Origin of the sequence: Pseudomonas sp., assembly GCF_050739775.1 — a bacterium.
In the GTDB taxonomy this organism is placed as follows: Bacteria; Pseudomonadota; Gammaproteobacteria; order Pseudomonadales; family Pseudomonadaceae; genus Aquipseudomonas.
In genome coordinates this window covers 1-44,751 of the sequence record NZ_JBOICA010000038.1, presented here as the reverse complement: position 1 = coordinate 44,751, position 44,751 = coordinate 1, and the positions used below count along the sequence as shown (strand labels likewise).

42 protein-coding genes and 2 pseudogenes are annotated in these 44,751 nt (G+C 61.8%); 22 read left to right on the top strand and 22 right to left on the bottom strand.

Annotated features, from left to right (window positions below; translation table 11 throughout):
* Positions 1-171: 171 nt before the first annotated feature.
* The 7 genes from hslV (at position 172) to ACRESH_RS19055 (ending at position 7,909) form a co-directional block, all read left to right on the top strand.
* The gene (gene hslV / locus ACRESH_RS19085) at positions 172-702 is read left to right on the top strand and encodes an ATP-dependent protease subunit HslV (RefSeq protein WP_431743430.1); all 531 of its coding nucleotides are present in this window, start codon (positions 172-174) and stop codon (positions 700-702) included.
* A 77-nt stretch (positions 703-779) separates the two neighbouring features.
* On the top strand, positions 780-2,117 hold the full coding sequence (hslU, locus tag ACRESH_RS19080; RefSeq protein WP_431743429.1) for an ATP-dependent protease ATPase subunit HslU: 1,338 nt from the start codon (positions 780-782) through the stop codon (positions 2,115-2,117).
* Positions 2,118-2,161: 44 nt separating this feature from the next.
* Positions 2,162-2,539 carry a gamma-butyrobetaine hydroxylase-like domain-containing protein gene (locus ACRESH_RS19075; protein WP_431743428.1) on the top strand — a complete coding sequence of 126 codons (378 nt, stop codon included), beginning with the start codon at positions 2,162-2,164 and terminating at the stop codon, positions 2,537-2,539.
* Between the two features lie 348 nt (positions 2,540-2,887).
* Positions 2,888-4,567, top strand: a complete 1,680-nt coding sequence (gene phaC, locus ACRESH_RS19070; RefSeq protein ID WP_431743427.1) for a class II poly(R)-hydroxyalkanoic acid synthase — start codon at positions 2,888-2,890, stop codon at positions 4,565-4,567.
* A gap of 64 nt (positions 4,568-4,631) precedes the next feature.
* Positions 4,632-5,480 carry a poly(3-hydroxyalkanoate) depolymerase gene (gene phaZ / locus ACRESH_RS19065; RefSeq protein WP_431743426.1) on the top strand — a complete coding sequence of 283 codons (849 nt, stop codon included), beginning with the start codon at positions 4,632-4,634 and terminating at the stop codon, positions 5,478-5,480.
* Positions 5,481-5,598: 118 nt separating this feature from the next.
* The gene (gene phaC / locus ACRESH_RS19060; RefSeq protein WP_431743425.1) at positions 5,599-7,281 is read left to right on the top strand and encodes a class II poly(R)-hydroxyalkanoic acid synthase; all 1,683 of its coding nucleotides are present in this window, start codon (positions 5,599-5,601) and stop codon (positions 7,279-7,281) included.
* 13 nt (positions 7,282-7,294) lie between these two features.
* On the top strand, positions 7,295-7,909 hold the full coding sequence (locus ACRESH_RS19055; RefSeq protein WP_431743424.1) for a TetR/AcrR family transcriptional regulator: 615 nt from the start codon (positions 7,295-7,297) through the stop codon (positions 7,907-7,909).
* 74 nt (positions 7,910-7,983) lie between these two features.
* Here the strand turns inward: ACRESH_RS19055 and ACRESH_RS19050 are convergent, their stop codons facing one another.
* From ACRESH_RS19050 to ACRESH_RS19040, 3 genes are all read right to left on the bottom strand, one after another.
* The gene (locus ACRESH_RS19050; protein WP_431743423.1) at positions 7,984-8,697 is read right to left on the bottom strand and encodes a phasin family protein; all 714 of its coding nucleotides are present in this window, start codon (positions 8,695-8,697) and stop codon (positions 7,984-7,986) included.
* 10 nt (positions 8,698-8,707) lie between these two features.
* Positions 8,708-9,127, bottom strand: coding sequence for a phasin family protein (locus ACRESH_RS19045; RefSeq protein WP_431743422.1), 420 nt, complete (start codon positions 9,125-9,127; stop codon positions 8,708-8,710).
* Positions 9,128-9,315: 188 nt separating this feature from the next.
* Entirely contained in the window at positions 9,316-9,591 is a 276-nt protein-coding gene (locus ACRESH_RS19040) for a polyhydroxyalkanoic acid system family protein (RefSeq protein WP_431743421.1), read from the bottom strand.
* A 125-nt stretch (positions 9,592-9,716) separates the two neighbouring features.
* Between ACRESH_RS19040 and ubiE the strand changes: the two genes are divergently transcribed.
* The 11 genes and pseudogenes from ubiE (at position 9,717) to ACRESH_RS18985 (ending at position 17,680) form a co-directional block, all read left to right on the top strand.
* On the top strand, positions 9,717-10,487 hold the full coding sequence (gene ubiE / locus ACRESH_RS19035; protein ID WP_431743420.1) for a bifunctional demethylmenaquinone methyltransferase/2-methoxy-6-polyprenyl-1,4-benzoquinol methylase UbiE: 771 nt from the start codon (positions 9,717-9,719) through the stop codon (positions 10,485-10,487).
* Entirely contained in the window at positions 10,487-11,110 is a 624-nt protein-coding gene (locus tag ACRESH_RS19030; protein ID WP_431743419.1) for a ubiquinone biosynthesis accessory factor UbiJ, read from the top strand. Before ubiE ends, ACRESH_RS19030 begins: the two co-directional genes overlap by 1 nt.
* Positions 11,107-12,714 (top strand): ubiquinone biosynthesis regulatory protein kinase UbiB, encoded by a 1,608-nt coding sequence (gene ubiB / locus ACRESH_RS19025; RefSeq protein ID WP_431743418.1) that lies wholly within the window; start codon positions 11,107-11,109, stop codon positions 12,712-12,714. Before ACRESH_RS19030 ends, ubiB begins: the two co-directional genes overlap by 4 nt.
* A 74-nt stretch (positions 12,715-12,788) precedes the next feature.
* Positions 12,789-13,181, top strand: a complete 393-nt coding sequence (gene hisI, locus ACRESH_RS19020; RefSeq protein WP_107024963.1) for a phosphoribosyl-AMP cyclohydrolase — start codon at positions 12,789-12,791, stop codon at positions 13,179-13,181.
* Position 13,182: 1 nt separating this feature from the next.
* The gene (locus ACRESH_RS19015) at positions 13,183-13,518 is read left to right on the top strand and encodes a phosphoribosyl-ATP diphosphatase (protein ID WP_431743417.1); all 336 of its coding nucleotides are present in this window, start codon (positions 13,183-13,185) and stop codon (positions 13,516-13,518) included.
* A 25-nt stretch (positions 13,519-13,543) separates the two neighbouring features.
* Positions 13,544-13,813, top strand: coding sequence for a twin-arginine translocase TatA/TatE family subunit (locus ACRESH_RS19010; RefSeq protein ID WP_431743416.1), 270 nt, complete (start codon positions 13,544-13,546; stop codon positions 13,811-13,813).
* A 3-nt stretch (positions 13,814-13,816) separates the two neighbouring features.
* Positions 13,817-14,197 carry a Sec-independent protein translocase protein TatB gene (gene tatB / locus ACRESH_RS19005; RefSeq protein ID WP_431743415.1) on the top strand — a complete coding sequence of 127 codons (381 nt, stop codon included), beginning with the start codon at positions 13,817-13,819 and terminating at the stop codon, positions 14,195-14,197.
* Positions 14,194-14,979, top strand: a complete 786-nt coding sequence (gene tatC, locus ACRESH_RS19000) for a twin-arginine translocase subunit TatC (protein ID WP_431743414.1) — start codon at positions 14,194-14,196, stop codon at positions 14,977-14,979. Before tatB ends, tatC begins: the two co-directional genes overlap by 4 nt.
* Positions 14,976-15,683 carry a 16S rRNA (uracil(1498)-N(3))-methyltransferase gene (locus tag ACRESH_RS18995; protein WP_431743413.1) on the top strand — a complete coding sequence of 236 codons (708 nt, stop codon included), beginning with the start codon at positions 14,976-14,978 and terminating at the stop codon, positions 15,681-15,683. The genes tatC and ACRESH_RS18995 overlap by 4 nt, the downstream gene beginning before the upstream one ends.
* Before the next feature lie 80 nt (positions 15,684-15,763).
* A pseudogene (locus tag ACRESH_RS18990) lies at positions 15,764-16,825 on the top strand (methyl-accepting chemotaxis protein); the annotation flags it as partial.
* Complete coding sequence (locus ACRESH_RS18985; RefSeq protein ID WP_431743434.1) at positions 16,808-17,680, top strand: methyl-accepting chemotaxis protein; 873 nt, start codon at positions 16,808-16,810, stop codon at positions 17,678-17,680. The pseudogene ACRESH_RS18990 and the gene ACRESH_RS18985, both read left to right, overlap by 18 nt.
* A 159-nt stretch (positions 17,681-17,839) precedes the next feature.
* On the opposite strand, the gene ACRESH_RS18980 is transcribed toward ACRESH_RS18985, so the two are convergent.
* The 14 genes from ACRESH_RS18980 to hutC all read right to left on the bottom strand — a co-directional run bounded on the left by ACRESH_RS18980 (position 17,840) and on the right by hutC (position 35,068).
* Positions 17,840-18,574, bottom strand: a complete 735-nt coding sequence (locus tag ACRESH_RS18980) for an amino acid ABC transporter ATP-binding protein (RefSeq protein ID WP_038616999.1) — start codon at positions 18,572-18,574, stop codon at positions 17,840-17,842.
* Positions 18,567-19,529: an amino acid ABC transporter permease gene (locus ACRESH_RS18975; protein WP_431743412.1), complete on the bottom strand. Its 963-nt coding sequence runs from the start codon at positions 19,527-19,529 to the stop codon at positions 18,567-18,569. Before ACRESH_RS18975 ends, ACRESH_RS18980 begins: the two co-directional genes overlap by 8 nt.
* A 78-nt stretch (positions 19,530-19,607) precedes the next feature.
* Complete coding sequence (locus ACRESH_RS18970) at positions 19,608-20,408, bottom strand: transporter substrate-binding domain-containing protein (RefSeq protein ID WP_431743433.1); 801 nt, start codon at positions 20,406-20,408, stop codon at positions 19,608-19,610.
* 205 nt (positions 20,409-20,613) lie between these two features.
* Positions 20,614-23,187 carry a glucans biosynthesis glucosyltransferase MdoH gene (gene mdoH / locus ACRESH_RS18965; RefSeq protein ID WP_431743411.1) on the bottom strand — a complete coding sequence of 858 codons (2,574 nt, stop codon included), beginning with the start codon at positions 23,185-23,187 and terminating at the stop codon, positions 20,614-20,616.
* On the bottom strand, positions 23,180-24,895 hold the full coding sequence (locus ACRESH_RS18960; protein WP_431743410.1) for a glucan biosynthesis protein G: 1,716 nt from the start codon (positions 24,893-24,895) through the stop codon (positions 23,180-23,182). Before ACRESH_RS18960 ends, mdoH begins: the two co-directional genes overlap by 8 nt.
* A gap of 261 nt (positions 24,896-25,156) precedes the next feature.
* Positions 25,157-25,594, bottom strand: coding sequence for a D-aminoacyl-tRNA deacylase (gene dtd / locus ACRESH_RS18955; protein WP_431743409.1), 438 nt, complete (start codon positions 25,592-25,594; stop codon positions 25,157-25,159).
* On the bottom strand, positions 25,591-26,562 hold the full coding sequence (gene pip, locus ACRESH_RS18950) for a prolyl aminopeptidase (protein ID WP_431743408.1): 972 nt from the start codon (positions 26,560-26,562) through the stop codon (positions 25,591-25,593). The genes dtd and pip overlap by 4 nt, the downstream gene beginning before the upstream one ends.
* A gap of 111 nt (positions 26,563-26,673) precedes the next feature.
* Positions 26,674-27,477: an N-formylglutamate deformylase gene (gene hutG / locus ACRESH_RS18945; protein WP_431743407.1), complete on the bottom strand. Its 804-nt coding sequence runs from the start codon at positions 27,475-27,477 to the stop codon at positions 26,674-26,676.
* Between the two features lie 10 nt (positions 27,478-27,487).
* Positions 27,488-28,693, bottom strand: a complete 1,206-nt coding sequence (hutI, locus tag ACRESH_RS18940; protein WP_431743406.1) for an imidazolonepropionase — start codon at positions 28,691-28,693, stop codon at positions 27,488-27,490.
* Positions 28,694-28,732: 39 nt separating this feature from the next.
* Entirely contained in the window at positions 28,733-30,121 is a 1,389-nt protein-coding gene (locus ACRESH_RS18935) for an amino acid permease (RefSeq protein WP_431743405.1), read from the bottom strand.
* Between the two features lie 90 nt (positions 30,122-30,211).
* Entirely contained in the window at positions 30,212-31,744 is a 1,533-nt protein-coding gene (hutH, locus tag ACRESH_RS18930) for a histidine ammonia-lyase (RefSeq protein ID WP_431743404.1), read from the bottom strand.
* 67 nt (positions 31,745-31,811) lie between these two features.
* Positions 31,812-33,491: a urocanate hydratase gene (gene hutU, locus ACRESH_RS18925; protein ID WP_431743403.1), complete on the bottom strand. Its 1,680-nt coding sequence runs from the start codon at positions 33,489-33,491 to the stop codon at positions 31,812-31,814.
* Between the two features lie 297 nt (positions 33,492-33,788).
* On the bottom strand, positions 33,789-34,361 hold the full coding sequence (locus ACRESH_RS18920) for a HutD/Ves family protein (RefSeq protein WP_431743402.1): 573 nt from the start codon (positions 34,359-34,361) through the stop codon (positions 33,789-33,791).
* Positions 34,358-35,068 carry a histidine utilization repressor gene (gene hutC / locus ACRESH_RS18915; protein WP_431743432.1) on the bottom strand — a complete coding sequence of 237 codons (711 nt, stop codon included), beginning with the start codon at positions 35,066-35,068 and terminating at the stop codon, positions 34,358-34,360. Before hutC ends, ACRESH_RS18920 begins: the two co-directional genes overlap by 4 nt.
* Positions 35,069-35,211: 143 nt before the next feature.
* Between hutC and ACRESH_RS18910 the strand changes: the two genes are divergently transcribed.
* Entirely contained in the window at positions 35,212-36,576 is a 1,365-nt protein-coding gene (locus tag ACRESH_RS18910; protein ID WP_431743401.1) for a formimidoylglutamate deiminase, read from the top strand.
* 109 nt (positions 36,577-36,685) lie between these two features.
* Here the strand turns inward: ACRESH_RS18910 and ACRESH_RS18905 are convergent, their stop codons facing one another.
* Positions 36,686-37,261 carry a lipocalin family protein gene (locus ACRESH_RS18905; RefSeq protein WP_431743400.1) on the bottom strand — a complete coding sequence of 192 codons (576 nt, stop codon included), beginning with the start codon at positions 37,259-37,261 and terminating at the stop codon, positions 36,686-36,688.
* Complete coding sequence (gene bamE / locus ACRESH_RS18900) at positions 37,258-37,512, bottom strand: outer membrane protein assembly factor BamE domain-containing protein (protein WP_431743399.1); 255 nt, start codon at positions 37,510-37,512, stop codon at positions 37,258-37,260. The genes ACRESH_RS18905 and bamE overlap by 4 nt, the downstream gene beginning before the upstream one ends.
* Positions 37,513-37,747: 235 nt before the next feature.
* On the opposite strand from bamE, the pseudogene ACRESH_RS18895 reads away from it, so the two are divergent.
* Both ACRESH_RS18895 and ACRESH_RS18890 read left to right on the top strand, forming a co-directional pair.
* Positions 37,748-38,785 (top strand): annotated as a pseudogene (locus ACRESH_RS18895) (HAMP domain-containing protein); the annotation flags it as partial.
* A 24-nt stretch (positions 38,786-38,809) separates the two neighbouring features.
* A complete protein-coding gene (locus ACRESH_RS18890) occupies positions 38,810-39,640 on the top strand; it encodes a methyl-accepting chemotaxis protein (protein WP_431743431.1) in 831 nt (276 codons plus the stop codon).
* 70 nt (positions 39,641-39,710) lie between these two features.
* Here the strand turns inward: ACRESH_RS18890 and ACRESH_RS18885 are convergent, their stop codons facing one another.
* From ACRESH_RS18885 to ACRESH_RS18875, 3 genes are all read right to left on the bottom strand, one after another.
* On the bottom strand, positions 39,711-40,307 hold the full coding sequence (locus ACRESH_RS18885) for a DUF924 family protein (protein ID WP_431743398.1): 597 nt from the start codon (positions 40,305-40,307) through the stop codon (positions 39,711-39,713).
* 3 nt (positions 40,308-40,310) lie between these two features.
* Positions 40,311-41,321, bottom strand: coding sequence for a class 1 fructose-bisphosphatase (locus ACRESH_RS18880; protein ID WP_431743397.1), 1,011 nt, complete (start codon positions 41,319-41,321; stop codon positions 40,311-40,313).
* A 142-nt stretch (positions 41,322-41,463) separates the two neighbouring features.
* Entirely contained in the window at positions 41,464-43,914 is a 2,451-nt protein-coding gene (locus tag ACRESH_RS18875; RefSeq protein ID WP_431743396.1) for a glycogen/starch/alpha-glucan phosphorylase, read from the bottom strand.
* Between the two features lie 199 nt (positions 43,915-44,113).
* On the opposite strand from ACRESH_RS18875, the gene ACRESH_RS18870 reads away from it, so the two are divergent.
* Positions 44,114-44,521, top strand: coding sequence for a YkgJ family cysteine cluster protein (locus tag ACRESH_RS18870; RefSeq protein ID WP_038615479.1), 408 nt, complete (start codon positions 44,114-44,116; stop codon positions 44,519-44,521).
* Positions 44,522-44,751: the final 230 nt, after the last annotated feature.

Below are 44,751 nucleotides of genomic sequence, written 5' to 3'. Positions count from 1 at the left end.
GCCGCGTAGCGGCCCCAATGTGGCAAGGCTTTGCCTTGCATCGCCGGCAAGGCCGGCTCCTACAGTGTCCTATCCCGACCTGCCGCCTGTCCTTCAAGGTTGAAATCCTTCCCACCACCCCCATATGAGTCTGCATCAGGCATTTTCGCCCCGCTGCGTGGAGACTCTCCCTTGACCACCATCGTTTCAGTTCGCCGCCACGGCAAAGTCGTCATGGGCGGCGACGGCCAGGTTTCGCTCGGCAACACCGTGATGAAAGGCAACGCCAAAAAAGTCCGCCGCCTGTACCACGGTCAGGTCATCGCCGGCTTCGCCGGTGCCACCGCCGACGCATTCACTCTGTTCGAACGCTTTGAAGGCCAGCTGGAAAAGCACCAGGGCCATCTGATCCGTGCCGCCGTGGAGCTGGCCAAGGAATGGCGTACCGACCGTTCCCTGAGTCGCCTGGAAGCCATGCTGGCGGTCGCCAACAAGGACGCTTCGCTGATCATCACCGGCAACGGAGACGTGGTCGAACCCGAAGACGGCCTGATCGCCATGGGTTCCGGTGGCGGCTACGCCCAGGCCGCGGCCCGCGCCCTGCTGCAGAAGACCGATCTCTCGGCCCGTGAAATCACCGAGACCGCCCTGCACATCGCCGGTGACATCTGTGTGTTCACCAACCACAATCTGACTATCGAGGAGCAGGACCTGGCCGAGTAATTCAGCTGTTCTGGCGCCCGGCCCCGGCGGCCGGGCTTTTCCACGCTGACTTATCGAGCCCAAGGACCACCACAATCATGCCCATGACCCCCCGCGAGATCGTTCACGAACTCAACCGCCACATCATCGGCCAGGACGACGCCAAGCGCGCCGTCGCCATTGCCCTGCGCAACCGCTGGCGGCGCATGCAACTGCCTGCCGAGCTGCGCGTTGAAGTCACCCCGAAGAACATCCTGATGATCGGCCCGACCGGCGTCGGCAAGACCGAAATCGCCCGGCGCCTGGCTAAATTGGCCAATGCCCCGTTCATCAAGGTCGAAGCGACCAAGTTCACCGAAGTCGGCTATGTCGGTCGTGACGTCGAGTCGATCATTCGCGATCTGGCCGATGCCGCGATCAAGATGCTGCGCGAGCAGGAGATCGTCCGTGTCGGCCACCGTGCCGAAGACGCTGCCGAGGAGCGCATTCTTGACGCCCTGCTGCCACCGGCACGCACCGGCTTCAACGAGGACCAGGTCAACACCCAGGACTCCAACACCCGCCAGCTGTTCCGCAAGCGCCTGCGCGAAGGCCAGCTGGATGACAAGGAAATCGAGATCGAAGTGGCCGAAGCCATGGGTGTCGACATTTCCGCGCCACCGGGCATGGAAGAGATGACCAACCAGCTGCAGAGCCTGTTCGCCAACATGGGCAAGGGCAAGCGCAAGAGCCGCAAGCTCAAGGTCAAGGAAGCGCTCAAGCTGGTGCGCGACGAAGAAGCCAGCCGTCTGGTCAATGAAGATGAGCTCAAGGCCAAGGCCCTGGAAGCGGTCGAGCAGCACGGCATCGTGTTCATCGACGAAATCGACAAGGTGGCCAAGCGTGGCAACGTCGGCGGTGCCGATGTCTCCCGCGAAGGCGTACAGCGCGACCTGCTGCCGCTGATCGAAGGCTGCACGGTGAACACCAAGCTGGGTATGGTCAAGACCGACCACATCCTGTTCATCGCCTCCGGTGCTTTCCACCTGAGCAAGCCGAGCGACCTGGTACCGGAACTGCAAGGCCGTCTGCCGATTCGCGTCGAACTCAAGGCCCTGAGCCCGGAAGACTTCGAGCGCATCCTCAGCGAACCGCACGCCTCGCTGACCGAGCAATACCGCGAACTGCTCAAGACCGAAGGCCTGAACATCGAGTTCGCCGCCGAAGGCATCAAGCGTCTGGCCGAGATCGCCTGGCAGGTCAACGAGAAGACCGAGAACATCGGTGCGCGTCGCCTGCACACCCTGCTCGAGCGCCTGCTCGAAGAGGTGTCGTTCAGCGCCGGTGACCTGGCCAGTGCCCACAACGAAGCGCCGATCCGTATCGACGCCGACTACGTCAACAGCCACCTCGGCGAATTGGCGCAGAACGAAGACCTTTCTCGTTATATTCTGTAAGCCTCACTCTCTTACAGGCAGGGCCGCTTGCGGCCCTGAACCACATGGCCAGACTCCCTACCGGCATCAACCTGCACAAAGCCTCCAAGACCCTGAGCCTGACTTACGGGCCCGATGAGGTGTACCACCTGCCCGCCGAGTTCCTGCGCGTGCACTCGCCTTCCGCCGAGGTCCAGGGCCACGGCAACCCCATCCTGCAATTCGGCAAACTGGGCGTCGGCCTCAAGCAGATCGAAGCGGCCGGCCAGTACGCATTGAAACTGACCTTCGATGATGGCCACGACAGCGGCCTGTTCACCTGGGAGTACCTGGAGCAGTTGTGTCTGCGCCAACAGGCGCTCTGGGATGACTATCTCAACGAGCTGGCAAAAGCCGGAAAATCCCGCGACCCCTCCGAGTCCATCGTCAAGCTGATGCTCTAGCTCAGGCCTTCCAAGGTTTAGAGCGCATTTTCTAATTCTATTTGCTTGAATGCCTGCTCAACGGCCAATGAATGGCCGTCTTGCGCAACACTCGAAAGTCGGGTAACCAATAGATCTGGCAAGTTCCCTGCATTGATGTGCAGCAGGGTCTGGCCGGTATGTAGAGGTCGCGAGCGAAAGCAGGCAGTCTTCTCAAGCAGAAAAAACCCGCAGGGCTCATCGTCGTTTGCATCCGGCCGCAGGACCGCAGTTCGTTATTACTGGTCACCCGAGCAGCAGTACCGGGCACTCGTCTGTGTAACGCGCACAGCAGGCCGGTACTCGTCTCAGGACAACGGAGCGTCGTAGATGAGTAACAAGAACAACGATGACCTGCAGCGCCAAGCCTCGGAAAACACACTGGGCCTGAACCCGGTGATTGGCTTGCGCCGCAAGGATTTGCTGACATCTGCGCGAATGGTGCTGGGCCAGGCCATTCGCCAGCCGCTGCACAGTGCCAAGCATGTCGCGCATTTCGGCCTGGAACTCAAGAATGTGATCTTCGGCAAGTCGGCCCTGCAACCGGAGAGCGACGATCGTCGCTTCAATGATCCGGCCTGGAGCCAGAACCCCCTTTATCGCCGCTATCTGCAGACCTACCTTGCCTGGCGTAAAGAACTGCACGACTGGATCGACACCAGCACCCTGTCGGACCAGGACATCAGCCGCGGTCATTTCGTCATCAACCTGATGACCGAAGCCATGGCCCCGACCAATACCGCTGCCAACCCGGCAGCGGTCAAACGCTTCTTCGAAACCGGTGGCAAAAGCCTGCTCGACGGCCTGTCGAACCTGGCCAAGGACATGGTCAACAACGGCGGCATGCCCAGCCAGGTGAACATGGCGGCCTTCGAGGTCGGCAAGAACCTGGGCACCAGCGAAGGCGCGGTGGTGTATCGCAACGACGTACTGGAGTTGATCCAGTACCAGCCGATCACCGAACAGGTGCATGCCCGCCCGCTGTTGGTGGTGCCGCCGCAAATCAACAAATTCTATATTTTCGACTTGAGCCCGGAGAAGAGCCTGGCGCGTTTCTGCCTGCGCTCCAACGTGCAGACCTTTATTGTCAGTTGGCGCAACCCGACCAAAGCCCAGCGCGAATGGGGTCTGTCGACCTACATTGATGCGCTCAAGGAAGCCGTCGATGTGATCCTGGCGATCACCGGCAGCAAAGACCTGAACATGCTCGGCGCCTGCTCCGGAGGCATCACCTGCACTGCACTGCTGGGTCACTACGCCGCACTGGGTGAAACCAAGGTCAACGCCCTGACCCTGCTGGTCAGTGTGCTCGACACCACCCTCGACAACCAGGTCGCGCTGTTCGTCGACGAGCAAACCCTGGAGTCCGCCAAGCGCCACTCCTATCAGGCCGGCGTACTCGAGGGTCGCGACATGGCCAAGGTGTTCGCCTGGATGCGCCCCAACGACCTGATCTGGAACTACTGGGTCAACAACTACCTGCTGGGCAATGAGCCGCCGGTGTTCGACATCCTGTTCTGGAACAACGACACCACGCGTCTGCCGGCCGCCTTCCATGGCGACTTGATCGAAATGTTCAAAAATAATCCACTGACCCGTGCCGATGCACTGGAAGTGAGCGGCACTCCGATCGACCTGAAGAAAGTCACCAGCGACATCTACAGCGTTGCCGGCAACACCGACCATATCACGCCCTGGCAGTCTTGCTACCGCTCGGCCCAGTTGTTCGGCGGCAATATCGAGTTCGTCCTGTCCAACAGCGGGCACATCCAGAGCATTCTCAACCCGCCAGGCAATCCCAAGGGACGCTACATGACAGGCACCGAACTGCCGCCGTTGGCCACCGACTGGCAAGAGAATGCCAGCAAGCACACCGATTCCTGGTGGTTGCATTGGCAGGGCTGGCTGGCCGAACGCTCGGGTGAGATGAAAAAAGCACCGACACGCCTGGGCAACAAGGCCTATGCCGCCGCCGAGGCCGCACCGGGAACATACGTGCACGAGCGCTGATTGCTTACGGGTGCCGTGGTCCGATTGAGGGCCACGGCGAATCATCCACCACAGGGCTTCGCGCATGCCGCAACCGTACCTATTCAGAACCGTCGACCTGGATGGCCAGTCCATCCGCACCGCGGTTCGCCCTGGCAAGCCGCACTTGACGCCCTTGCTGATTTTCAACGGCATCGGCGCCAACCTGGAGCTGGTGTTCCCCTTCATCCAGGCCCTGGACCCGGACCTGGAAGTCATCGCCTTCGATGTGCCTGGTGTCGGTGGTTCGTCGACGCCCAGACACCCCTACCGCTTTCCCGGGCTGGCCAAGCTCACCACGCGCATGCTTGATTACCTCGACTACGGGCAGGTCAACGTCATTGGCGTGTCCTGGGGCGGTGCGCTGGCCCAGCAGTTCGCCCATGACTATCCCGAGCGCTGCAAAAAGCTGGTGCTGGCGGCCACCGCGGCTGGCACGGTGATGGTCCCGGGCAAGCCCAAGGTGCTGTGGTTGATGGCCAGTCCCAGACGCTACATCCAGCCTTCCCATGTCATCCGCATCGCCCCGCAGATCTATGGTGGCGCCTTTCGCCGCGACCCGGACCTGGCCATGGCGCACGCCGCCAAGGTACGGTCCTCGGGCAAGCTCGGCTATTACTGGCAGCTGTTCGCCGGGCTTGGCTGGACCAGCATCCATTGGCTGCACAAGATCCAGCAGCCAACCCTGGTGCTGGCCGGCGACGATGATCCGCTGATTCCGCTGATCAATATGCGTCTGCTGGCCTGGCGTATTCCCAATGCCCAACTACACATAATCGACGATGGTCATTTGTTCCTGATTACCCGGGCCGAAACCGTTGCCCCGATCATCATGAAGTTTCTCCAGCAAGAGCGCCAACGCGCCGTCATGCACCCTCGGCCAGCCCCCAGCTAAGACGCTGTGATCGTTCGAGCCCGTGGCAGGACACCCGGTAGCCTGGTGCGCGGCACGAGGTTGGTGTCGCTCTTGCATTGATCTGTTTGTTGATGGCCTGACGACGGAGTGTTGCCTGATGAAAGACAAACCCGCGAAGGGACCGGTACCGGTCCCCGCCTCCTATATGAACGTGCAGAGTGCGATCACCGGCCTGCGTGGCCGCGACCTGCTTTCCACGTTACGCAATGTCAGCCGCCACAACCTGCGCCACCCGCTGCACACGGCCAAGCACATGCTCGCCCTGGGCAACCAACTGGGGCGTGTACTGCTGGGTGACACGCCGCACCAGCCCAGCCCACGGGACAATCGTTTCAAGGACCCGACCTGGAATCTCAATCCCTTCTACAGCCGTGGACTACAGGCTTATCTCGCCTGGCAGAAACAGACCCGGCAGTGGATCGATGAAAGCCAGCTGGCCGCCGATGACCGGGCTCGCGCGCACTTCCTCTTTGCGTTGTTCAACGATGCGATGTCACCGAGCAACTCCTTGCTCAACCCCGCCGCCGTCAAGGAACTGTTCAACTCAGGGGGCCTGAGCCTGGTACGCGGCCTGAGCCACCTGCTCGATGACCTGCGCCACAACGATGGCTTGCCGCGCCAGGTCAATCCCCATGCGTTCGAGGTGGGTCGCAACCTGGCCACCACCCCAGGCGCGGTGGTGTTTCGCAATGAGCTGCTGGAGCTGATCCAGTACAAGCCGATGAGCGAAAAACAGTATGCCCGCCCCATGTTGGTGGTGCCGCCGCAGATCAACAAGTTCTACATCTTCGACTTGAGCCCGGCCAACAGCTTCGTTCAATACATGCTCAAAAATGGCCTGCAGACCTTCATGATCAGCTGGCGCAACCCCGACCCGCGACACCGCGAATGGGGCCTGTCGAGTTACGTCGAGGCCCTGGAAGAAGCCATGAATGTCTGCCGGGCAATCACCGGCAGCCGCGAGGTCAACCTGATGGGCGCCTGCGCCGGTGGCCTGACCATGGCCGCCCTGCAAGGTCACCTGCAGGCCAAGCGACAATTGCGCAGGATCAGCAGCGCCACCTACCTGGTCAGCCTGCTCGACAGCCAGATCGACAGCCCGGCCAGCCTGTTCGCCGACGAGCAGACCCTGGAAGCGGCCAAGCGCCGCTCCTACCAGCGGGGCGTGCTTGATGGCCGGGAGATCGCCAAGGTCTTCGCCTGGATGCGCCCCAACGACCTGATCTGGAACTACTTCGTCAACAACTACCTGCTTGGCAAGGAGCCACCGGCCTTCGACATCCTCTACTGGAACAATGACAACACCCGCCTGCCGGCCGCCCTGCACGGTGACCTGCTGGACTTCTTCAAGCACAACCCGCTGGCCCATGCCGCCGGTCTTGAGGTATGCGGCACACCGATCGACCTGCAGAAGGTCAACGTCGACAGTTTCAGCGTGGCCGGCAACAACGACCACATAACTCCCTGGGATGCGGTGTACCGCTCGACCTTGCTGCTGGGCGGCGACAAGCGTTTCATCCTGGCCAATAGCGGCCATGTGCAAAGTATCCTCAACCCGCCCGGCAACCCCAAGGCGCACTATGTCGACAACCCGCGCCTGAGCAGTGACCCACGGGCCTGGTTCTACGATGCCAAGCAAGTCGACGGCAGTTGGTGGCCGCAGTGGCTAGAGTGGATTCAGGCGCGCTCCGGCACCCAGCGCGAGACCCTGATGACCCTGGGCAACCAGAACTACCCCCCCATGGACCCCGCACCCGGTACTTACGTCCAGGCGCGCTGAACAAGTAGAACGGATGAAAACCCGCGACCGTATTCTCGAGTGTGCCCTGCAGCTGTTCAACCAGCAGGGCGAACCGAATGTCTCGACCCTGGAAATCGCCAATGAAATGGGGATCAGCCCGGGCAACCTGTACTATCACTTCCACGGCAAGGAGCCGCTGGTCCTGGGTTTGTTCGAGCGCTTCGAAGACGAACTGACACCCCTGCTCGACCCACCTCTGGAGGTGCGCCTGGATGCCGAGGACTACTGGCTGTTCCTGCACCTGATCGTCGAGCGCATGGCCCAATACCGTTTCCTGTTCCAGGACCTGTCAAACCTGACCGGACGCCTGCCCAAGCTGGCCCGTGGCATGCGTAACCTGCTCAACGCCCTCAAGCGCACCCTGGCCGCCCTGCTCGCCAGCCTCAAGGCCCAGGGCCAGGTGGTCAGCGACACCCGGGCGTTAGGACAACTGGTGGAGCAGATCACCCTGACGCTGTTATTCTCCCTGGATTACCAGCGGGTGCTGGCGCGCGAGGGTGAGGTCGGGGTGGTGGTGTACCAGGTGATGATGCTGGTGGCGCCGCATCTGGATACGGGGTCGCGGCATGCCGCTGAGCAGATTGCCTTGAGGTATCTGGATGGCTGAAAAGCATCGCGGGGCAAGCCCGCTCCCACCGTAGTAGTCAGTGGGAGCGGGCTTGCCCCGCGATAAGGCCCGAATCAGGATTGGCTGATCGGGCTGACCGAAGCCGATGGTGTCGGCGTGGCCGGTGCTACCGTTGCCGCTGGCACCGCGCTTGGTGCCGGTGCTGCACTGGCCGCAGGTGCTGCTGGTTTGGCGGCGGGCTTGGCCGGGGCTTTCTTCACCGCTGGCTTTTTCGCCGCTGCAGGCTTGGCTGCTGCCGGTTTCGCTGCTGCTTTGGCCGCTGCAGTTTTCGCTGCCGCAGGCTTGGCTGCCGCTTTCGGAGCTGCCTTGGCCAGTGGCTTGGCCGCTGTCTTGGTCGCTGCCGGCTTGCTGGAGACCGACTTGACCGAAGCACCGGTCAGTTTCTCGATCTGCTTGGTCAAGGTATCGACCTGCTGATGCAGCGCCTTGACTTCATTGCGGCTCGGTACGCCCAGACGCGAAATGGCACTGTTCAGACGCTTGTCGAAAGCCTCTTCGAGTTCGCTCCATTTGCCCAGCGCACGGTCTTTCACGTCACCCACCCGCGAGGTGGCCGACTTGGCCGAAGCCTTGGCCGCGTCAACGGAACTCTTGGCGTGCTTTTCAGCCTTCTCACCGTCCTTGACCAGGGACTCGAACAGCTTGTTGCCGTCCTGGTCGATCTTGGAGTAGATACCCAATCCAGCCAGCCAGATCTTGCGGGAATACTTCTCGATCCCCCCGACCCAGGAGCTGCCTTCTTTTTCGCTACTCTTCTTGCCAGCCATCCTGCTCTCCTTATTGGTTACGCGCGACACGTTCAAGCAATGCCGTCAGCTCATCGAGCTTGGCAGAGAGTGTCTCCACGTCATGTTTAGACGGAATGCCGATACGATTCAAGGCGCTGGCAACCCGTGTGTCGAAAGCCTTTTCGATTTTATCGAGTTGAACTTCGACCTTGCCCTTGACGCCAGTGATCTCGCCCTTGACCGAATCGATCTGGCTGTTGGCTGCATCAAGCTCATGGTCGATGCGTTTCTTCCCACGTTTCTCGACGGTTTCGCCGGCCTTGACCAGTTCTTTCAGGTAGTCGGAACCTTCCTGACCGACCCGGGCATAGGCCCCCAGGCCTGCCAGCCAAATCTTGCGCGCGTAGCCGCGCACCTCACCCAGCGTGCTCTGGGCGTCGTCTTTCTTCTTCAGGGTCACTTTGGCCATGCTCTGCACCTCACGCTCGAAAAGATATGGAGGAACTGCCCATTGAATTTGGGCTTGAGCACAAGGTAGGGAGAAAAATTAGAATCCTCACCCTAGTAGGAGCGGATTTATCCGCGATGGGGCGCGTAGCGGCCCTAAAATATAGGACTGCTATGCAGTCCTTCGCGGATAAATCCGCTCCTACAGAGTCACACCAGGGCTTTGTCCAAAGCCCGCTCGATCTCGCTCTTGATGGTCGCGCTCATCATCGACAGCATCATGCCCAGCTTCAGTTCGACCCTGATGCTGTCTTCACCGATCTGCACGCTGCCATTGGCACCACTGCGTTTGACCTCGACCCGGTCGCCATCCCAGCGGGCCGTGAGGTCATATTCGCGGGCCAGCTTGTCGACCAGGGCTTGGGCCTTTTCCCGGGCCGCGTCGCGGCCCAGGCTGTGTTTGCGCTCAACGCTGATCTGGGTCATTCATTCAATCCTGGGGTCAGAGGCATACTCCTATTATGCCCGCACCCCGACCTGCGACACACCCTGCCAAGACAAATCCGACCGTACGCCCTAGAATGGCCAGTAATTTTTCCCGGTGAAGCGATATGAACGACCAGCGCAAAGGCGACCACGCCGAACCCACCACCCATTTCGGCTACCAGAACGTGCCGGAAAGCCAGAAAGCAGAGAAAGTCGCTGAGGTTTTCCATTCGGTAGCGGCCAAGTACGACTTGATGAACGATGTGCTTTCCGGTGGCATGCACCGCCTGTGGAAGCGTTTCACCATCGAACTGTCCGGTGTGCGCAGCGGCAACCGGGTACTGGATATCGCCGGTGGCACCGGTGACCTGGCCGCCAAGTTCTCGCAATTGGTCGGTCCGACCGGCCAGGTAGTGCTGGCCGATATCAACGAGTCGATGCTCAAGGTCGGCCGCGACCGCCTGCTTGATCGGGGTGTGGCCGGCAACATCGAATTCGTCCAGGCCGATGCGGAAAAGCTGCCGTTCCCGGACAACCATTTCGATTGCGTAACCATCGCCTTCGGCCTGCGCAACGTGACCCACAAGGAAGATGCCATCCGCTCGATGCTGCGGGTGCTCAAGCCCGGTGGCCGCCTGCTGGTGCTGGAGTTCTCCAAGCCGACCAGCAAGCTGATGTCCAAGGTCTACGATGCCTATTCGTTCGCCTTCATGCCGCTGGCCGGCAAGCTGATCACCAACGACTCGGAAAGCTACCGCTACCTGGCCGAATCGATCCGCATGCACCCTGACCAGGAAACCCTCAAGGCGATGATGATCGAGGCCGGTTTCGACCGTGTCACCTACCACAACATGACCAGCGGCATCGTTGCCCTGCACCGGGGTATCAAGCCCTGATGCTCCTGGCCGGCCTTCTTGCCAGCGTCGAGCACGGCCTGAACCGTGTCCTGCGCCTGGACAGCACGGCACTGCCGCGCTTGCGCCCGCTCGATGGCAAGGTGATTGCCATCGACTGTCGCCAGCCAGCCCTGCAACTGTTCATTCTGCCCAGCGGCGAAGGCCTGATGCTCGCCGCGCACTGGGCCAATGAGGCCGACTGCACCCTGCGCGCCCCGGCCAGCAGTCTGGTGCGCCTGGCCATGAGCCAGGACAAGAGCGCCGTGCTGCACAGTCCGCAGGTCGAGCTCGAAGGCGACAGTGCCGTGCTGCTGGATCTGGTCGCTGTGCTCCAGGACCTGGAGCTGGACTGGGAGTACGAGCTCTCGCGCTGGCTCGGACCGGTCGCCACGCAACTGCTCAGCGGCCATCTGCGCAGCCGCGCCAGCTGGACACGCCAAGGCCTGGCCAGTTTCAACCAGAACCTCTCCGAGTACCTGGCCGGAGAAGCTCGCACCCTGGTCGGCCAACGCGAAGCCGAAGCCCGTTTCAGCGAGCTCGACACGCTCAAAGTCGACATCGAACGCCTCGAGGCGCGCATTGCGCGCCTTGCCCGCCCCCTTGATACCAGCGATAACGCATGAAGCTGCTTGCCGTCCGCCGTCTGTTTCACATCCAGCGCGTGGTCATCCGCTACCGCCTCGATGACCTGCTGTTCGAACTGCCGCTGCCTTGGTGGTTGATGGCCCTGCGGCACCTGATGCCCTGGCGCTGGCTGCCACGAAAAACCCTGGATCTCAGTCGCGGCGCCCGGCTGCGCCAGGCCCTGCAGGACTTGGGGCCGATCTTCATCAAGTTTGGCCAGTTGCTTTCGACCCGCCGCGACCTGCTGCCTGAAGACATCGCCGACGAGCTGATGCTCCTGCAGGATCGGGTGCCTCCGTTCGATCCGCAAAAAGCCGTGGCCCTGATCGAAGAACAGCTCGGCGCGAAGATCAGCGAAGTGTTCAGCCGCTTTGACGTCGAACCGCTGGCCTCGGCCTCGGTGGCTCAGGTCCACGCGGCCAAACTCAAGAGCGGTGAAGAAGTGGTGGTCAAGGTCGTGCGCCCGGGCCTCAAGCCGGTCATCGCCCAGGACCTGGCCTGGCTGTTCCTGATCGCCCGCGGCGCCGAGCGGGTGTCCGCCGATGCCCGCCTGCTGCACCCGGTGGAAGTGGTCGGCGACTACGAGAAAACCATCTACGACGAGCTCGACCTATTGCGCGAGGCGGCCAACGCCAGCCAGCTCAAACGCAACTTTGAAGGTTCGGAGATGATGTACGTGCCCCAGGTGTACTGGGACTGGTGCCGCCCCAAGGTGCTGGTGATGGAACGCATCTATGGCATCCAGGTCACCGACCTGGCAACCCTGGCCGACCAGCGCACCGACCTGAAAATGCTCGCCGAACGTGGTGTGGAGATCTTTTTCACCCAGGTTTTCCGTGACAGTTTCTTTCATGCCGACATGCACCCGGGCAACATCTTCGTCAGCACCGTCAAGCCATGGAGCCCACAGTACATTGCCATTGATTGCGGCATCGTCGGCAGCCTGACGCCTGAAGACCAGGACTACCTGGCGCGCAACCTGTTTGCCTTCTTCAAACGCGACTACCGCCGCGTCGCCCAGCTGCATATCGATTCGGGCTGGGTGCCGGCGCACACCAAGCTCAACGAGTTCGAGGCGGCGATCCGTACCGTTTGCGAGCCGATCTTCGAAAAACCGTTAAAAGATATTTCCTTCGGCCAAGTGCTGATGCGCCTGTTCCAGACTGCGCGGCGCTTCAACATGGAAGTCCAGCCACAGCTGGTGCTGCTGCAAAAGACCCTGCTGAACATCGAAGGTCTGGGGCGTCAGCTCTACCCCGAGCTGGACCTGTGGAGCACTGCCCAGCCGTTCCTGGAACGCTGGATGCGCGAGCGGGTCAGCCCCAAAACACTGCTGCAGAACCTGCACGGCCAGGTCGAACAAATCCCGCATCTGGCCGACATGACCCGCGACCTGCTCGAGCGCATGTCGCAGCCGCACCTGGCCGACCCGCCCAGCCCCTGGCAACAAAAGGGCGATAGCTGGGCCTTGCGCCTGCTCGGCGCCGGGTTGCTCGGCGGTGGCGCGACCCTGGCTGCCGGCGCTCTCAGCCTTAGTGCCCCGGCTGCCTGGCCAGCCTGGCTGATGCTCGCGGCCGGCCTTTACCTGATCGTGCGTCGATAGCCAGCCGGGCCTGTGACTGGCACACTAGCGCAAGGGGTCGGCAGAGGATCGGGCCTCTAGTTTTGGAGTCGTACATGAAAGACTGGCTGGACGAGATCAACTGGAACAGCGATGGCCTGGTACCGGCTATCGCCCAGGACCACAAAACCGGGCGCGTGCTGATGATGGCCTGGATGAATCGCGAGTCGCTGGCCCTGACCGCCGCCGAGCAGCGGGCCATCTACTGGTCACGCTCGCGTGGCAAACTGTGGCGTAAGGGCGAGGAATCCGGGCACGTGCAAAAACTGCATGAAATGCGCCTGGACTGCGACGCCGACGTAATCATCCTGATGGTCGAGCAACTGGGGCATATCGCCTGCCATACCGGCCGCGAAAGCTGCTTCTACCGTGTTTACGAAAACGCTGAGTGGAAGACCGTCGATCCGGTCCTCAAAGACCCCCATGCCATCTACAACGCAGGACACTGACATGAACGACACCCTGACCCGCCTGGCCGAAGTGCTGGAAGCGCGCAAAGGCGCCGAACCTGACAGTTCCTACGTGGCCAGCCTGTACCACAAGGGCCTGAACAAGATTCTGGAAAAGCTCGGCGAAGAGTCGATCGAGACCATCATTGCTGCCAAGGACGCCGCCCACAGCGGTGATTGCAGCGATGTCATCTACGAGACCGCCGATCTGTGGTTCCATAGCCTGGTCATGCTCGCCCAACTGGGTCAGCACCCACAGGCGGTGCTGGATGAGCTGGACCGCCGTTTCGGCCTGTCCGGGCACGCCGAGAAAGCAGCGCGTCAGCCATCGGCCTAACTGAATTATTTCGAGGGATTGCATCATGGGTATTTTTGACTGGAAACACTGGGTCGTCCTGCTGGTCGTCGTGGTACTGGTATTCGGCACCAAGAAGCTGAAGAACTTCGGCAGCGATCTGGGCGAATCGATCAAGGGCTTTCGCAAGGCCATGAACGAAGAAGAATCCAAGCCTGCCGAACAGACGCCACCACCGGTGCAACCCGCCCAGCCACAGGCCGCTTCGCCGCTGAACCAGCCGCAGACCATCGACGGCCAGGCGCACAAGGTCGAAGAGCCGATCAGGAAAGATTGATCAATGTTCGGGATCAGCTTCAGCGAACTGCTGCTCGTGGGCCTGGTGGCCCTGCTGGTGCTCGGCCCTGAGCGCTTGCCGGGTGCCGCGCGTACGGCCGGGTTGTGGATCGGTCGCCTCAAGCGCAGCTTCAATGCGATCAAACAGGAAGTGGAGCGTGAGATCGGCGCCGATGACATCCGCCGCCAGCTGCACAACGAGCACATCCTCGCCATGGAGCAGGAAGCACGCAAGATCCTCAACCCGCAGAGCGTGACGCCTGAACCACCTGCGACCCCGGTTGCCAGCAGTGAAGCCACCGCGCCAGCGACTGCAGCCAGCGCCCAGGCCACGCCGGTCGCCAGCGCAACCACCGAACCGACACAGCCACCGCGAGCCCCATGAGCGATATTCCGCAAAACGACCAGCCAATGCCGCTGGTTTCGCACCTTACCGAGCTGCGTACTCGCCTGCTGCGTTGCGTCGCGGCCATCTTCCTGATCTTCGCCGGGCTGTTTTCCTTCGCACAGCAGATCTACACCCTGGTTTCGGCCCCGCTGCGCGAGCACCTGCCGGCCAACGCAACGATGATCGCCACAGACGTGGCCTCGCCGTTCCTGACGCCGTTCAAACTGACCATGATCGTCTCGCTGTTCCTGGCCATTCCGCTGATCCTCCAGCAAATCTGGGGGTTTATCGCCCCCGGCCTGTACCGCCATGAAAAGCGCATCGCTATCCCGCTGCTGATCTCCAGCATCATCCTGTTCTACGCCGGGATGGCCTTTGCCTACTTCCTGGTGTTCCCGCTGATCTTCGGTTTCTTCGCCAGTGCCACCCCGGAAGGGGTGTCGATGATGACCGACATTGCCAGCTACCTTGACTTCGTCATGACCCTGTTCTTCGCCTTCGGCGTGGCCTTCGAGATCCCGGTGGCGGTCGTGCTGCTGGTGTGGATCGGCGTGGTCGATGTGAAGTACCTGAAGAAGATCCGCCCCTACGTGATCATCGGCTGCTTCGTGGTTGGTATGATCCTCACGCCGCCGGACATCTTCTCGCAAACCCTGCTGGCCGTGCCGATGTGGCTGTTGTTCGAGATCGGCGTACTGTTTGGCGGGCTGATCCGTAAACGCAGCGAGCATCAGGAAGACGCCGACCACAACGACCAGCCGCCAGCGACCCAGCCGTGAACCTGCTGCTGCTCGAAGAGGCCGACTTTATCGCGGCCGATCGCGTCGTTCTGGCCGATCGGCGCTTTACCCACATGCAGGACATCCACCGCGTGGCGGTAGGCGACAGCCTGCGCGTCGGACGCATTGGCGGACTGATGGGCGAAGCCCAGGTGCTGCGCCTGGAAGGCCACGAGGCTGAACTGTCGGTCAGCTTCGACCGCGATCCGCCAGCCAAGCTGCCGCTGACCCTGGTGCTGGCCCTGCCACGACCGAAGATGCTACGCCGGGTGTTCCAGACTGTCGCTACCATGGGTGTGCCAAAGCTGATCCTGGTCAACAGCTACCGGGTCGAGAAAAGCTTCTGGCAGACCCCCTTCCTCGAACCCGGGGCCATTCGCGAGCAGCTGATCCTGGGCCTGGAGCAGACCCGCGACACGATCCTGCCCGAAGTCGTCATCGAGAAGCGCTTCAAACCCTTCGTCGAAGACCGCCTGCCAACCATTGCCCAGGGCACCCTCGGCCTGGTCGGCCACCCCGGCCCGTTCCCGCCCTGCCCTCGCGGCCTGGACGAGCCGGTGACCCTGGCGATCGGCCCTGAAGGCGGCTGGATTCCCTACGAAATCGACCTGCTGGGCAAGGCCGGACTGTCCCCGGTACAACTTGGCCAGCGCATCCTGCGCGTGGAGACGGCGGTGACCGCCCTGCTCGCCCGTCTGTTCTGACTTCAGTTTTGCGATCCGGCGCCGATGCATGGGCACCAGAACAATAAAATCGCCCCTGCCGATCGCAATGGAGTCCTACCATGTACCGTTGGTTAGCCCAGCACCTGGGTAACGTGAGCGTCAATCGAAAACTCGGCATCGGCTTCGGCCTGGTCCTTCTACTGACCCTGAGTATCACCCTGACCGGCTGGCAGGGCATCAACGGCATCACCCAGCGTGGCGACACCCTTGGTGGCATCTCCCAGGTGCTTGAGGCAACCCTTGAGCTGCGCATTGCTCGACAGAGCTACCAGCTCAAAGGCGACGAGGCTGCGGCGCAGAACCTCAACAACGCCCTGGCAGACCTTGATCGGCAACTGCAGCAGGTCGATCAGCGAATTACCCGTGCACAGGACCGTCAGCGTTTCGACCAGCAGATCGACGCCGCCCGACAATACCGCCAGGCCCTGGGCAGTGCCGACAAGGCTGCCCAGCAACGCCAAGCCAGCCGCGAAGTGCTCGGCAACAGCGCCGACCAGGCTGCGGCACTGATCGCCCAGGTTGAGCAGCAGTTGCTAGGCGGTACTGATCTGAGCCTGTTCAATAGCGTTGTAGAAGCCGGCAAACTGCTACAACAGGCGCGGTTCCAGGTTCGTGGTTACACCTACAGCGGTAACCCCGAGTTTCAACAGGCGGCACTCAATGCCATCGACCAGGCGGGCGCGCAACTGCGGACCCTGGCGGAAGTCTTGCCAGCGAACTTCACCAGCAGCTTCCAGCAGGCAGCACGCGCCCTCGACAGCTACCGGGCGGCGGTCATCCAGTTCGGTGTTGCGCAAGCCGCAGCAGAGCAGGCGGCGCAGCAGATGGTCACACTAGGTCAGACCCTGATCGAACAAAGCCAGCAACTGATTATCACCCTGACCCAGCTGCGTGACGATGAATCGCAGCACGCCAAGTCGATGCTCACCCTGGCCACTGTCCTGGCCCTGCTGTTCAGCCTGCTCGCCGCCTGGGTCATCACCCGCCAGATCGTCATTCCCCTGCACCAGACCCTCAACGCCGCCGACCGGGTCGCCAGTGGCGACCTGCGCCAGGACCTGAACGTTGAGCGTCGCGACGAGCTTGGCCAGCTGCAACGCAGCATGCAGCACATGACGGTCAGCCTGCGCGAGTTGATTGGCGGCATTGGCGATGGGGTCACGCAGATTGCCAGTGCCGCTGAAGAGCTGTCGGCGGTGACTGAGCAGACCAGCGCAGGGGTCAACAACCAAAAGGTCGAGACCGATCAAGTAGCCACCGCCATGAACGAGATGGCCGCCACCGTGCAGGAAGTCGCGCGCAATGCCGAAGAGGCCTCGGAAGCGGCGCTGGTAGCCGACCAGCAGGCCCGTGAGGGTGATCGGGTGGTCGCTGAAGCCATCGCCCAGATCGAACGTCTGGCGAGTGAAATGAATCACTCCAGCGAAGCCATGGGCCAGCTCAAGAGCGAGAGCGACAAGATCGGCAGCGTGCTCGATGTAATCAAGTCGGTAGCCCAACAAACCAACCTGCTAGCACTCAACGCAGCGATCGAAGCCGCCCGCGCCGGGGAAGCCGGGCGTGGCTTTGCAGTGGTGGCCGATGAAGTGCGCAGCCTGGCCCAACGCACCCAGCAATCGACCGAAGAGATCGAAGCGTTGATTGCCGGCTTGCAAAGTGGCACCCAACAGGTGGTCAGTACCATGGATACCAGCCGCAACCTGACCGACAGCAGCGTCGAGCTGACCCGTCGCGCCGGCACCTCACTGGACACCATCACCCGCACCGTCTCGTCGATCCAGGCGATGAATCAGCAGATCGCCGCCGCAGCCGAGCAACAAAGCGCGGTGGCTGAAGAGATCAACCGCAGCGTGATGAACGTGCGCGATGTCTCGGACCAGACCTCTTCCGCCAGCGAAGAAACGGCCGCCTCCAGCGTCGAACTGGCGCGCCTGGGCACCCACCTGCAGGGCCTGGTTGGCAAATTCCAGCTCTGAGGTTAAACAACCTGTGCTGCCATCTCGGGCAGCGCAGGTTGGGCTGTTGTACATTTTCTGCTATCTGCCCCTGGGCAACCTTCCTACACCCTCGCCGTTTCAGCCATTTTCCTTAGCTTAATTGCTGAACATTCCTACATTGATTACAGGTCCACGGAACTAGAGCACCTGGCGCAGGAACGCCTGGGCGCGCAGGTCTTTCGGTGAGGTGAAGAACGCCTCGGGCGGCGAGTCTTCCAGAAGCTTGCCATGATCGAAGAACAGCACCCGATCCGCCACTTCCCGGGCAAAGCCCATCTCGTGGGTCACGCAGACCATGGTCATGCCTTCCAGGGCCAGGGTTTTCATGACGTCGAGCACTTCACCGACCATTTCCGGGTCGAGCGCCGAAGTCGGCTCATCGAACAACATCACCTTCGGGTCCATGGCCAGGGCCCGGGCAATGGCGACCCGCTGCTGCTGGCCACCGGACAAGCGCGAGGGATACTCATTGGCTTTCTGGCCGATGCCGACCTTCTCCAGCAACGCCCGGGCCTTGGCCTCGCGCTCAGCCTTGCCACGCTTGCGCACGACTTTCTGCGCCAGGCACAGGTTCTCCAGCACGGTCATGTGCGGGAACAGGTTGAAATGCTGGAAGACCATGCCGACTTCGCGACGATAGGCATTGACGTCAGTCTTCGGGTCAGCCAGCTGCAGGCCATCGATGGCCACGGTGCCCTCATCGAACGACTCCAGGCCATTGAGGCAGCGCAGGAAGGTCGATTTGCCCGAGCCCGACGGCCCGAGCACCACCAACACCTCGCCCTTGGCAACGTTGGTGCTGACGTGATCGACCGCGCGCACCACTTGGCCACGGGTATCGAAGACTTTTACCAGATCACGGACCTCAATCACTTTGCGCAAGCCTCCGCTCAAGCCGGCTGGCCATGTGCGACAGCGGCAGGTTGATCAACAGGTACAGGCCGGCGACACAGAACCAGATCTCGAAGGTCGAGAACGAGGTGGTGATCGCTTCGCGCCCGCTCTTGGTCAGTTCGGTAATGGCGATCACCGACACCAGCGAGGTGTCCTTGACCAGGCTGATGAACTGCCCGGCCAGCGGCGGCAGCACGCGTTTGAACGCTTGCGGCAGCACCACGTGACGCATCGACTGACCAGCACTCAAGCCCAGCGAGCGAGCAGCTTCGCCCTGCCCCTTGGCAATCGACTGCACACCGGCGCGGACGATCTCGGCGACATAGGCACCGGTAAACAACGCCAGTGCCGCCACCCCGGCGAACTCGCGGGACAGGTTGAGCACGGTGCCGATGAAGAAGTAGAAAATGAAGATCTGTACCAGCAGTGGCGTACCGCGCACCAACTCGACGTAGACCGTGGACAGGTCACGCAGGGTCGGGTTGTTCGACAAGCGGCAGAGGCCGGCAAACAGACCGATCACCAGGCCCAGCACGCCAGAGGCCAGCGAGATCCAGACGGTGGTCCACAGGCCCCAGGCCAACGGTCCGGCGGCCCAGTGATGGGTCACGCCGATCAGGTCGCCTTCGGCGATATCATCGCCACGGGACAGCTGCACGCTGGCCTGTTCAACCTCGAACACCTGCTCGGTACCGCTCTCGTCACGCAGGGTGACGGTGGCCATGTCGCCTTTGGGGGTGATCGATTCAATGGTGCCGTTCTCGCTGGCACGCTGGGCGACTTCAGCCTGGTAGGCGAAGTACTGCGGCACCCGGTTCCAGCTCCACTCGTAGGAGATCATCGAGGTCGCGTAATACAGGCTCAACGCCAGGCCCACCAGGACCAGCGCGGTGAGCCCGTGCCAGGGCCACTGGGCTTTTTTGTGTTTGATCACTTAAGGGGACTTCCGTAAAAGCGAACGCGCAGGGCCAGCCTGCGCGTCGGGTTTCAAACCAGGCGTTACGCCGTGGCCTTATTCCATGTCCTTGAGCCAGGCGGTGTCCTTGAACCACTTGTCGTGGATTCGATCGTAGGTACCGTCGTGCTTGATCTGGTGCAGGAAATTGTTGATGAAGTTCAGGCTGTCGTAGTCGCCCTTCTTCAGGCCGAAAGCCAGAGGTTCGAAGGTGAACGGCTTGTCCAGGAACAGCAGCTTGCCGGCGCCGGCCTTGTTCACCGCCACCACGTTGTACGGCGCGTCGTAGACGAAGGCATCCGCCTTGCCATTGACCACGTCCATCACCGCTTCCTGCTCGTTGTCGTAGCCGTGGTACTTGGCTTTGCCGATCAGCTTCTTGGCGACCATCTCGCCGGTGGTGCCGAGCTTGGAAGTCAGGCGGTACTTCTCGTTGTTCAAATCCTTGTAGGACTTGATCTCGCCTGCCAGCTCCTTGCGGATCAGCAGGGTCTGACCGACGACGATGAAGGGCTCGCTGAAGTTCAGCTTCAGGTTGCGTTCCTGGGTCAGGGTCATGCCGCTGCTGATGATGTCGAACTTGTCGGTCATCAGTGCCGGGATGATGCCATCGTAGGAGGTGGAGACCATCTCCAGCTTGACGCCCATGGACTTGGCCATGGCCTTGAGGATATCGACTTCAAAGCCGACGATCTCGCCACGCTTGTTGGTCATCTGAAACGGCATGTAGGTAGGGTCCATGCCTGCACGCAGGGTGCCACGCTTGACCGCGTCGTCGATGGCGCCGGCCGCCTGGGCCGCATTGACCGCGATCAGCGCGGTGACGCCGACCAGCAGCATCGACAGATATTTTTTCAACATCACCAGATCCCCCAGCAAGAAAGCTCGAATTTTATTTTTGGCGCGAACCGTCCTACAGACGGGTGCGAGATATTCGGGGGGGGATGCTAACGCATGGGCGGCGTTGTTGGTATCAGAAAAAGGGTTGAAACAAATCGCGGGGCAAGCTCGCTCCCACAGGGTGGGAGCGGCGGTGCGGCGACTCGACTTACCCCGCGATAAATCAGGCGCTGGCCAATGAAGGCTGCGCCACAGGCTCCGGATGCAACGGCAACAACGGCGAGTGCGGGTCGTTGGCGATCGACTGACGCCAGACGCCCAACCAGGCCTCGTTCTTCTCGTCCCAAACGCGTGTGTGCAGACGCGCCAGGGCGACCGGGTCACTGAGCAAAGCCAGTCGAGTTTTGCCGTCCAGGCCACTTGGGCCAAGATCCAGCGCCTCGCCGATCCGTTCGGCACGCAACGATTCGATCGGTGCCGCGACGCCGTGACGCGCCGTAGCCAGGGCGCAGGCCAGCGCGTTCTGCTGCGGGTCGACCACAGCCCGGACGAAACCGTCATGCATGGCATGCCAGCGGTTTTCGTGGGTGTACTGGTCGGTTGCCAACAACTCGTGCGGCGTGGCGTATTCCTCAGGGATCAGGAACAGGCTCTCGTCCTTGGCCCGCAGGCCCAGGTGCACCCGGCTGGAAATCACCGAAACCGGGATCGACAGCATCAGCGAACCGACGATTGGCACCAGCCACCACAGGAAGCTCGGGTTCAGCCAGGCCACCAGCAAGGCCCAGGCCACGCCCAGCAAGGTCTGTGGACCATGGCGGCGCACCGCTTCGCTCCACGGTGTGGAGTCATCGTCACGCTGCGGCGAGTTCCAGGTCGCGGCCCAGCCGAGGAACGCGGCCAGGACGAAACGGGTGTGGAAAATCATCCGCACCGGTGCCAGCAGCATGGAGAACAGCATCTCCAGCAACATCGACAGCGTCACCTTGAAGCGCCCGCCGAACTCTTTCGCACCCTTGGCCCAGATCAGGATGATACTGAGCAACTTGGGCAGGAACAGCAGCACGATGGTGGTGGAGAACAGCGCAATGGCTTTCTCCGGGTGCCACTGCGGCCACAACGGATAGAGCTGGCGCGGTTCGAGGAAGTATTGCGGCTCCATCAAGGTGTTGGTCGCCAGCAACGCGGTCGACAGCACCAGGAAGAAGAACCACAACGGCGCCGACAAGTACGACATCACCCCGGTAAGGAACACCGCGCGGTGCACCGGGTGCATGCCCTTGACCAGGAACAGGCGGAAGTTCATCAGGTTGCCGTGGCACCAGCGCCGGTCGCGCTTGAGTTCGTCGAGCAGGTTCGGCGGCAGTTCTTCGTAGCTGCCCGGCAGATCATAAGCAATCCACACGCCCCAGCCGGCCCGGCGCATCAGCGCCGCTTCGACGAAGTCGTGGGAGAGGATCGCACCGGCGAAAGCGCCCTTGCCCGGCAACGGCGCCAAGGCGCAGTGCTCGATGAAGGGTTTCATCCGGATGATTGCGTTATGACCCCAGTAGTGCGACTCGCCCAACTGCCAGAAATGCAGGCCGGCAGTGAACAGCGGACCGTAGACGCGGGTGGCGAACTGCTGCATGCGTGCATACAGGGTATCCATGCCCGAGGCTTTCGGCGCGGTCTGGATGATCCCGGCGTCGGGGTTGGCTTCCATCAACCGCACCAGGCTGGTCAGGCATTCGCCACTCATCACGCTGTCGGCGTCGAGAACCACCATATAACGGTAGTCGCCGCCCCAGCGACGGCAGAAGTCGTCGAGGTTGCCACTCTTGCGCTTCACCCGGCGGCGGCGGCGACGGTAGAAGATCCGCCCGAAGCCCTTGGCCTCGCGGCAGACTTCCAGCCAGGCCTGCTGCTCGGCCACGGCGATATCGCTGTCGTTGGTGTCACTGAGCACGAAGAAGTCGAAACGGTCGAGGTCACCGGTGGCGGCCACCGACTCGAAGGTCGCCCGCAGGCCAGCAAACACCCGTGGCACATCTTCGTTGCAGATCGGCATGACGATGGCCGTACGCGCGCCAGCCTCGATCGGCTCGTTACCGGCACTGCTGCCGGAGATGCGGTACTTGTCGCGGCCGGTCAACAGCTCGAGAAAGCCCATCAATGCGGTCCAGAAACCGGCCGACACCCAGCAGAACAGGATGCCGAACAGAATCAGGATGCTGGTCTGCAACGCGTAAGGCCAGACCTGGGTGGCTGTCTGCAGGAGCGGCTGGTGGGTGATTTCGTCGAGATCAACGAACGACCAGCCCTGGTACGGCAGGATGCCTTTCATGTACCAGCCGGCAACGATGGTCTGGCCCAGCATCAGCGCCAGGAGGATGTAGCGGCGCGTGGAGCCGACCCAGCGCCAACGCGCCTTGGGTAGCTCGCGCTTGGCCGGTGCCGGGGCGTTGGTGCGCCCGGTCAGGCGGCGCCAGGCGCGGATCAGGATATTGGTGCGCCATGGCTCAGGGATCACCCGGGTACGCTGGATCGGCGGCGTGGCCTTGAGACAGATCCGTCCGCTGCCATCCAGCGCAAGCATCTCGGCGTCTTGCAGGTCTTGAGCGCAGGTCAATGTCAGCCGTTCGCCTACCGAAGCCTGCACGGCTTCGGCATCGCGGGTGCCCGGCTGGGCCGACAAACGTTGATGCAGCTCGCTGAACGAGGTGCAGCTGGCAAGTTCTGCCCGCTGCTCATCGCTCAGTGGTAAGTGGGCCAGGTATTCGCCAAGCGATTCTGGCCGGGCTTGAGAGTTACTCATCGGCAGGCAACTGATAGCTCCAGGTCTCGGTCAGCACCTGTTCGGTGGTGGCCGGTGCCCCAGTGGTGGACGCCGCATCGGCGGCAGGTTGCTCGGTAGGCTTCTCAGCCTTGACAGGCTTGACCGCGGCCTTGTCCTGTTTACTCGCTTTGGCAGGCTTGGCCGGCTCGGCCGGGACGTCACGCAGCAGCGCTGCACGCATTTCCACGGACTTGCTCGGGTCCTTGACCTTCATCCGCAAGGTCAGGCGCCAGCCTTTGATTTCCGGGTTGTAGCGCAGGTTGTTCTCGACCAGCTCGGCGTTGTCGCCGATGCTGACCTGGCTACGTACGGCGGTGTCTTCCGGCAGCTTGGCCAGCACCGGACCTTCGAAGTCGACCAGGAAGGCCAGGCTGCCGTCCGGCTGACGAATCAGGTTGGACTGCTTGACGTCACCGGTCGAGCGCAGGGTCTGCTTGACCCAGCCCAGGTTCGGCGAGTGAAGCCTGGACTCGTCGATGGTCCAGTGCAGGCGGTAGGCGTACTCGAACGGCGTACCGGGCTCCGGCAGTTTTTCCGGGCTCCAGAAGGCAACGATGTTGTCGTTGGTTTCATCGGCGGTCGGAATCTCGACCAGGTCGACAGTACCCTTGCCCCAGTCGCCGACGGGCTCGATCCAGGCGCTTGGACGCTTCTGGTAGTTGTCATCGAGGTCTTCGAACTGGCTGAACTCACGCTGACGCTGCAGCAAGCCGAAACCACGCGGATTCTCGACGCTGAAGTTGCTCACGGCCAGGTGTTTCGGGTTGTTCAGCGGACGCCACAGCCATTCGCCGTTGCCCGCATGGATCGACAGGCCTTCGGAGTCGTGCAGGGCCGGACGGTAGTTGAGCACCTTCGATGGCTGGTTGCCGCCGAACAGGAACATGCTGGTCAGCGGGGCAATGCCCAGGCGGCTGACATGGTCACGCAGGAACACCTTGGACTTGACGTCGACAATGGTGTCGCTGCCCGGACGCAGGGTCAGCTTGTAGGCACCGGTGGAGCGTGGCGAGTCGAGCAGCGCGTAGATCACCAGGTGCTTGTCGGCGGGCTTGGGCTTCTCGATCCAGAACTCGGTGAAACGCGGGAACTCTTCGCCGGACGGCAGCGCGGTGTCGATGGCCAGGCCACGAGCGGACAGGCCATACGCATGGCCCTTGCCAACCACGCGGAAGTAACTGGCGCCAAGCAGGGTCATGATCTCATCCTGCTTGTCGGCCTTGTTGATCGGGTACAACACGCGGAAACCAGCGTAACCCAGGTTCTCGGTGGCCTTGGGGTCAAACTGCACGTTGCCGAAATCGAAGCGGCTCGGGTCGTACTTGATTTCCTCGACCTTGGCCGCGGTGACTTCGTTGATTTTCACCGGTGTGTCGAAATGCATGCCCTGGTGGTAGAAGGACAGCTTGAACGGGGTCTTGTCCTTGGCCCACTCGGCCTTTTCCGACAGGAAACGAATCTGCTGATAGTCACCGTACTTCATGTCACGGAACACGGCCGGCAGATTGCTTTTCGGCGCTTCGTACTTCTGTCCGGCAAGATCCTTCGCCTTGGCCGCAACATCGTCAAGGTTGAACGCCCAGAGCTGGCCTGCGCTGAACAGGCCTACCAGCGTTGCGCCTGCCAACACGGCCTTGCGCAGCCGATTGCCAGAGGTTCTTGGTGCATTACAGGGACTTACAATCACGAGCAACCCTCGCCGAAAACAGATCAAAAAACCAACGGCCAGCGACATATGCCAAGTTGGCGAGCACTGTTCGGACTCCGAAAGGGCGCAATGATTCCCCAAACGGTTCCGGACAGTCTCAAGTCAGAGTGAAACGAACCCACGAACGCAGGTCCACATAGCGCGCGATTATCCAGTAGGCCGCGTTACAACGCATCAGGCCAAAGCAACTATTTATGCTACAAAACCCCTTGTTTTCCTGCAAACAGGGGTTTTTTGCCCTCATATTTGTAACATAAATGTTACGGGGCCATCATTGACCAGATGCACCTGCATGTCAGCCCCGAACTGACCACTGGCAACCGTGGCATGTTGCACCTGCGCCTGGGCCAGCAAATAGTCGAAAAGCTCCGCGCCAAGGGCCGGTGGCGCCGCCGTGGAAAAACTCGGGCGCAGGCCGTTCTGGGTGTCGGCGGCCAGGGTGAACTGCGACACCAGCAACAAGCCGCCGCCAATATCCTTGAGCGACAGGTTCATCTTGCCCTGGGGATCGCTGAACACCCGGTAGTTGAGCAGCTTGTGCAGCAGTTTTTCAGCGTGCACCCGGGTATCGCCGGGCTCAACCGCGACCAGTACCAGCAGGCCCTGGTCGATTGCCCCTACGGTCTTGCCTTCGACATCTACCCGCGCGCCACGCACGCGCTGCAGCAGCCCCTTCATGCCTCTTCCAGGGGCAAGTCGAGCAAGCGTCGGGCCATCTGGTCGGCAGCACGCACCAGGGCGTCAGTGATTCCGGGTTCTGAGGCGGCATGGCCGGCGTCGCGAATCACCTTCAGCTCACTGTTCGGCCAGGCTTGGTGCAGTTCCCAGGCATTGTCCAGCGGGCAGATCACGTCGTAGCGACCATGCACGATAACCGCCGGCAGGTGGGCGATCTTGGGCATGTCGCGGATCAGTTGGTCTGGCTCGAGGAAGGCACTGTTGGTGAAGTAGTGGCATTCGATGCGGGCGATCGACAATGCACGCTGCGGCTCGGAGAAACGGTCAACCACCAGCGGGTTAGGCCGCAGGGTTGCGGTGCGCCCTTCCCAGGTCGACCAAGCCTTGGCCGCATGCATCTGGGCAATCTGGTCGTTGCCGGTCAGGCGTTTGTGGAAAGCCTTGACCAGGTCACCGCGCTCTTCGGCCGGGATCGGCGCGATGTAGTCTTGCCAGTAGTCCGGGAACAGGCGGCTGGCGCCGGCCTGATAAAACCACTCGATCTCTTGCGGGCGGCACAGGAAGATGCCGCGCAGGATCAGACCGTGAACGCGTTCGGGGTGGGTCTGGGCGTAAGCCAGGGCCAGGGTCGAGCCCCAGGAGCCGCCGAACAGCAGCCACTTGTCGATGCCCAAATGCTTGCGGATGCGCTCCATGTCTTCGACCAGGTGCCAGGTGGTGTTGTTTTCCAGGCTGGCATGGGGGGTCGAGCGACCGCAGCCGCGCTGATCGAAGGTGATGATCCGGTACAGATTGGGATCGAAGTAGCAGCGGCTCTGGGCATCGCAGCCGGCGCCCGGGCCACCATGAATGAACAGCACCGGCAGACCTTCCGGCGAACCGCTCTCGTCGACATACAGCACATGCGGTGCTTCCACGGCCAGATCGTGCCGGGCGTAGGGTTTGATCTGCGGGTACAAGGTCTGCATTACGCACTCCGTGTGGGGAATTATTCTGCCGTTGGGCATCATAAACCTGAATTGCGCTTTGAGCATGTACCTGTGTTGTTCTTCAGGGCTCTATCGCGGGTCAAGCCGGTCTCAAGCCTGGTAACGACCCTTGCCCCAGGCCAGTACCGTCTCCAGCAACTGGCGCAACACCATCTGAGTCGGCTGGGCCAGGTCCTCGCGGTACTTGAACGGCTCAACCTCCTCCATATAAGTACTCTGCGCCAGCTCCAGCTGCACCGCATGGATGTTGTTGGCCGGGTCGCCATAGTGACGGGTGATATGCCCACCCTTGAAGCGGCCATTGAGTACATGACTGTACTGTTCGGCCTTCGCGCAGACGCCACGCAGGCGCTCGGCCAGCTGAGGATCGCAACTGGCGCCATTAAAGGTGCCGAGGTTGAAGTCCGGCAGCTTGCCTTCGAACAGGTGCGGGATGTGCGAACGGATCGAGTGGGCATCCCAGAGCAGCGCGTAGCCAAACTGCTCGCGCAGGCGCGCCAGCTCACGCCGAATCGTGTCGTGATAAGGCCGCCAGATACCGTCCAGGTACTCCGCCCGCTCTTCTGCCGACGGTTCCTTGCCAGCCTGGAACAGTGGCTCGCCCTCGAACAAGGTGGCCGGGTACAGGCCGGTGGTAGCCCCGACGTACAGCGGCTTGTCGTCGTCCGGGCGGTTCAGGTCGATGACAAAGCGCGAGTACTCGGCCGCCACCACGCTGACCCCCAGCTCACGGGCAAAATCATACAGCTGCGGGATATGCCAGTCGGTATCGGGCAGGCTCTGCGCCTGCGCCACCAGCCCGGCCTTGACCACTGGCGTCAAGCGCAGGCCAGCGTGAGGCATGCTGATCAGCAGCGGAAGGCTGCCCTGATGAAAACTCAGTACCTTGCCCATAGGCCCTCCTTCAATTGAAAACTTCACGGCCCAGGCGCACCACCCGCTTGGGCAGGTCACCTCCCAGCCAGTAGCACAGATCCGCCGGACGCTCGATTTGCCAGGCAACAAAATCGGCCACCTTGCCCACTTCCAGCGAGCCGTGGCTGTTGCCCAACCCCAGCGCAGTTGCGGCATGAGTGGTGACGCCAGCCAAGGCTTCCTCTGGCGTCATGCGGAACAGGGTACAGGCCATGTTCAGCATCAGCCGCAGCGAAAGCGCCGGCGAAGTGCCGGGGTTCAGGTCACTGGCGATGGCCATCTTCACCCCGTGCTTGCGCAAAGCGTCCATCGGCGGCAGTTGGGTCTCGCGCAAGAAGTAGAACGCACCGGGCAACAGCACCGCAACGGTGCCAGCCGCCGCCATGGCAATGGCATCGTCCTCGGTCATGAATTCCAGGTGATCGGCCGACAGCGCCTGGTAGCGCGCCGCCAGACTGGAACCGGCCAACGACGACAGTTGCTCGGCATGCAGCTTCACCGGCAGCTTCAACTCACGTGCCTTGATGAACACCCGCTCGACCTGGGCCGGGGAAAAGGCCAGGTACTCGCAGAAGGCATCCACGGCATCGACCAGTCCCTCGGCCGCCAGGGCCGGAAGCATCTCGTCGCAGATATGGCTGATGTAATCGTCAGCCCGATCCTTGTACTCCGGCGGCAAGGCATGGGCCGCCAGGTAAGTGCTGCGCACGGTCAGCGGCAATTCCTCACCGAGACGGCGAATGACCTTGAGCAGCTTGCGCTCGCTGGTCAGGTCCAGGCCATAGCCGGACTTGATCTCCAGAGTGGTGACGCCATCACGCAGCAACGCCTGGACCCGCTGGCGGGCACTGCCGAACAGTTCTTCTTCGCTGGCGGCCCGGGTAGCCCGCACGGTGCTGGCAATGCCACCGCCCTGTGCGGCGATCTCGGCATAGCTGACCCCTTGCAGGCGCTGCTCGAATTCGCCGCTGCGATTGCCGCCGAACACCGCGTGGGTGTGGCAATCGATCAGGCCCGGGGTGACCCAGGCGCCGCCCAGGTCCACGGTTCTGTCAGCGCTCAGGGCCGGCAGCGACTGGCGCGGGCCGATCCACTCGATGTGACCGGCGCAGGTGACGATCGCCGCGTCCTCGATGATCGAGTAAGTGCCTTGGGCCATGCTCGCCACATGGCAGTGCTGCCAGAGGGTTTTCATGCAATCTCTCCGTTTCTAGCGCTGAAGTTGAGAAGGATCCTAGGCCAGCGGCACCTCGCCTTTCGCTGCCCGCGGCTTACACCACAGCAGGTAGGAGGCGACCAGGAACAGTACCCAGACCACGCCGACCAGCAGCGCTGCCTGAGTATCAGGGAAGTAGCCAAGCACGCCGAACACGAACAGCATGAAGGCAATCGCCGCCGCCGGGCCGTAGGGCCAGAACGGCACAGGAAACTTGAGCTCTGCCACTTCTTCCCGGCTCATACTGCGACGCATGGCGACCTGGGTCACCAGGATCATCAGCCAGACCCAGACGGTCGCAAAGGTGGCGATCGAGGCGATCAGCAGGAACACGTTTTCCGGGATCAGGTAGTTGAGCACCACACCACCAAGCAAGGCCACGCCCATGACCAGCACGGTCATCCACGGCACGCCGTGACGGGAGATTTTCGCGAAGCCCTTGGGTGCATGGCCCTGCTGGGCCAGACCGTACATCATGCGTCCGGCGCCAAAGATATCGCTGTTGATGGCCGACACCGCGGCCGAGATCACCACGATATTCAGCACGGCGGCTGCCGAGCCAATCCCCAGGTTGCTGAAGATCTGCACGAACGGGCTGCCCTGGCTGCCGATCTGCGGCCACGGATACAGGCACATCAGCACGAACAGGGTCAGAACATAGAACAGCAGAATGCGTATGGGGACGGCGTTGATCGCCTTGGGGAGCACCCGCTGCGGGTCCTTGGCCTCACCGGCGGTGATGCCGATGATCTCGATGCCGCCGAAAGCGAACATCACCACGGCAAGCGATGCGATCAGGCCACCAATACCATTGGGCATGAAGCCGCCATGGGCGAACAGGTTGCTGATACCAACGGCGTTTTCGGCACTGGCGTTGTTCAGGCCGAAGATCATGATGCCGAAGCCAGCCAGAATCATCGCGACGATAGCGCCGACCTTGAGCAGCGACAACCAGAACTCCATCTCGCCGAAGACCTTGACATTGCACAGGTTCAGGCCGCCGATCAGGAAGACGATGCCCAGCACCCAGATCCAACGGGCCACCTCCGGAAACCAGAAGCCCATATAAATGCCGAAAGCGGTCACGTCGGCAATGCAGACAATGATCATTTCAAAGGCATAGGTCCAACCCAGAATGAAACCCGACATCGGTCCCAGATAGGTGGTGGCATAACTGCCGAACGAGCCGGAGACCGGATTGTGTACGGCCATCTCGCCCAGTGCGCGCATAACCATGAACACCGCCGCACCGCCGATCAGATAGGCCAGCAGCACCGCGGGGCCGGCCATCTGGATGGCTGCAGCAGAACCGTAGAACAATCCGGTGCCGATAGCCGACCCCAGCGCCATGAAGCGAATGTGACGCGCGGTGAGCCCGCGCTTGAGTCCTTGAGCTTGAGATTGCATTTCGCGTCCTGTTTTTGTTGTAAGCGAAAAGCGGCACGGACCGGCAAGGGTCCGTGCGGCAGATGGCTGGCTGCAAGGCCAGCCCAGGAGTCACAGGCTAGGCAGGACCTTGGCCGGCAGCAGAGCGGTCAGGGAACCTTCGGCCAGCAGGGCGATGGCCGCCTCGATGTCTGGCGCGAAGAAACGGTCCTTCTCGTAGAAAGCGACCTTGCCACGCAGGGCCTGACGCGCCTGCTCCAGCTTCGGCGAGGTTTTCAGGCCTTCGCGCAGGTCCAGGCCCTGGGCAGCCGCCAGCCACTCCACAGCAAGTACGCCGCGGGTGTTTTCGGCCATTTCCCAGAGACGCTTGCCGGCAGCCGGGGCCATCGACACGTGGTCTTCCTGGTTGGCCGAGGTCGGCAGGCTGTCGACGCTATGCGGATGGGCCAAGGCCTTGTTCTCGCTGGCCAGCGCCGCGGCGGTAACCTGGGCGATCATGAAGCCGGAGTTGACCCCACCATTGGCCACCAGGAATGGCGGCAACTGGGACATGTGCTTGTCCATCATCAGCGAGATGCGGCGTTCGCTCAGCGAGCCGATCTCGGCGATAGCCAGGGCCATGTTGTCGGCGGCCATGGCCACCGGCTCGGCGTGGAAGTTGCCACCGGAGATCACGTCACCTTCGTTGGCAAACACCAGCGGGTTGTCGGACACGGCGTTAGCTTCGATCACCAGCACTTCGGCAGCCTGACGCAGCTGGGTCAGGCAAGCGCCCATGACCTGTGGCTGGCAGCGTAGCGAGTATGGGTCCTGGACCTTGCCGCAGTTTTCGTGAGAGGCCGAAACTTCGCTGCCGTCACCGAGCAGGTCGCGGTAGCAGGCGGCAGCATCGATCTGGCCGCGCTGACCACGCGCGGCATGGATACGTGCATCGAATGGCGAGCGTGAGCCAAGCACGGCTTCGACAGTCAGGGCACCGATCGAGGTGGCAGCGGCGTACAGGTCCTCGCCTTCAAACAGACCGCGCAAGGCATAGGCAGTGGATGCCTGGGTGCCATTGAGCAGCGCCAGACCTTCCTTGGCCGCCAGGGTCAGCGGCTCAAGGCCGGCAACCGCCAGGGCTTCGGTAGCCGACAGCCATTGGCCGTTGTGGCGCGCCTTGCCTTCACCGAGCAGCACCAGCGACATGTGCGCCAGCGGTGCGAGGTCGCCGGAAGCGCCCACCGAACCTTTGAGCGGGATGTGCGGGTAGACCTCGGCGTTGATCAGGGCGATCAGCGCGTCGATCACCTTGCGGCGAATGCCGGAGAAGCCACGGCTCAGGCTGTTGACCTTGAGCACCATGATCAGCCGTACCAGGGCATCGTCGATGGGCTGGCCAACGCCTGCGGCATGGGACAGCACCAGCGAGCGCTGCAGGTTTTCCAGGTCGTGGCTGGCGATGCGGGTCGAAGCCAGCAGGCCAAAACCGGTATTGATGCCGTAGGCGGTGCGATTCTCCGCAAGGATCTGCTCGACACAAGCGACGCTGTCGTCGATCTGCTGATCGGCGCTGGCATCCAGCTTGAGTTTTACCGGCTGCTGGTAGATCGCACGCAGCTGAGCCAGGGTCAGGGTGCCGGGCTTGAGGGTCAATTCAGTCACGTTAATGCTCCGTACTCGTGAGGCGCTTTGGCCTGCATAGATATCAGTATCAACCATTTACCGCAGATCAGCCTGTGATCATCGGCAGGTTCAAGCCTTGTTCCTTGGCGCAGTCGATGGCGATCTGGTAACCGGCATCGGCGTGGCGCATGACACCGGTGGCCGGGTCGTTGTGCAGGACGCGGGCGATACGCGCGGCCGCCTCATCAGTACCGTCGCAGACGATGACCATGCCCGAGTGCTGCGAGAAGCCCATGCCGACACCACCACCGTGGTGCAGGGAAACCCAGGTCGCGCCACTGGCGGTGTTGAGCAGGGCGTTAAGCAGCGGCCAGTCGGAGACGGCATCGGAGCCATCCTGCATGGACTCGGTTTCGCGGTTAGGGCTGGATACCGAGCCCGAATCGAGGTGGTCGCGACCGATAACGATAGGGGCAGACAGTTCGCCGCTGCGCACCATTTCGTTGAACGCCAGGCCGAGCTTGGCGCGCAGGCCCAAGCCTACCCAGCAGATACGCGCTGGCAGGCCCTGGAAGCTGATGCGCTCGCGGGCCATGTCCAGCCAGTTGTGCAGGTGAGCATCGTCAGGGATCAGTTCCTTGACCTTGGCGTCGGTCTTGTAGATGTCTTCGGCATTACCCGACAGCGCCGCCCAGCGGAACGGACCGATGCCGCGGCAGAACAGCGGACGGATGTAGGCCGGTACAAAGCCTGGGAAGTCGAAGGCATTGCTCACGCCCTCTTCCTTGGCCATCTGACGGATGTTGTTGCCGTAGTCAAAGGTCGGCACGCCCTGCTTCTGGAACTCGAGCATGGCTTTGACATGCACCGCCATGGATTGCTTGGCAGCCTTGACCACTGCAGCGGGCTCGGTCTGCGCGCGGTCGCGGTACTGCTCCCAGGTCCAGCCGGCTGGCAGGTAACCGTTGAGCGGGTCGTGGGCGCTGGTCTGGTCGGTGACCATGTCCGGGCGCACGCCACGTTTGACCAGCTCAGGCAGAATTTCTGCGGCGTTGCCCAGCAGGGCGATGGAGATGGCTTTGCCTTCGGCGGTGTACTTGGCGATACGCGCCAGGGCGTCATCCAGGTCCTTGGCCTGCTCGTCGACATAACGGCTGCTCAGGCGGAAGTCGATACGACTCTGCTGGCATTCGATGTTCAGCGAGCACGCGCCGGCCAGGGTCGCGGCCAGAGGCTGGGCGCCGCCCATGCCACCCAGGCCAGCGGTCAGTACCCACTTGCCCTGGAGGCTGCCGTTGTAGTGCTGGCGACCGGCTTCAACGAAGGTTTCGTAGGTGCCCTGAACGATGCCTTGGCTGCCGATGTAGATCCAGCTGCCGGCAGTCATCTGGCCATACATGGCCAGGCCCTTGGCATCCAGTTCGTTGAAGTGCTCCCAGTTGGCCCAGTGCGGTACCAGGTTGGAGTTGGCGATCAGCACGCGCGGGGCGTTGCTGTGGGTCTTGAACACGCCGACCGGCTTGCCCGACTGCACCAGCAGGGTTTCGTCTTCGTTGAGGTTGGTCAGGCTCTCGACGATCTTGTCGTAGCACTCCCAGTTACGCGCGGCACGGCCAATACCGCCGTAGACCACCAGCTCTTTTGGGTTCTCTGCGACTTCCGGGTCGAGGTTGTTCATCAGCATGCGCAACGGCGCTTCAGTCAGCCAGCTTTTGGCGGTCAGCTTGTTGCCGCGTGCAGCGCGGATTTCGACGTCACGGAATTTCTTGAAGTTGTTGTCAGTCACGGAAATGGCTCCTAAGCAATCAGTCCAAGGCAACCCAGGCATTGGGTGTGTCATGGGTACTTATACAAACACATCTTTACTTGTATGTACAAGCATAGGCAATTGAAGTGCCAACTCATCATGAGAGGGCCTTGTCAGGCTGAAATGCAGGTGCCAGAGCCCCGCAGCGCCTGGCTTTGGCGAGCAGAAAAAAATTGAGGGGATAAACGGTGAAGTGAAACCGACCAGTGGCGTTGCACCACTTTGGGTCAATCGGTAACAGCCTCAGCCGACGTGCTCGGCCGAGGCGTAACAATTTCAGTACGCTGTCAGCTCGATCAGACAGCAGCGGCCCTGCACATTCAAGGTCTGCAGGTTGGCGTTACCTTGCAGATGCAAACAGTCGTAGCGTCCGAGAATTTGTTCGCCCTGCCCGGCCAGCGCAACTTCCACTTGGGAAGCAGCGGCAAACAGCAACAGGGTCGAAGCTGCACTGAACACTCGCTGACTGCCATCCAGCCACTGCAGGCGTGCACGATAACGCTCGGGGGCATAGATCAGGTTGAAATCGCGAATCGAGCCGCCAAGCAAAGCGCAACTGACCTGGCTTTTGCCACTGAAAGCAAAGGCATCGAACGGCAACAGCGGCCGTGTGGGCTGGCCATCGACCTGCAGACGCATGCCCTCGCCTTCGAGCACGGTGATGATCCGCTGATAACCGGCGAAACTGGAAAAACCACCCGACTCGGCGATGTCGGCAATCGACAGTCGCCAGCCGAAACCCTCAAGGCTTTCACCGGCATCGCGGGCGATCTCTTCGGTGCTGCCGCCACCGTTCTTCCACGGCATGCGGGGATAGTCTTTGGCGCGTAAAACCTGCAACTGGCTCATTTGCTGAAGCGTCCTTCCAGACGATGACGGGAACCGGGATGAATCAGACGAGCGGCAGTCACCGGTTGCCGGCCCGACCAGGTACGACGACGGATCAACAGGCATGGCTCGCCCTGTTCGATTTGCAACAAGCGGCACTCTTCCGGCTCGGCGAGGATCGCCTCGACCACGTGCTCGCCCTCGGTCAGCGGCGCAACCTGGGACAGATAGGCGTAAGGCGTCTGCTGGGTGAAGTCTTGCTTGAGGTAGTCCGGGGCGATCTGCGCGTTGACGAAGCGGTCTTCGATCTGCACGGCAATGCCGTTCTCGTAATGAACGATCAGCGAGTGGAACACCCGCTGGCCTTCACGCATATCCAGGGCCAGGGCGCGCTCGGAACCGGCAGTTTCCTCGGCGAGGGTGATCACCTGGCAACTGTGCTGATGCCCGCGGGCGGCGATCTCATCGGCAATGTTATTGACCTCGAACAGCGCCGAGCGGGTCTTGGGCTCGGCCACGAAGGTGCCGACGCCTTGCATGCGCACCAACAGCCCCTCGGCGGTCAGCTCACGCAAGGCGCGATTGATGGTCATGCGGCTGAAGCCCAACTGGCTGACCAGCTCGCTTTCCGACGGCACCCGATGGTGCGGCGGCCAGCTGCCATTCTGGATCTGCTGGGCAATCATCTGCTTGACCCGGGCATACAGCGGCGCCGGCCCCTCGCCCATCTGGGCAACCAGCGCGGAGACAGGAGGTGTCGGCACGAAAAATGTCCTTGTTCGATTGAATGAACGGTAGCTTGCCGGAGTTTACCCAGCAGGCAAACGTCTGTATATGTATATACAAATAATCACAACGAGGTGTTGCATCGATGTCCGTCTTCTTTGCCGAGCGCGCTCTGCTGCCTACGGGCTGGGCCGAAAACGTCCGAATTGAGGTCGGCGCCGATGGCCTGCTGGCCAGCATCCAGGCCGCAGGCTCAGCTGAAGGCGCCGAGCGTCTGGCCGGCCCACTGCTGCCAGGCATGCCCAACCTGCACTCGCATGCGTTCCAGCGCGCCATGGCCGGGCTGGCCGAGGTTGCTGGCAACCCCAACGACAGCTTCTGGACCTGGCGTGAATTGATGTACCGCCTGGTCGGCAAGATCAGCCCCGAGCAGCTGCAGGTCATCGCCCGCCAGCTGTACATCGAAATGCTCAAGGCCGGTTACACCTCGGTCGCCGAGTTCCACTATGTACATCATGACACCCAGGGCCAGGCCTATGCCGATCCGGCCGAGCTGTCCTTGCGCATCAGCCAGGCGGCCAGCGTCAGCGGCATCGGCCTGACCTTGCTGCCGGTGCTGTACAGCCACTCAGGTTTTGGCGGACAGACGCCGAATGATGGCCAGCGGCGCTTTATCAACAGCACCGAACAGTACTTGAACCTGCAATCGCGCTTGGCGCCGCTACTGGCCAAGCAGCCCGCACAAACGCAGGGCCTGTGCTTCCACTCCCTGCGCGCTGTCACCCCGGAACAGATTGCCCATGTGCTGGCTGCCAGTGACAAGGCCTGCCCGGTGCACATCCATATCGCCGAGCAACAAAAGGAAGTCGACGACTGCCTGGCCTGGAGCGGACGCCGCCCCCTGCAATGGCTGTACGAAAACACTGAAGTCGATCAGCGCTGGTGCCTGGTGCATGCCACCCATGCCAAACCTGACGAAGTCGAGCTGATGGCCCGCAGTGGCGCAGTCGCTGGCCTGTGCCTGACTACCGAAGCCAATCTCGGTGACGGTATCTTCCCCGCGGTCGACTACCTGGCCCAGGGCGGTCGCCTGGGTATTGGCTCCGATAGCCATGTGTCGTTGAGCGTTGTAGAGGAATTGCGTTGGCTGGAGTATGGCCAGCGCCTGCGTGACCAGCGGCGTAATCGCCTCTATCGCGGCGACCAGCCGATGGTTGGCCGCACCCTCTTTGACGCCGCCCTCAGCGGTGGCGCCCAGGCACTGGGGCAGCCGATTGGCGAGTTGACGGTAGGCAAGCGGGCGGACTGGCTGGTGCTCGATGGTAGCGATCCGTATCTGGCGACCGCCAGCGAGGATGGCATTCTCAACCGCTGGCTGTTTGCTGGCCGCGATCGTCAGGTGCGTGATGTGATGGTTAACGGTCAGTGGGTGGTGCGCCAGGGGCGACATGCCCAGGAAGAAGAAAGTGCCCAGGCGTTTGCCGGAGTGCTGCGGGCGTTGCTGGGCTGAATGGTCACAAGCCATGGGAGCGGATTCATCCGCGAAGGACTGCGCAGCAGTCCCGGTTTTGGGGCCGCGCTGCGACCCTTCGCGGATGAATCCGCTCCCACAATGCCCCTCAAGGCCTGCGCGCAGCCATGTCTCTGTCCGCCACCCGCCAGATCAAGCGGTTGGTGTCATAGCCTTGCTGGCGTGCCTTGGCCAGCAGGCTTTCACGCTGCCAGGCCGGAACGGTCGGCTTGCGCGAAAGAATCCATAGGTACTTGCGATCCGGGTTGCCGACCAGCGCGGTCTGGTAGTCGTCGCCGACATAGAGCACCCAGTATTCACCCCTGGCCGCCCCCGGCAGCACTGTCGAGAACCAGTTGTCGAACGCTACCCAGAGCTTGTCGGTCTTGCCCGGGACTTGTGGTGTGGCGCTGCCACTGGCTTCCTGCCACTCGCCATCAAGGGTCAAGCAGCGGTTGAGCACCCCCATCGAGCCGTCCGGCTTGAGGTTGTAGTGCGCCTCGGACTGGGCGCAATCGCGCTGGAAAAACATCGGCAGGTGCGCCAGCTCAAACCATTTTCCCTGGTAACGCTTGAGATCGACGTTGCCGACCGTCTTCGGCGGTATCGGCCCCGTGCCCGAGTTGGCGCAGCCCCCCAGGAGCAGCCCGGCACATAGGGCCAGCAGCAGGTGCAGCCGTTTCATTTGAGTCCCTGCCCGGAATACATCAGTACCTTGTCGGCGGCGTACTGCACGCTGATAAAACTCTTTTCGTCACCCCAGGTACAGCTGGATATGCCCAGTGCGCCGGAGCACTCCTTAGGCGTACCGAGCAGCTTTTCGACCTCGGCCTTGGCCATGCCGGCCTTGAGCTGTGAATAGTTTTCCTGGTTGATCTTGTTGCACGCAGTCAGAAACACGCACAAGGACAGCAGGGCGAGGGAACGCAACGACATGAAGGGTCACTCCTGGACATGAGGGTGCAGGCGCAATGGCCTACCGACAGCTTAGAAGGGAAAAAGCGACTCTGGTTCCCGAGCCTTTGCGCTTTCCTGACGCCAATTCCCTGCCTTTGGTCGTATAGACCGATCAGGCGGTTAATCTTTTTTCCTCAATGGACGACACAGGTAGGCGCTGCGACCTATTGCCGCGCCATCCCCGTTGACCCGCCGTGTGCAGACAGACCTCGCAATGACAAAAAACCTGAAGTTCAGCCACAAGATTCTGCTCGCCGCCGCCCTGGTGGTCGCAGTTGCCTTTACCTGCTTTGTCCTGTTCAACGATTACCGCCAGCGTCAGACCCTGCGCAGCAATACCGAGGCCTCCATGCAGGAACTTGGCAGTTTGACCAGCAGCAACATCCAGACCTGGCTGCAAAGCCGCATGCAGATCCTGCAGTCGCTGTCCCAGCAAGTGGCCGTCGATGGCGCCAGCAAGGACAGCCTGACCCGCAGCCTGAACCTGCCGGTGTACAGCAGCAATTTCCTCCTGACCTATTTCGGCGGCCAGGATGGCTATATGCAGTCGGTGCCATTGGGCAGCCGCGCTGCCGACTATGATCCGCGCGTACGCGGCTGGTACAAGGCCGCCAGCAGCGCCGGCCAGACCATCGTCACCGAGCCGTACATTTCGGCATCCGCGAACAAGCTGGTGATCACCCTGGCCACGCCGGTGCAGCACCAAGGCCGGCTGATCGGCGTCAACGGCGCCGACACCGACCTGGGCAGCATCAGCGCACTCATCAACGCGCTGAACTTCGACGGTCACGGCCAGGCGTTCATCGTCAACGGCGACGGCAAGATCCTGGTGCACCCCGATAGCAAGCTGGTGCTGAAAAACCTCAGCGAAGCCTACCCGCAGAACACCCCGCAGATCGGCAGCGGCCTGAAGGAGGCCGAACAAGGAGGTCAGCAACAGTTCATCACCTTCACCAAGGTCAACGGCGTGCCCTCGGCCGACTGGTATGTGGCGCTGGTGCTCGAGCAGAACTTCGCCTTCGCCATGCTCAGCGAACTGCGCACCTCGGCGATTGTCGCTACGGTGATTGCAGTGCTGATCATTATCGCCCTGCTTGGCCTGCTGATCCGCGTATTGATGGAACCGCTGCACGTCATGGGTCGGGCTATGCACGACATCGCTGAAGGCGAAGGCGATCTCACCCGCCGCCTGCGCATTCACGGCCAGGACGAATTCGGCAGCCTCGGCCAGTCGTTCAACCGCTTTGTCGAGCGTATCCATGAGTCGATCCGTGAAGTGTCCTCGGCCACCGGCCAGGTCAACGAAGTCGCCTTGCGCGTAATCAGTGCTTCGAACGCCTCGATCCATAACGCCGACCAGCAATCGAACCGTACCAGCAGCGTTGCCGCAGCCATCAACCAGCTGGGCGCCGCGGCCCAGGAGATTGCCCAGAACGCCGCCCTCGCCTCGCAGCATTCCAGCGATGCGCGCAACCTGGCCGAAGAAGGTCAGCAGGTGGTCGAACAGACCATCGAGGTGATGAACCAGCTGTCGGCGAAGATCAGCGACTCGTGCGACAACATCGAGACCCTCAATGCCAACACGGTGAACATTGGCCAGATCCTCGAAGTGATCAGCGGCATTTCCCAGCAGACCAACCTGCTGGCGCTCAACGCCGCCATCGAGGCGGCCCGTGCCGGCGAGGCAGGACGCGGCTTTGCCGTGGTCGCCGATGAGGTGCGCAACCTGGCTCACCGTACCCAGGACTCGGCGCAACAGGTTCAGCGCATCATCGAAGAACTGCAGGCTGGCGCCCAGGTAGCGGTCAGCACCATGACCGAAAGCCAGAGCCACAGCCAGCACAGCGTCGGCATTGCCAATCAGGCCGGTGAACGCCTGGGCAGTGTGACCCAGCGTATCGGCGAGATCGATGGCATGAACCACTCGGTAGCCACCGCGACCGAAGAACAGACGGCCGTGGTCGAGTCGATCAATGTCGACATCACCGAGATCAATACGCTGAATCAGGAAGGGGTAGAGAACCTGCAGGCGACCTTGCGGGCCTGCAATGACCTGGAGAATCAGGCCAACCGGTTGAAGCAATTGGTGGGGAGCTTCCGAATCTGAGTGAAGCTATCGCGGCGCAAGCCCGCCCCTACAGCTGTAGGAGCGGGCTTGCGCCGCGATTGAATTCAACTCAGAACCGCGACCCAGGCTCCAGCAAAAAATCCATCTCATCATCGGTACTCGGCCGATTCAGAACCAGATTGCGATGCGGGAACCGGCCAAACCGGGCGATCACCCGTTGGTGCTGTTCGGCATAGTCGAGGAAGCCTTCGAACAGACGCCGGTCAGTATCTGGCTGAGCGTCAAGCAACAGTTGATAACGTTCGACACTGATGTTCTGCCAATCCAGCACTTCAGCATGCTCCAGCACCAGCAGGATGAACACCCGCTGGATCGGCAGCAGCTGGTAATCCCAAGCCTTGTCCAGACCCTGCATTACCAGCACCTGGGCACGCCGATCGCCATCGAAGGCCCGCGGCGTGTCGCGGTGGATCATCCGCGGTAGCTGGTCGAGCAAGAGGACCAGACCAAGCCAGCCCTGAGGGCTTTGCAGCCACTCGTCCAGACCCCCAGCCAGGGCCTGCTCGACCAGATCGCCGAAACGCTCTTGCGCTTCGCCATCGTGGTGCTTGCCGAACCACAGCGTGCTCTTCTCGTCAGCGACGCCCTGGGGACTGGTGCCCCATCCGAACCACCACTCCAGTAACGGCTGCCAAGGTGCGAGCATGACTTACTCCTGGTGATAACCGGTAACGCGCTCGACTTCCTGCTTGGAGCCGAGGAACACCGCTACGCGCTGGTGCAGACTCTCTGGCTGGATGTCGAGGATGCGCTGGCGGCCGTCGGTGGAGGCACCGCCGGCCTGTTCGATGATGAAGGACATCGGATTGGCTTCGTACATCAGGCGCAGCTTGCCAGGCTTGGAAGGCTCACGGGCATCACGTGGGTACATGAACAAGCCGCCACGGGTCAGGATGCGGTGCACGTCGGCAACCATCGAGGCGATCCAGCGCATGTTGTAGTTCTTTTTCAGCGGGCCGGTCTCACCCGCCAGCAGCTCGCCCACATAGCGAGTCACCGGCTCTTCCCAGTGACGCTGGTTGGACATGTTGATGGCGAACTCGGCGGTGGTTTCCGGCACCTGAATGTTCTCGTGGGTCAGCACGAAGCTGCCCAGTTCGCGGTCCAGGGTGAAACCCTTGACGCCATTGCCCAGGGTCAGGATCAGCATGGTCTGCGGGCCATAGATCGCGTAACCGGCGGCAACCTGCTTGGTACCCGGCTGCAGGAAGGCCTGTTCGTTGAGGCTTTCGTTCTGGCTCAGGTATTCGTTAGGGCAACGCAGTACCGAGAAGATGGTGCCGACCGAGACGTTGACGTCGATGTTCGACGAACCATCCAGTGGGTCGAACACCAGCAGGTACGCACCTTTCGGGTACTTGCCCGGGATCTGGTAGGCATTGTCCATTTCTTCGGACGCCATGCCGGCCAGGTGACCGCCCCACTCGTTGGCTTCGAGCAGGATGTCGTTGGAAATCACGTCCAGTTTCTTCTGAACTTCGCCTTGCACGTTTTCGGTGCCCATGCTGCCCAGAACACCACCCAGGGCGCCCTTGGAAACGTTGTGGCTGATCTCCTTGCACGCACGCGCCACCACTTCGATCAGGAAGCGCAGATCGGCAGGGGTACTGTTGCTGCGGGTCTGCTCAATCAAATAGCGACTCAGGGTAACGCGGGACATGTAAGGCTCCGAAGGAAGAGGGTAGTAAAAACCCCCGCAGTTTACAGGGAGAGTGAAGCGCTAGCGAGCTATCCGACACGCTTGCCCGATCAGACGGCACTTTGGCCCGAGAGTTCACCCTGCCCGGGCCGTCACGCACAGCTTAGTCGAGGGCTTTCCAGATCTGCGTGGCGTACTCGCGAATGGTCCGGTCCGACGAGAACCAGCCCATTCGCGCGGTGTTGAGCACGGCGGTGCGCCACCACTGTTTGGGATCATGCCAGAGCGCCTCGACACGCAGTTGAGCCTCCCAGTAGGCATCGAAATCAGCGCAGACCAGGAAGCGGTCATGGGCCACCAGCGAGTCCACCAGGCCCATGTAACGGGCCGGGTCATCTGGGGAGAACACCCCGCTGCGAATAGCCTGGAGCACGTCATTGAGTCGGTAAGAGGCGCTGATCGCCGCACTGGCACCAAAGTCGCCACTGCGCTTGCGCGCCTCTACCTGCTGCGCGGTGAGGCCGAAGATGAACATGTTCTCGGCCCCCACCTGCTCACACATCTCGACGTTGGCGCCGTCCAGGGTGCCAATGGTCAGGGCGCCATTGAGCGCAAACTTCATGTTACTGGTGCCGGAGGCTTCGTAACCGGCAGTGGAGATCTGCTCGGAGAGGTCCGCCGCCGGGATGATGCTCTCGGCCAGGCTGACGTTGTAGTTGGGCAGGAACACCACCTTGAGCAGGCCGCGCACGGTCGGGTCGTTGTTCACCACCCGGGCGATGTCGTTGCTCAACTTGATGATCAGCTTGGCCTGGTGATAACTGGCGGCCGCCTTGCCGGCGAAAATCTTCACCCGCGGTGCCCAGCCGCTACCGGGCTCGGCGCGCATCGCCTGGTACAGGGCCACGGTGTGCAGCAGGTTGAGCAACTGGCGTTTGTACTCGTGAATGCGTTTGACCTGCACATCGAACAACGCTTGCGGGTTGACGCTAATGCCCAAGCGCTCCTGGACCAGATTGGCCAGCGCCTTCTTGCTGTGCAGCCGCTGCTCGGCGAACTGCTTGCAGAACGACGCCTTGTCAGCAAAGGGGTCGAGGTCGCGCAAGCGGCCCTGCGGGTTGTCGAGCACGTCTTCACCCAGGGCCTCGACCAGCATGCCGGTCAGTTGCGGGTTGGCCTGATACAGCCAGCGACGGAAGGTAATGCCATTGGTCTTGTTGTTGATCCGCTCGGGGTAGAGCTTGTGCAGTTCAGCGAACACCGTACTGCGCATCAACTTGCTGTGCAGCGCCGACACGCCATTGACGCTGTGCGAGCCGAGAAACGCCAGGTTGCCCATGCGCACTCGCCTGCCGTTGTCTTCCTCGATCAGCGACACAGCGCGCAGCACATCGAAATCATGGATGCCCTTGGCCCGCAGGGCGTCGATGTGAAAGGCATTGATCAGGTAGATGATCTGCATGTGCCGCGGCAGCATGCGCTCCATCAGGCCGACCGGCCAGGTTTCCAGGGCCTCGGGCAACAGGGTGTGGTTGGTGTACGCCAGGGTGTCGACGGTCAACTGCCAGGCCGTGTCCCATGGCACTTCGTGCTGGTCGACGAGCAAACGCATCAGCTCGGCCACCGCAATCGAAGGGTGCGTATCGTTGAGCTGGATCGCCGCCTGCTGCGGTAGGTTGAGCAGGCTGTCGTGCATGTTCAGGTGACGGCGCAGCAGGTCCTGCAGCGAGGCGCAGACGAAGAAGTACTCCTGACGCAGGCGCAGCTCCTGGCCGGCCTCGGTGCTGTCGGCCGGGTACAGCACCCGCGAGATGCTTTCGGCGCGGGCCACCTCGGCCACAGCGCCCAGGTGGTCGCCGGCGTTGAATCGCTCCAGGTGCAGTTCTTCCAGCCCCCGTGCCCGCCACAGACGCAAGGTGTTGACACTGGCGCCACGCCAGCCGACCACCGGCGTGTCATAGGCTACCGCCCGTACAGTCTCGGCAGGCCACCACACTTGGCGTTGCTGGCCGTTGGCGTCATGCACGGTTTCGACGCTGCCACCGAAACTGATCGGGTAGATCACCTCGGCCCGCTCAAACTCCCAGGGGTTGCCGAAATCCAGCCAGTTCTCAGTCTGCTCCTGCTGCCAGCCATCGACCACCGCCTGGCGGAACAAGCCGTGCTCGTAGCGAATGCCATAACCGTGGGCAGCGATGCCCAAGGTCGACATGCTCTCCATGAAGCACGCCGCCAGACGCCCAAGGCCACCGTTACCCAGGGCCGCATCCGGCTCCAGCAAGCGAATCCGCTCAAGATCGACATCCAGGCCGCTCAGCGCCTCACGGGCGATATCCAGCAGGCCCAGATTGCTCAAGCTGTCGTACAGCAAGCGCCCGATGAGGAACTCCAGCGACAGGTAGTACACCCGCTTCTGGCTCTTGCGATAGATCTGTCGGGTGTGGTCCATCCAGTGATCGACCATGTGATCACGGGCTGCCAGGGCAATGGCCTCAAACCAGTCATGTTCGAAGGCGTGCTCCGGGTCCTTGCCGACCGCGTAGGTCAATTTGTCCAGCACAGCGGTGCGAAAAGCGGCCACCTCTGCGTCACGAGCGAGTGGTTCCTGAGACATGCGACGTCCTCGGGCAAGTTGACGAATGCGGATGGAGACTGTTCAGCCTAGACCGTTCGACACAGATCGACAGCGCAGGTTCTGGAGTTTCTGTGCAAAAACAGCGGTCAGGGCTGGTGGAACCGGCAAATGGCTGTTCACATTTTGACCAACTCCGGTATGATCGCGCGCCCACCAGAACATCTAAAACCTGAACCTGATGAAACCGACCCTGATTGCCGCCGCCGAAGTCGACCGCCTGGAAACCTGGCAGAAGTACCAAAGCCATATGTGCGGAGGCTGCAACTCGACCTGCTGCACCTTGCCGACGGAAGTGAAAATCAAAGACCTGATCCGCATGGGCGTGGTGGACGAGTTCGAGGTGGGCGAGCCGCCGAAGAACATTGCCAAGCGTTTACAGAAGGACGGGATCATCCAGCGATTCAACCAGAAGTCGGGGATATTCACCCTGGCGCAGATGAGCAACGACGATTGCCTCTATCTGGATCGTAAAAGTCGCATGTGCACCATTTATGACAAGCGCCCGGACACCTGCCGTAACCACCCGCGGATCGGACCGCGGCCGGGGTATTGCGCGTATATTCCCAAGCCAGCAGCGCGCCGCTAAAACGGCTCCCACGCAACTCAATCAAAACCCAGACAATCGGCATAGGGGGCGGCCTTCATAGGCCGCGCCCCTGCCACACCACCCGGCATGCGGGTCCGCACCAGGCGGTTCGAGAGATTGAGGTTATGAGAGACGCACCAGACCCATCCTGTCAAACCACGCTACGTTCAGCACTCGGTTGAGCTCAAAGCGGCTGTTGCGCCACCAACTGCATGAGCTGGCTGCCACCT

What these genes read in the sequence shown, in the direction of transcription:
- ACRESH_RS18885 (WP_431743398.1), bottom strand. Translation starts at nt 40,307, where the DNA reads ATGCTCGCACCTTGGCAGCCGTTACTGGAGTGGTGGTTCGGATGGGGC.
- ACRESH_RS19050 (WP_431743423.1), bottom strand. Translation starts at nt 8,697, where the DNA reads ATGGCTGGCAAGAAGAGTAGCGAAAAAGAAGGCAGCTCCTGGGTCGGG.
- ubiE (WP_431743420.1), top strand. Translation starts at nt 9,717, where the DNA reads ATGAACGACCAGCGCAAAGGCGACCACGCCGAACCCACCACCCATTTC.
- ACRESH_RS18910 (WP_431743401.1), top strand. Translation starts at nt 35,212, where the DNA reads ATGTCCGTCTTCTTTGCCGAGCGCGCTCTGCTGCCTACGGGCTGGGCC.
- ACRESH_RS18985 (WP_431743434.1), top strand. Translation starts at nt 16,808, where the DNA reads ATGCAGCACATGACGGTCAGCCTGCGCGAGTTGATTGGCGGCATTGGC.
- hslU (WP_431743429.1), top strand. Translation starts at nt 780, where the DNA reads ATGCCCATGACCCCCCGCGAGATCGTTCACGAACTCAACCGCCACATC.
- ACRESH_RS19075 (WP_431743428.1), top strand. Translation starts at nt 2,162, where the DNA reads ATGGCCAGACTCCCTACCGGCATCAACCTGCACAAAGCCTCCAAGACC.
- dtd (WP_431743409.1), bottom strand. Translation starts at nt 25,594, where the DNA reads ATGAAGGGGCTGCTGCAGCGCGTGCGTGGCGCGCGGGTAGATGTCGAA.
- hutI (WP_431743406.1), bottom strand. Translation starts at nt 28,693, where the DNA reads ATGAAAACCCTCTGGCAGCACTGCCATGTGGCGAGCATGGCCCAAGGC.
- ACRESH_RS18920 (WP_431743402.1), bottom strand. Translation starts at nt 34,361, where the DNA reads ATGAGCCAGTTGCAGGTTTTACGCGCCAAAGACTATCCCCGCATGCCG.
- ACRESH_RS18935 (WP_431743405.1), bottom strand. Translation starts at nt 30,121, where the DNA reads ATGCAATCTCAAGCTCAAGGACTCAAGCGCGGGCTCACCGCGCGTCAC.
- ACRESH_RS18905 (WP_431743400.1), bottom strand. Translation starts at nt 37,261, where the DNA reads ATGAAACGGCTGCACCTGCTGCTGGCCCTATGTGCCGGGCTGCTCCTG.
- ACRESH_RS19030 (WP_431743419.1), top strand. Translation starts at nt 10,487, where the DNA reads ATGCTCCTGGCCGGCCTTCTTGCCAGCGTCGAGCACGGCCTGAACCGT.
- phaC (WP_431743427.1), top strand. Translation starts at nt 2,888, where the DNA reads ATGAGTAACAAGAACAACGATGACCTGCAGCGCCAAGCCTCGGAAAAC.
- ACRESH_RS18880 (WP_431743397.1), bottom strand. Translation starts at nt 41,321, where the DNA reads ATGTCCCGCGTTACCCTGAGTCGCTATTTGATTGAGCAGACCCGCAGC.
- ACRESH_RS19040 (WP_431743421.1), bottom strand. Translation starts at nt 9,591, where the DNA reads ATGACCCAGATCAGCGTTGAGCGCAAACACAGCCTGGGCCGCGACGCG.
- ACRESH_RS18875 (WP_431743396.1), bottom strand. Translation starts at nt 43,914, where the DNA reads ATGTCTCAGGAACCACTCGCTCGTGACGCAGAGGTGGCCGCTTTTCGC.
- bamE (WP_431743399.1), bottom strand. Translation starts at nt 37,512, where the DNA reads ATGTCGTTGCGTTCCCTCGCCCTGCTGTCCTTGTGCGTGTTTCTGACT.
- hisI (WP_107024963.1), top strand. Translation starts at nt 12,789, where the DNA reads ATGAAAGACTGGCTGGACGAGATCAACTGGAACAGCGATGGCCTGGTA.
- hutG (WP_431743407.1), bottom strand. Translation starts at nt 27,477, where the DNA reads ATGGGCAAGGTACTGAGTTTTCATCAGGGCAGCCTTCCGCTGCTGATC.
- ubiB (WP_431743418.1), top strand. Translation starts at nt 11,107, where the DNA reads ATGAAGCTGCTTGCCGTCCGCCGTCTGTTTCACATCCAGCGCGTGGTC.
- ACRESH_RS19045 (WP_431743422.1), bottom strand. Translation starts at nt 9,127, where the DNA reads ATGGCCAAAGTGACCCTGAAGAAGAAAGACGACGCCCAGAGCACGCTG.
- pip (WP_431743408.1), bottom strand. Translation starts at nt 26,562, where the DNA reads ATGCAGACCTTGTACCCGCAGATCAAACCCTACGCCCGGCACGATCTG.
- tatB (WP_431743415.1), top strand. Translation starts at nt 13,817, where the DNA reads ATGTTCGGGATCAGCTTCAGCGAACTGCTGCTCGTGGGCCTGGTGGCC.
- phaC (WP_431743425.1), top strand. Translation starts at nt 5,599, where the DNA reads ATGAAAGACAAACCCGCGAAGGGACCGGTACCGGTCCCCGCCTCCTAT.
- hutC (WP_431743432.1), bottom strand. Translation starts at nt 35,068, where the DNA reads ATGGGCGAGGGGCCGGCGCCGCTGTATGCCCGGGTCAAGCAGATGATT.
- phaZ (WP_431743426.1), top strand. Translation starts at nt 4,632, where the DNA reads ATGCCGCAACCGTACCTATTCAGAACCGTCGACCTGGATGGCCAGTCC.
- ACRESH_RS19010 (WP_431743416.1), top strand. Translation starts at nt 13,544, where the DNA reads ATGGGTATTTTTGACTGGAAACACTGGGTCGTCCTGCTGGTCGTCGTG.
- tatC (WP_431743414.1), top strand. Translation starts at nt 14,194, where the DNA reads ATGAGCGATATTCCGCAAAACGACCAGCCAATGCCGCTGGTTTCGCAC.
- ACRESH_RS19055 (WP_431743424.1), top strand. Translation starts at nt 7,295, where the DNA reads ATGAAAACCCGCGACCGTATTCTCGAGTGTGCCCTGCAGCTGTTCAAC.
- ACRESH_RS19015 (WP_431743417.1), top strand. Translation starts at nt 13,183, where the DNA reads ATGAACGACACCCTGACCCGCCTGGCCGAAGTGCTGGAAGCGCGCAAA.
- mdoH (WP_431743411.1), bottom strand. Translation starts at nt 23,187, where the DNA reads ATGAGTAACTCTCAAGCCCGGCCAGAATCGCTTGGCGAATACCTGGCC.
- ACRESH_RS18870 (WP_038615479.1), top strand. Translation starts at nt 44,114, where the DNA reads ATGAAACCGACCCTGATTGCCGCCGCCGAAGTCGACCGCCTGGAAACC.